This window comes from Acinetobacter sp. 1424608, assembly GCF_000588255.1.
Classification (GTDB): domain Bacteria; phylum Pseudomonadota; class Gammaproteobacteria; order Pseudomonadales; family Moraxellaceae; genus Acinetobacter; species Acinetobacter nosocomialis.
Genome location: NZ_JFXL01000007.1, coordinates 115,343 through 156,759 on the forward strand (window position 1 = coordinate 115,343; position 41,417 = coordinate 156,759).

Annotated in this window: 40 protein-coding genes and 4 pseudogenes; 10 read left to right on the forward strand and 34 right to left on the reverse strand. The window is 39.6% G+C overall.

The annotated features are described in order from the left end of the window. Positions 1-132 precede the first annotated feature (132 nt). Positions 133-1,104: an NAD(P)H-dependent flavin oxidoreductase gene (locus tag J678_RS13185; protein ID WP_017392975.1), complete on the reverse strand. Its 972-nt coding sequence runs from the start codon at positions 1,102-1,104 to the stop codon at positions 133-135. A gap of 284 nt (positions 1,105-1,388) precedes the next feature. On the opposite strand from J678_RS13185, the gene J678_RS13190 reads away from it, so the two are divergent. Then, complete coding sequence (locus J678_RS13190) at positions 1,389-2,198, forward strand: enoyl-CoA hydratase (protein ID WP_017392976.1); 810 nt, start codon at positions 1,389-1,391, stop codon at positions 2,196-2,198. Positions 2,199-2,263: 65 nt separating this feature from the next. On the opposite strand, the gene J678_RS13195 is transcribed toward J678_RS13190, so the two are convergent. Beyond that, positions 2,264-3,109, reverse strand: coding sequence for an IclR family transcriptional regulator (locus J678_RS13195; protein WP_000996083.1), 846 nt, complete (start codon positions 3,107-3,109; stop codon positions 2,264-2,266). Positions 3,110-3,295: 186 nt separating this feature from the next. Next, positions 3,296-4,513 (reverse strand): CaiB/BaiF CoA transferase family protein, encoded by a 1,218-nt coding sequence (locus tag J678_RS13200; RefSeq protein WP_017392977.1) that lies wholly within the window; start codon positions 4,511-4,513, stop codon positions 3,296-3,298. Between the two features lie 331 nt (positions 4,514-4,844). Here J678_RS13200 and J678_RS13205 point away from each other — a divergent pair, with 331 nt between their 5' ends. Both J678_RS13205 and J678_RS13210 read left to right on the forward strand, forming a co-directional pair. Then, a complete protein-coding gene (locus tag J678_RS13205) occupies positions 4,845-5,996 on the forward strand; it encodes an acyl-CoA dehydrogenase family protein (protein WP_017392978.1) in 1,152 nt (383 codons plus the stop codon). A gap of 61 nt (positions 5,997-6,057) precedes the next feature. Then, positions 6,058-7,308, forward strand: a complete 1,251-nt coding sequence (locus J678_RS13210; RefSeq protein ID WP_004709438.1) for an MFS transporter — start codon at positions 6,058-6,060, stop codon at positions 7,306-7,308. 223 nt (positions 7,309-7,531) lie between these two features. Here J678_RS13210 and phnX read toward each other — a convergent pair whose 3' ends face one another. The 8 genes and pseudogenes from phnX to pobA form a co-directional block, all read right to left on the reverse strand. Further along, a complete protein-coding gene (gene phnX, locus J678_RS13215) occupies positions 7,532-8,347 on the reverse strand; it encodes a phosphonoacetaldehyde hydrolase (protein WP_000210524.1) in 816 nt (271 codons plus the stop codon). 27 nt (positions 8,348-8,374) lie between these two features. Further along, the gene (phnW, locus tag J678_RS13220) at positions 8,375-9,562 is read right to left on the reverse strand and encodes a 2-aminoethylphosphonate--pyruvate transaminase (RefSeq protein WP_025466116.1); all 1,188 of its coding nucleotides are present in this window, start codon (positions 9,560-9,562) and stop codon (positions 8,375-8,377) included. 26 nt (positions 9,563-9,588) lie between these two features. Next, positions 9,589-10,743, reverse strand: coding sequence for a TIGR03364 family FAD-dependent oxidoreductase (locus tag J678_RS13225; protein ID WP_017392980.1), 1,155 nt, complete (start codon positions 10,741-10,743; stop codon positions 9,589-9,591). Positions 10,744-10,844: 101 nt separating this feature from the next. Then, positions 10,845-12,554: a putative 2-aminoethylphosphonate ABC transporter permease subunit gene (locus tag J678_RS13230; protein ID WP_017392981.1), complete on the reverse strand. Its 1,710-nt coding sequence runs from the start codon at positions 12,552-12,554 to the stop codon at positions 10,845-10,847. Further along, on the reverse strand, positions 12,548-13,750 hold the full coding sequence (locus tag J678_RS13235; protein WP_017392982.1) for an ABC transporter ATP-binding protein: 1,203 nt from the start codon (positions 13,748-13,750) through the stop codon (positions 12,548-12,550). The genes J678_RS13230 and J678_RS13235 overlap by 7 nt, the downstream gene beginning before the upstream one ends. Before the next feature lie 22 nt (positions 13,751-13,772). Continuing rightward, positions 13,773-14,810 (reverse strand): annotated as a pseudogene (locus tag J678_RS0104195) (putative 2-aminoethylphosphonate ABC transporter substrate-binding protein). A 91-nt stretch (positions 14,811-14,901) separates the two neighbouring features. Then, the gene (locus J678_RS13240; RefSeq protein WP_002048349.1) at positions 14,902-15,624 is read right to left on the reverse strand and encodes a UTRA domain-containing protein; all 723 of its coding nucleotides are present in this window, start codon (positions 15,622-15,624) and stop codon (positions 14,902-14,904) included. Between the two features lie 176 nt (positions 15,625-15,800). Then, positions 15,801-17,015: a 4-hydroxybenzoate 3-monooxygenase gene (pobA, locus tag J678_RS13245; RefSeq protein WP_017392983.1), complete on the reverse strand. Its 1,215-nt coding sequence runs from the start codon at positions 17,013-17,015 to the stop codon at positions 15,801-15,803. 141 nt (positions 17,016-17,156) lie between these two features. Here pobA and pobR point away from each other — a divergent pair, with 141 nt between their 5' ends. Next, positions 17,157-17,972 carry an IclR family transcriptional regulator PobR gene (gene pobR / locus J678_RS13250; protein WP_017392984.1) on the forward strand — a complete coding sequence of 272 codons (816 nt, stop codon included), beginning with the start codon at positions 17,157-17,159 and terminating at the stop codon, positions 17,970-17,972. Positions 17,973-18,028: 56 nt separating this feature from the next. Here the strand turns inward: pobR and J678_RS23100 are convergent. Continuing rightward, positions 18,029-18,208: pseudogene (locus tag J678_RS23100) on the reverse strand (NAD(P)H-dependent oxidoreductase); the annotation flags it as partial. Here J678_RS23100 and J678_RS23855 point away from each other — a divergent pair. Continuing rightward, complete coding sequence (locus tag J678_RS23855) at positions 18,194-18,649, forward strand: hypothetical protein (protein WP_017392986.1); 456 nt, start codon at positions 18,194-18,196, stop codon at positions 18,647-18,649. The pseudogene J678_RS23100 and the gene J678_RS23855 overlap by 15 nt on opposite strands. A 71-nt stretch (positions 18,650-18,720) precedes the next feature. Continuing rightward, complete coding sequence (locus tag J678_RS13260) at positions 18,721-19,161, forward strand: hypothetical protein (protein WP_017392987.1); 441 nt, start codon at positions 18,721-18,723, stop codon at positions 19,159-19,161. Positions 19,162-19,216: 55 nt separating this feature from the next. Here the strand turns inward: J678_RS13260 and J678_RS23540 are convergent. Then, positions 19,217-19,302 (reverse strand): annotated as a pseudogene (locus J678_RS23540) (phenylacetic acid degradation protein); the annotation flags it as partial. Between the two features lie 325 nt (positions 19,303-19,627). Here J678_RS23540 and J678_RS13265 point away from each other — a divergent pair. Further along, the gene (locus tag J678_RS13265; RefSeq protein WP_017392988.1) at positions 19,628-20,329 is read left to right on the forward strand and encodes an SDR family oxidoreductase; all 702 of its coding nucleotides are present in this window, start codon (positions 19,628-19,630) and stop codon (positions 20,327-20,329) included. 92 nt (positions 20,330-20,421) lie between these two features. Here J678_RS13265 and J678_RS13270 read toward each other — a convergent pair whose 3' ends face one another. The 14 genes from J678_RS13270 to paaA form a co-directional block, all read right to left on the reverse strand. Continuing rightward, the gene (locus J678_RS13270) at positions 20,422-21,300 is read right to left on the reverse strand and encodes a LysR substrate-binding domain-containing protein (RefSeq protein ID WP_017392989.1); all 879 of its coding nucleotides are present in this window, start codon (positions 21,298-21,300) and stop codon (positions 20,422-20,424) included. A gap of 61 nt (positions 21,301-21,361) precedes the next feature. Beyond that, positions 21,362-21,745 (reverse strand): PaaI family thioesterase, encoded by a 384-nt coding sequence (locus J678_RS13275; RefSeq protein ID WP_017392990.1) that lies wholly within the window; start codon positions 21,743-21,745, stop codon positions 21,362-21,364. Between the two features lie 77 nt (positions 21,746-21,822). After that, on the reverse strand, positions 21,823-22,428 hold the full coding sequence (locus tag J678_RS13280; RefSeq protein ID WP_017392991.1) for a carbonic anhydrase: 606 nt from the start codon (positions 22,426-22,428) through the stop codon (positions 21,823-21,825). Continuing rightward, complete coding sequence (gene paaX, locus J678_RS13285) at positions 22,415-23,380, reverse strand: phenylacetic acid degradation operon negative regulatory protein PaaX (protein ID WP_079378120.1); 966 nt, start codon at positions 23,378-23,380, stop codon at positions 22,415-22,417. The genes J678_RS13280 and paaX overlap by 14 nt, the downstream gene beginning before the upstream one ends. A 53-nt stretch (positions 23,381-23,433) precedes the next feature. Next, positions 23,434-24,723: a phenylacetate--CoA ligase PaaK gene (gene paaK, locus J678_RS13290; RefSeq protein ID WP_000377865.1), complete on the reverse strand. Its 1,290-nt coding sequence runs from the start codon at positions 24,721-24,723 to the stop codon at positions 23,434-23,436. A gap of 40 nt (positions 24,724-24,763) precedes the next feature. Continuing rightward, positions 24,764-25,972 (reverse strand): 3-oxoadipyl-CoA thiolase, encoded by a 1,209-nt coding sequence (gene pcaF, locus J678_RS13295; RefSeq protein ID WP_017392993.1) that lies wholly within the window; start codon positions 25,970-25,972, stop codon positions 24,764-24,766. A gap of 12 nt (positions 25,973-25,984) precedes the next feature. Next, a complete protein-coding gene (locus tag J678_RS13300; RefSeq protein ID WP_017392994.1) occupies positions 25,985-27,523 on the reverse strand; it encodes a 3-hydroxyacyl-CoA dehydrogenase in 1,539 nt (512 codons plus the stop codon). A gap of 2 nt (positions 27,524-27,525) precedes the next feature. Continuing rightward, entirely contained in the window at positions 27,526-28,317 is a 792-nt protein-coding gene (paaG, locus tag J678_RS13305; protein ID WP_002046513.1) for a 2-(1,2-epoxy-1,2-dihydrophenyl)acetyl-CoA isomerase PaaG, read from the reverse strand. Further along, entirely contained in the window at positions 28,317-29,090 is a 774-nt protein-coding gene (locus J678_RS13310; RefSeq protein ID WP_017392995.1) for an enoyl-CoA hydratase-related protein, read from the reverse strand. The genes paaG and J678_RS13310 overlap by 1 nt, the downstream gene beginning before the upstream one ends. An 8-nt stretch (positions 29,091-29,098) precedes the next feature. Then, positions 29,099-30,160 (reverse strand): 1,2-phenylacetyl-CoA epoxidase subunit PaaE, encoded by a 1,062-nt coding sequence (gene paaE, locus J678_RS13315; protein ID WP_004709490.1) that lies wholly within the window; start codon positions 30,158-30,160, stop codon positions 29,099-29,101. Between the two features lie 23 nt (positions 30,161-30,183). Beyond that, positions 30,184-30,684 carry a 1,2-phenylacetyl-CoA epoxidase subunit PaaD gene (paaD, locus tag J678_RS13320; protein ID WP_001177938.1) on the reverse strand — a complete coding sequence of 167 codons (501 nt, stop codon included), beginning with the start codon at positions 30,682-30,684 and terminating at the stop codon, positions 30,184-30,186. A gap of 16 nt (positions 30,685-30,700) precedes the next feature. Then, entirely contained in the window at positions 30,701-31,456 is a 756-nt protein-coding gene (gene paaC / locus J678_RS13325) for a 1,2-phenylacetyl-CoA epoxidase subunit PaaC (protein WP_017392996.1), read from the reverse strand. Between the two features lie 12 nt (positions 31,457-31,468). Beyond that, the gene (paaB, locus tag J678_RS13330; RefSeq protein ID WP_000389648.1) at positions 31,469-31,759 is read right to left on the reverse strand and encodes a 1,2-phenylacetyl-CoA epoxidase subunit PaaB; all 291 of its coding nucleotides are present in this window, start codon (positions 31,757-31,759) and stop codon (positions 31,469-31,471) included. Between the two features lie 32 nt (positions 31,760-31,791). Next, on the reverse strand, positions 31,792-32,730 hold the full coding sequence (gene paaA / locus J678_RS13335) for a 1,2-phenylacetyl-CoA epoxidase subunit PaaA (protein WP_017392997.1): 939 nt from the start codon (positions 32,728-32,730) through the stop codon (positions 31,792-31,794). A 264-nt stretch (positions 32,731-32,994) separates the two neighbouring features. On the opposite strand from paaA, the gene paaZ reads away from it, so the two are divergent. Next, a complete protein-coding gene (paaZ, locus tag J678_RS13340) occupies positions 32,995-35,097 on the forward strand; it encodes a phenylacetic acid degradation bifunctional protein PaaZ (protein WP_017392998.1) in 2,103 nt (700 codons plus the stop codon). Positions 35,098-35,139: 42 nt separating this feature from the next. Here the strand turns inward: paaZ and J678_RS13345 are convergent, their stop codons facing one another. The 4 genes from J678_RS13345 to J678_RS13360 form a co-directional block, all read right to left on the reverse strand. After that, positions 35,140-36,519 (reverse strand): L-serine ammonia-lyase, encoded by a 1,380-nt coding sequence (locus tag J678_RS13345; protein WP_017392999.1) that lies wholly within the window; start codon positions 36,517-36,519, stop codon positions 35,140-35,142. A gap of 559 nt (positions 36,520-37,078) precedes the next feature. Further along, on the reverse strand, positions 37,079-37,513 hold the full coding sequence (locus J678_RS13350; protein WP_032027347.1) for an I78 family peptidase inhibitor: 435 nt from the start codon (positions 37,511-37,513) through the stop codon (positions 37,079-37,081). A gap of 160 nt (positions 37,514-37,673) precedes the next feature. Further along, positions 37,674-38,126, reverse strand: a complete 453-nt coding sequence (gene soxR / locus J678_RS13355) for a redox-sensitive transcriptional activator SoxR (protein WP_002048264.1) — start codon at positions 38,124-38,126, stop codon at positions 37,674-37,676. Between the two features lie 211 nt (positions 38,127-38,337). Then, complete coding sequence (locus tag J678_RS13360) at positions 38,338-38,625, reverse strand: hypothetical protein (RefSeq protein ID WP_016804812.1); 288 nt, start codon at positions 38,623-38,625, stop codon at positions 38,338-38,340. 424 nt (positions 38,626-39,049) lie between these two features. Between J678_RS13360 and J678_RS13365 the strand changes: the two genes are divergently transcribed. Both J678_RS13365 and J678_RS13370 read left to right on the forward strand, forming a co-directional pair. Next, positions 39,050-39,709: an epoxyqueuosine reductase QueH gene (locus tag J678_RS13365; RefSeq protein ID WP_079378119.1), complete on the forward strand. Its 660-nt coding sequence runs from the start codon at positions 39,050-39,052 to the stop codon at positions 39,707-39,709. A 315-nt stretch (positions 39,710-40,024) separates the two neighbouring features. Then, positions 40,025-40,483 (forward strand): GNAT family N-acetyltransferase, encoded by a 459-nt coding sequence (locus tag J678_RS13370; RefSeq protein ID WP_017394254.1) that lies wholly within the window; start codon positions 40,025-40,027, stop codon positions 40,481-40,483. Positions 40,484-40,549: 66 nt separating this feature from the next. Here the strand turns inward: J678_RS13370 and J678_RS23105 are convergent. The 3 genes and pseudogenes from J678_RS23105 to J678_RS23110 all read right to left on the reverse strand — a co-directional run. Next, positions 40,550-40,849 (reverse strand): annotated as a pseudogene (locus J678_RS23105) (DNA glycosylase AlkZ-like family protein); the annotation flags it as partial. Next, the gene (locus tag J678_RS13375; protein ID WP_017394252.1) at positions 40,827-41,150 is read right to left on the reverse strand and encodes a nucleoside deaminase; all 324 of its coding nucleotides are present in this window, start codon (positions 41,148-41,150) and stop codon (positions 40,827-40,829) included. The pseudogene J678_RS23105 and the gene J678_RS13375, both read right to left, overlap by 23 nt. A 3-nt stretch (positions 41,151-41,153) precedes the next feature. Further along, the coding region (locus J678_RS23110; RefSeq protein ID WP_017482080.1) for an IS256 family transposase at positions 41,154-41,417 on the reverse strand (264 nt) is incomplete at its 5' end.

Sequence of the window (41,417 nt, forward strand, 5' to 3'; positions counted from 1 at the left end):
GGTTCTATCTATCCATTACGTTAAAATAAATTCTATAAAATGAAAAAATTCTTTAATAGAATTCGTAAAATAATGCCCATTTAATTTATAAGATGGGCATTTTAACAATCATATGTAAAATAAATAAAAATCCTATAAAAGCCCTGATAAACGTCCGCAAATAATATCTTCTGCTTCTTTGACAATCCGGCTAACCAGTTCATCGCATGTCGGAATATCATGGATTAAGCTTGCCACTAAACCGCATGACCATGCACCTGCATTAACATCGCCCTCAATCATGACTTTTGGATAGACTCCCGCAACTTCTTCAATAATATCCTCAAACTTAATGTTATCGCCTAGCGCTTTTTCTTTTGCCACAATTTTTTCAACAGCAGCATTATTCATGACACGTTCTGTATTTCGCAAAGCACGCATAATTAAACGCGTATCTCGTTCGGTTGCATTCAAAATTGCTTGTTTTACATTTGCATGTACGGGAGCTTCCTGAGTGGCAATAAAACGGGTGCCCATATTAATTCCATCAGCTCCCATCGCTAAAGCAGCCGCGAGTGAGCGTCCATCTGCCATACCACCTGAGGCAACAAATGGGATGTCTAACGCATCAGCTGCTAAAGGCAATAAAATCATATTTGGTACGTCATCTTCACCCGGATGCCCACCACACTCGAAACCATCTACAGAAACTGCATCACATCCAATTTGCTGCGCTTTTAAGCTATGTCGAACCGAAGTACATTTGTGAATTACTTTAATACCAGCAGCCTTTAAATACGGCATGACCTGTTCAGGATTACGTCCTGCTGTTTCTACAATCTTGACTCCACCTTTAATGATTGCCTCTACAAAACCCGGATAATCAGGAGTATTCACCGTTGGTAAAAAGGTTAAATTCACCCCAAAAGGCTTGTCGGTCATTTCTCGGCAACGTGCAATTTCTTTTGCCAGATTTTCAGGTGTACGCTGAGTCAGGCCAGTGATAATACCTAATCCACCCGCGTTCGAAACTGCAGCCGCAAGCTCTGCAAAACCAACATAATGCATACCACCTTGAATAATTGGATGCTCGATTTCAAATAGTTCTGTAATTTTAGTCTTCATATTCTTTCCACTCACCGTTCTATAACTAGCTTCTCATTTCCTTAGTAGAGCTAGATGCTTATTTACGCATAAATCCTGTCATCATTTAAAGTGACTTAAGATAAAAATTTCACAATACAAAATTTTATACCACAATATAAAACAAAATAATTGATAACGGAATTATTTTTCGATAGCATTATTTTAATAAGTTTAAGTTTTAGACAGTACGTCATCTGAAAAGTATGAGCTTCCACCAACTGAAAGCAGATATTTTTCAAATAGTTAATTTAAAGGAATAAATGATGCAACAGGACAATGTAACTCAAAGCGAGCTTAAAACAGGTACAATTCAGGAGCATTTTGATAAAAATATACTAACGCTCACCATGAGTAACCCCACTAAAAAGAATGCAATTAATTATGAAATGTATACGGCTTTAAGTCAGGCATTAGATAAGGCTGCAACCAATCAAGATGTTCATGTGGTTATACTTACTGGCAAAGGTTCGGCATTTACGAGTGGAAATGACGTTAATGCTTTTGAAAAACGTGATACCACCACTTCAGAACCACCCGCTTCGATTGTTTTTTTAAAAAGCTTAGCAACATTTCCAAAACCGATTATTGCTAAAGTAAATGGTGTGGCAATTGGCATTGGCAGCACTATGCTTCTACATTGCGACCTTGTGTATGCAAGCCAAAACTCTATTTTTCAGTTCCCCTTTGTGAATTTGGGACTTGTACCCGAAGCGGGTTCAAGTTACATCTTGCCAAGATTATTGGGTTTTGCTCGAGCTTCGGAACTTATTTTACTGGGTGAAAAGTTTTCGGCAGACCAAGCAAAAATTTATGGTTTGGTAAATGAGATATTTGAAGCAACTGAGCTGGATCAAGTGGTTGAAGACGTAGCCATTAAACTCGCTCACAAACCAAACCAAGCCTTACAGCTCAGTAAAAAGTTACTAAGAGATATGCCAATCGATGATCTACTCAATCGTATTGATCATGAGTCGACTATTTTCTCGCGTTGTTTACAGGGTTCCGAATTTAAAGAAGCATTAAATGCTTTCAAAGAAAAAAGAACACCGAACTTCCATAAGCAAACAGCCTAAAACCCACCCACTAAAAAGCCAGCCTTGAAAAACAAAGCTGGCTTTTATAAATGAATCAAATACGTTTAGCTAATCTCGGTACGAATATTATTCACCATGTGTAAAAGACGAGGTGCAATATCTTCTTCGAGTTTTTCACGGTTCATAATAAAGCTTGGACCACCACAGTTAAATACCAACAAACCATGTTGTTCATGAATGAGTGGAACCGCAACCGAGTTAACGTCTTTATGCCATTCGCCAATTGAAAAACAGTATCCAAAATCTTGGTAATCTTTAAAGGCTTTGTCTAGATCACGGTTAATTTTAATCCAGTCTTCTTTGTGCTTGTTACGAATGGCATTAAGCAAGAACTCTCTTTCATCTTCTGGCATGGCAGCTAAACATGCACGCCCCATTGAACTTAAGTGAATCGGTAAATAGGTTCCGACTTGACGGCGCATGGTCATATTGCCTTTACCTTGAACGACATCAAGATAAATCATATTCAGTCGATCGCGTGTTGCCATTGCTACAGCAGCACCAGCATAGTCTGCCAAATTTTTCATATATGGATGAGCAATAGAGCGAATCGATACGTTAGAGAGCATGGAATAACCAAAAGCAAGAACACCAACTGAAAGCTGGAATTTGCTTGAGTTTGGTACTTGTTTGATATAACCCAAACGCGACAAAGTATGGGTCAGACGAGTAATGGTTGGTTTTGGCAAACCAGTCATCTGAGCAAGCTCTTGGTTGCCCAAATGCTGATGCTTAGGCGTAAAACAACGTAATAGTTCTAAGCCACGTGCTAATGCAGTAATAAATTGGCGATCATTTTCATCCTGCATGTCTTCAATCGGATGTAATAATTCATGCCTTAAAGGCGCGAGTAGTTTTTCTGTCTGTTCTGCATCAACTGCATCGTTCATTGTCATACCAATCCATATTTTGTTTCGCACTGCGAAAATTATAATCTATTTTTTCTATAAATAGCAAAAGAGCAAACGTCCAAGTCTGCATTTATAAAATAACTTCATTTAACTCATTAAAGCGAAAGATTAAATATTTTATTTTCTGATTTTAAATATCATTTTAACCTTTCGCTTTTAAGTTACTTATCCAATTACGCCCTTTTCTTTAAGCTCTGCTAACTTTTCTGTAGATACTACTCGCCCTAAAATCGCCTGCGTATGTTCACCCAACAGTGGAGGTGCTGTTTTGTATTCAACAGGAGTTCTAGAAAGTTTGATTGGTGAACCAATTATCTTCAATTTTTTACGTTGAGGATGATTCATCTCGACCAGCATTTCTCTGGCAATCACTTGTGGCTCTTGGAAAGCTTGTTCCAAGTTATTAATCACACCTACCGGAACTTTAGCCGCATAGATTGCGTCTACCCATTCATCTGCTGTTCTTGTTAAAAAGTGAGTTTGTAAAATTCCGATAATTTCATCGCGATGCTTGATTCGGTCTGCATTTCGGGCAAAACGCGCATCATTTGGTAAATCGGGTAAACCAATACTTCGACAGAGTTGAATAAACTGAGTGTCATTTCCACATGCAATAATGAAGTCACGGTCAGAGGCTTTGAACACTTGATAAGGCACAATATTGGCGTGTGCATTGCCATAACGTTTAGGGATATTACCCGATGAAAGATAGTTCATTCCCTGATTTGCCATTGTGGCAATTTGAACATCAAGCAAAGCCATATCAATGTATTGGCCTAAACCTGTCACATGGCGGTTGAGTAAAGCAGCCTGTATGGCAATCGTAGAATAAAGCCCTGTGGCTAAGTCAGAAAATGCAACGCCTACTTTTTGTGGTCCACCGCCGGGCAAATCATCACGCTCACCAGTGACCGACATGAGTCCACCCATACCCTGAATAATAAAGTCATAACCGGGTTCTTCTGCTCTGGGACCAGTTTGACCAAAACCTGTAATTGAGCAATACACCAATTTAGGGTTAATTGCAGATAAAGACTCGTAGTCCAAACCGTACTTTTTCAAAGAACCCGCTTTGTAGTTTTCAATCACGACATCGGTGTCTTGAATAAGTGCTTTAATCAATTCTTGGCCTTCAGGATTGGCAATGTCGATGGCAACCGATAATTTATTACGGTTGGTTGACTGATAATAAGCGGCTTCTTGAGTGTCTTGACCTGAGTCATCTTTCATCCAAGGTGGTCCCCAAGAACGAGTATCGTCACCAACTTTCGGCCGTTCAATCTTGATTACTTCTGCGCCTAAATCGGCAAGAATCTGTCCACACCAAGGCCCAGCCAATACCCGACTTAAGTCAAGCACCCGAATTCCATTTAAAGCACCCATCTTCATCCCACTATATTTTGTGATTCATTTCCTATAGGAAAACTTACCCATTTAAAATTTCGCATAGCGATATGTATTTTTAATATACACAGCTCTTTTTAAAAATCAAACTTTAATTTTCCACTAAAAATGATGATTTTTTATAAGAAAATATAGCTTAAATAAATCAATAAATTAGCCAAAGATAAAATAATAACAAAGTATCGCATTGCGAAATTAATTTTCAAAATATATTGTTTTGCGCTCATCCTTTGATTACTATCACTTCAAATATTGGTGATTTTACGAACATCACATTGATGTTTTTTGCATAGAGTAAAAGGACGAGACTATGATTCGAGATCAGGAAACCTTAAATCAATTTGTTGATATGATTCGACAATTTGTTGAAGGTGTATTAATTCCTCATGAGAATGAAGTCGCTGAAACGGATGAAATTCCTCAAGAGATTGTTGAGCAAATGAAAGCTCTCGGCTTATTTGGTTTAACCATTCCTGAAGAATACGAAGGTCTTGGCCTAACGATGGAAGAAGAGGTCTATGTCGCTTTTGAATTAGGTCGTACGTCTCCTGCTTTTCGCTCTCTTATTGGGACCAATAATGGCATTGGCTCAAGTGGCCTGATTATTGATGGGACCGAAGCACAAAAATCATTTTTCTTACCGCGTCTAGCTCGTGGTGAAGTGATCAGTTCTTTTTGCTTAACCGAACCTGATGCAGGTTCTGATGCGGCATCTTTAAAAACCACCGCAGTAAAAGATGGTGAGTTTTATATTTTAAATGGTACCAAACGCTTTATTACCAATGCGCCACATGCTGGCGTATTTACAGTCATGGCACGTACAAACTCTGATATTAAAGGCGCTGGTGGCATTTCTGCTTTTATTGTGGATAGCCAAACTCCGGGCATTTCTCTTGGCAAACGCGATAAAAAGATGGGACAAAAAGGCGGCCATACCTGTGACGTTATTTTTGAAAATTGCCGTATCCCTGCTTCAGCACTCATTGGTGGTGTTGAAGGTGTTGGTTTTAAAACGGCCATGAAAGTACTCGATAAAGGCCGTTTGCACATTGCTGCCTTGAGTGTCGGTGCAGCAACACGAATGCTAGATGATTCTTTAAATTACGCCATCGAACGCAAGCAATTTGGACAACCAATTGCCGAATTCCAACTCATTCAAGCCATGCTTGCCGATTCAAAAGCTGAAATTTATGCAGCTAAATGTATGGTCTTAGACGCTGCACGCCTACGCGATGCGGGACAAAACGTTAGCACGGAAGCTTCTTGCGCAAAAATGTTTGCAACCGAAATGTGTGGCCGCGTTGCTGATCGCTGTGTACAAATTCATGGCGGTGCGGGTTACATCAGTGAATATGCCATTGAACGTTTTTATCGAGATGTTCGTCTGTTCCGTCTCTATGAAGGGACCACTCAAATTCAACAAGTGATTATTGCCCGAAATATGATTCGCGCTGCGTCTTAATCAAATTTAAAGCACTTCAAAACGACTCGAAGTGCTTTTTATCAAATGTAGGTAATGGATTATGGCTACAAATTACAAAGAAGGTCTTTCTCGTATACAGCCTCATACGTGGAAAATAGCATTTATTTTTGCATTTCTAGCACTGTTGGTAGATGGTGCAGATTTGATGCTGCTGTCTTATAGCTTAAATAGTATTAAGGCAGATTTTGGATTAAGTTCAGTACAAGCAGGTATGCTTGGCAGTTTTACATTGGCAGGGATGGCTGTTGGTGGCATTTTTGGGGGATGGGCATGCGATAAATTTGGTCGCGTGCGTATTGTGGTTATTTCTATTTTAATTTTCTCACTTCTTACCTGTGGCTTAGGTTTTACCCACAGCTTTCTTCAGTTTGGTATTTTAAGATTTTTTGCATCTCTTGGCTTGGGTTCACTTTATATCGCCTGTAATACTCTCATGGCCGAGTATGTCCCAACACGTTTCCGCACAACAGTACTTGGCACTTTACAAGCTGGCTGGACCGTTGGCTATATTGTTGCGACCTTACTGGCAGGCTGGATTATTCCTGATCATGGCTGGCGCATGCTGTTTTATGTTGCGATTATTCCCGTCATTATTGCTGTTCTCATGCATGTGCTTGTACCCGAACCAGAAGCATGGCAAAAGTCTCGACTACAACAACCAGTTGTGGCTCAAAACGTATCGAAAACTTCAGCATTTAAGCTTATTTTCCAAGATAAACGAAACCGTAATATGTTTATCTTATGGGCGTTAACGGCAGGCTTTTTACAGTTTGGCTACTATGGTGTAAATAACTGGATGCCGTCATACCTTGAAAGTGAACTCGGTATGAAATTTAAGGAAATGACCGCCTATATGGTAGGTACATATACCGCTATGATTTTAGGTAAAGTTCTTGCGGGCATGATGGCCGATAAATTAGGGCGTCGTTTTACTTATGCCTTTGGTGCAATCGGCACTGCTATTTTCCTACCTCTGATTGTTTTTTATAACTCGCCAAGCAACATTTTATATTTACTGGTGACCTTTGGTTTTCTATACGGCATCCCTTATGGTGTAAATGCAACCTATATGACCGAAAGCTTTGCAACAGCAATCCGCGGTACAGCCATTGGCGGTGCTTATAACGTCGGACGTTTAGGTGCTGCATTAGCCCCTGCAACGATTGGTTTCTTGGCATCCGGCGGCTCTATTGGTTTAGGTTTTGTCGTGATGGGGGCTGCCTACCTAATTTGTGGTGTGATACCAGCCCTGTTCATTAAAGAAAAAATATACGACCCTCAAAAGTCATAAAAGATCCATCACAAAAAATCCTATAGGTCCTGTACCTATAGGATTGATGGTACTAACGATCTAAACATGTGTTTTAGATGGTTAGCAGGAAATAAGGAATTGACGTTTCAAAGTTACTCCTTATTTCCACGTATGTAGAGTTTATTACTCTTCATTTTAATTTTTTAGGTAAGCTTAGCTCCCAAGGGAGCTAAGCTTAAAAATATATAGACCTAAACTCTGTTTAAGGTCGTTCACCCTGCCCCAAACGGCGTTCAATATCATCAAGTACATTTGGCAAATCAGCGACACTATCAATCACATAGTGAGCGCCCGACGCATTCATTTTTTGGTATGCCTTATCTTTTAGAACAATCTGTTCATCGGCCGATAATGCGCTCCACTCTTCATAGCTTAAACCGACTTCATTGCCACTAATCGCAAGCCCGACTGTCCAGCAACCTGCGTTTAAACCTTCGTCAATTCCCACCACAGTATCATCTACTTTTACAACGGTTTTGATGTCGGATACATCGAGTTGAATTAAGTTTTTCCATAGCATTTCAGGATATGGACGGCCATATTTCACGTCGCTGGCAGTAACGATACAGTCCGGTCGGTAACCCTGATCAGCAGCATCTTTAACTAAACGACCAATCATCATGGATGCATAGCCCGTGTTACTGCCAATTTTTGCACCACGCTTTTTAATATTTTCAAACGTTTCTAATGCACCCGGAATTAAAGCAGAACATTTCGGAATAGAATTTAACTGATACGGAATAAAGTCTTTATATAAACGGTCAATATCTGCTTCAGTTGCAGGTTTCCCATATACTTCCTGCCATGCCGCTGCTACACGCGGCATTTTTAAAACTGCTGCAATATGATCACGTTTCTCTAATCCCATTGGGGCACGGGCTTCTTCAACCGTAATTTCAACTTTATTGTCTTTAAATAAAGCCATAAAAGCTAAAATTGGTGCGCGTGAGCCAAAATCTACAGTTGTACCAGCCCAGTCAAAAACCACAGCCTGAATTTGTGTATTGTTGGTCGTCATGGTGTATTCCCTTTAATTTAATAAAAATTATGCTGTTACAGCTTGGTTTAGGTGGTTTTCGCAGTAGCTGGCAATCGCAGCAAGAAGCCCTTCAATGTCATGAATATAAACTTCGCCAATATTGCCTATACGGAAGCAGTTAAGATCTGTGACTTTGCCCGGATAAATTACGTAGCCTGATTTTTTCAGCGTTTCATAGAATGACTGGAAGCTAAATGTTTCGGCTGTTGGATAAAGAAAAGTAGTAATAATGGGCGATTGTGGGCACTCTTCACCGAGCACCAATTCAAAGCCCAGTTGTTGCATACCTTGCGATAAGGTTTGCTGGTTTTGTAAATAACGTTGATAACGTGCAGCGACTCCGCCCTCTGCTTCAAGCTCAAGTAATGCTTGATAAAATGCACGTACCACATGGGTTGGCGAGGTAAAACGCCATTTACCGTTATGCTGCTCCATTGTGTTCCACTGGTCATATAAATCGAGGCTAACCGAACGAGCTAAACCTTTACATGCTTCTAGGCAATCACGCTTCGCCAAAATAAAACCAAAACCCGGAACACCTTGAATACATTTATTTGCACTTGAAATCAGAAAATCAATTTTAAGCTCAGCCATATCCATAGGCACACCACCGAATGAACTCATGGCATCTACAATCCAGATTTTTCCTGCTGCTTTAACTAAACGGCCAATGTCTTGAATCGGGTTTAAAATTCCTGTGGTGGTTTCACAGTGTACACACGCAACATGGCTAATGGTTTTATCTTGTAAAACGCGCTCAATCTCTTGTAAATCTGGTGTCTGGGTTTCTAAATAGTTCAGCTCGATCACTTCAATATTTAAGCAACGCGCCATTTGCACCATACGTGCACCATATGCGCCGTTATTAATGATCAAGATTTTGCCATCACGTGGAATAGCTGAGCCAAGTACAGACTCCACAGCAAAACTACCACTGCCTTGCATTAACACAGCCGTATATTTTTCAGGTTGGCTGGTTGCCAAGTTGACTAGACGAGAGCGGATATCTTGTACCAGCGAGTTGTATTCTTGGTCCCAAGTACACCAGTCTTTTTGCATAGCACGGCGTACTGTTGCCGATGTTGATAAGGGCCCTGGAGTGAGAAGCAAATACTTGTTCTCTAAATCCATATCGAGTTGGGGTTGCATGTTCATAATGTTACTCATTTCTTTTGCGTTAATTTCAATATACACCAATCTGGTTTAAACCAGATGACAAACTAGTAAATATTTTGTTCTAATATTTCTTTCATAAACCCAGCCCCTGTGGTCATGCCTTTACCGGCAATCGCACTCACCAGAAAGATATTTTTTTCAGCTTCAGTAACACAGGCCAACTCATGTTCATGGGTCAGGTAATAACCATTCCAACGTTTTTGAATTGGAGGTAAATTCAGCCCTAATTTTTCGTGACAGTAAGCTTGGATAAACTTATTAATCTCTTCACGCTGCTCGAACTGCGGCGCTTCATTAATCGAATGATATTCGTGGCTATCGCCCACGATCAGTTCACCAAATTCGTTTTGTTTAATCAGAATATGGATACCGAATTCTTTAATGAATCCCTGCTGTGACGCTTTAACCAACTCAGCATGACTTGGGCAAATTTCAAAAGCCGGATAACGTGAGATAGATAAGCCTGAATAAAGAGAAGCATTTAATTTTTGTTGAAATGGTTGCGTCAGCGCCATTTGTAAGCCACAACGTTTCAGGTTCAAGCTTTGTAAGAGATCTGGATATAAAACATCGATGATTTCACCGTGACAGATCAAAACTTTATTTGCCCGATAAGTCTCACCACTTGCCAAACGAACCTGACAACTTTCCTGCTGATATTGAGTTTGAACAACACAGGCATTGGTATAAATCTCTACACCTTTTCTTTCGGCATATGCCAACAGTCGCCGCCCAATCACATGTGGTTCGACCGAATAATCTTCCCCAAAAACCAAGCCGCCTTGAAAATGCTGCGAAGGATTTAAATAAGAAAATTGGGTAACCAGTTCATCATGGTTTAGCAAATGAACTGGAATTTGATAATCATTTGCACGCTCGGCAAACTCTTTTAAAACCTGCCATTCAAGTGACGTATTGGCGAAATAGACACCTTGTCTTTGCTCAAATGAAATATCGGTTTCAGCCTGAATACGCTGATAAAAACAACGCGTTTCAAGTGCGTACTTTCGCCACTGCTGCTCTGGATGGGTTAATGTCGAAGTTCCGACCATGCCGAAATTACGACGAGTTGCGCCCACAGGTTTGGCATTTTTCTCGAAGATACAAACTTTTAAGCCTTGTTCTTGCGCTTGTATGGCAGCGGACAAACCTAAAATACCGGCTCCGACAACAATTAAATCAAACTGTGCGTTATTCATAAGACTTCCAATTTGCGAAATTTAGGATGAATACACCCTTGCCTTGTTGAACAAAGCATTCAATTTCAGTCAGTTAAATAAAAATTATGTTTAGCTAAAACTTAGTGAGCGCTTTCACGCCATTGCTGACTTCTTGCCATAATTTTTCTGGTAAATAACCAATGAATGAGTTTTACAACACATGAGGTGGTTAAAATGAGAATGCTCATCGCAACAGCAGCAACCGTGTCTCCCGCATCATCCATATTTAAAACCGCCACCGCCGCTAAACTAGTGTCTGGTGAATAAAGGAAAATGGCAGCCGACACAGTGGTCATGGCATTCACAAAAATATAAACCGATACATCGCATAGCGCTGGAAAACACATAGGCAAATAGACTTTCCAAAAGGTTTTCCACTTCGATGTTCCTAGAGTTTCCGCCGCCTGATCGAGCTGTAGCGGAATCTGTTTAATGGCATTGGTTAAAGTGAGGTGTGGTACGGTGTAATAATGCACAATGGTTGAAATCACCAAAATGGTCATGGTCCCATACAACACATTTAACGGGTTACTTTGCTGATTAAAAAACAAAATATAGGCAATACCCAAGACCAGCCCCGGCACAGCAAGAGGTAATAAAACCAAAGCTTGCACATAGTTCTTAATGAGTGGATGTGCCTTAAAACGTTCGGTTAATAGCGCCACCATAAAAATGAGTGCTGTTCCAAAAAACGTACTAAAGAGTGCCATGCGAACCGAGTTAAAGTATGCCGCCCAACCACCACCATCGACATATTCAAAACTGTAATGTGCCAAGGTTAAAGACAAATCATAAGGCCAAGACTGGATGAATGAAGCCAGCACAGCCGTAAAGATAATCAGTAAAATCGCACCTGAAACCAAACCACAAAATAGGCTCAGAACGACTTCAAGTTTTTTATTCGGTACTGAAACATAAGGTTTAGCCTGAAAAGCTTGAAACCGTGTATGCCGCTTGCTTTGTATTCGGTCGAAAATGAACACAAAAACTGCCGGTAACAACAATAAGATAGAAATTACCGCACCCATGCTCATGTTTTGCTGACCAATAATCTGTTTATAGACATCAAGCGCCATCATGTTAAATGAACCGCCAATAACTTTCGGAATTCCGAAATCGGTCAATACATAAATAAAAGCCACTAGACTTGCGCTAATGAGTCCATAGCGAATTGCAGGTAGTGTGACGTGGTAATGGGTCTTCCAGATATTTTTGCCGAGCGACAAAGATGCCTCAATTAAACGCTGATCGACACTGCGAAAAGACACCATCATCAACATCAAAATTGCTGGAAATAGCCAAAAGCAGTAACTGATTAAAATACCGATTGGACCATAAATTTGTATATCGCCCAGTAAAGGCTTTAATACGCCTTGCTTACCAAACAAATAAACCAATGCTAAAGAAGGCAAAAGTGATGGCGCTAAAATGGGTAAAAAAGCCACCAGTTTAAAGAAGCTTTTACCCTTTATATTCACATTGGTGAGTGCAAAAGCATAAACACTGGCAAGCAACACTGTAATGACAGTAACAGTACAAGCAACCCACACCGAGTTAAATACGGAACTGAGTAAAGCTGGACTACCAAAATAATGATAAAAATTTTCAAGACCAACAAAATTTTGATTTTCATCAAAAAATGCAGTTTCAAACAGCATGATTAATGGAGCAATAATCACTAAAGTCAAAGCAATTGCAACGCTTGCTAAAGCAATATTTGATCTTAATGAATATTCAGTTTTTCGACGCGGCTGTGTTTTTAAAACCGCTGAAGCAGTTTCATTTAACATAGTGCGTACCCTTGTTCGTCAAAGACATGAATGAGCTGATTAGGCACTTTTATAAACATGAGTTCTTGCAAAGATTTGAACTTGGTATTTTCAATTTCAATTTGCAAAAGGTGTTTTGCTTGCTCAATTCCATCGATATGAATAGTGCAAAACAAACGACGTTTCGCACCTAAAAATTCTGTGCTTAATACTTTAACTGGCAAATACAACGACTCTTTATCACTACCGAAATTATCAACTAATTCGACGGCTTCCGGTCTAAAACCAATATTGTAGCTTTGCCCTGCTTTAAGTTTTTGCTGCTCAAAATTTAGAGGAATAAAACTCAAAACCTCGAGCTGATTAACGACCGAACAAGTGGCTGCCAAAAAGTTCATGGTGCCAATAAACTTTGCAACGAATTGGGTTTGTGGCTTGTAATAAATATTGTGCGGCGTATCAATTTGTTCAATAACACCATGATTCATCACCACCACACGGTCAGAAATGCTTAATGCTTCTTCTTGGTCGTGTGTGACCATAATAGTTGGCAAATTAAGCTGTGATTGAATCGAACGAATCTTTTGTCTTAGGTTCAGACGTACCTGAGCATCAAGTGCAGAAAGCGGTTCATCTAGCAGTAAAATATCAGGCTTCGGTGCAATTGCCCGAGCAAGCGCAACACGTTGCTGCTGCCCGCCCGACAATTGATTTGGGTATTTTTTTGCAATATCTGGTAATTCAATCAGCTCTAATAACTGCTGAACTCGTTGGCTACGCTGCGCCTTGTCCCACTTTTTTTTATCTAAGCCGAAAGCAATATTTTCTTCGACGTTTAAGTTTGGAAATAACGCATAGTTCTGAAACACAATACCACAGTGACGCTTTTCAGCACTGAGCAACGTAATGTCTGCGCCCTTTTTTATGACTTTTCCATAATCAGGTTTTTCTAGACCCGCAATTATCCGTAATAATGTAGTTTTACCGCACCCTGAAGGCCCCAAAAAGCTCACGAACTCGCCAGCTTTCAGGTCTAAATTAATATGCGTTAGGGCCTGAAAGTGTTGGAACTTTTTTTGGATATCCACCACTTCTAAAACCGACGGGCCGTGTTCAGGATATTTATAGGTCGTTAATGACGATAATAAATGCCCTGCTAACTCACCCTTTTGGTTTTGACCTAGCAGAGATGATTGCAATGATGAAGGAATTTGCATAATGAGGCCCTTATCCAAAAGATCACTTTTCAAAACGCTTTGACCATTCAGCCAAAATACGTTCACGCTGCTCGGCCACCCAATAAAAATCATTTTTTACGAGCATTTGAGGAAGATTTTTTGGGAAACTCATGGTCGTATTTTCAATGCCTTTATAAGCCACCATTGAAAAGTTGTGTGCATAAGCTTCATTTGCCGCTTTGCTTACCGACCAATTTATAAATTTTTGTGCGCTACTTAATTTTTTGGTTCCTTTCACAATTGCTGAGGCTTCCATTTCCCAGCCTAAACCTTCAGTTGGATAAACCACTTCTAAAGGTGCACCTTCTGCCTTTAATTTAAATGCCGGATAACCAAAAGAAACACCAATTGGAATTTCACCCTGCGCTGCCATCTTGCAAGGTTTTGAACCTGAATGAGGATATTGTGAAATGTTTTTATCTAAAGCCTGCATATAGTCCCATGCCTGCTTTTCACCCCAAATTTGCATCCAAGCTGTGACATCCAAATAGCCTGTACCACTTGAGGCTGGATTTGGCATCACAATCAGGTTTTTATAAATGGGGTTGGTTAAATCTTTCCAAGTTTTTGGAATTGGTAACTTACGCTTTTCTAATTCAACTTTATTGACACAAATTGCAGATTCCCATGCATCCATACCCGTCCAAGTTGGTACAGTTTTTTGGCTTACAAATTCCGGTTTTAAATTTTAGATGCCTTCAGGTTTAAAAGGCTCAAGCATGTCCTTTTTTTCCATGACCAGCAAACTGGTTAAAGCCACACCAAAAACCACATCCGCTTGTGGGTTTTTCTGCTCTGCCAAAAGTTTAGCGGTAATCACACCTGTTGAATCACGTACCCATTTTACTTTGAGTTCAGGATAAGCTTTATGTAATTCCTCTTGGTATTGCTTAAGCTGGTCGGCTTCCACTGCCGTATAGACTGTAATTTCTTCTGATTGTTTTGATGTTGCTGATGAACATCCCATTTGAATAGCGACCACTACACCTAAAACTGATGCAGTACCGAGTTTAATTGTCTGTTGAACGTACTGTTTCATCTGCAAACCATCGAATGCAATTATTTGATGATCGTATTTCAACAGCTTTATATGACAGTTTAATTAATCTGGTTTAAACCAGATTGTATTTTTACGCTCGCGCTTCGAAATGTAAATCTAAAACATCATGTAGCCAATATTCTTGGTCAACATCGGTAATTACGCCTTCTTCATTTCTGTTGCTACGGCAAATATATAAACCCAGTGCCCCAACATTCACATGCAGTGCTTTAGCCTGTTGTTCAGATAAAGCAGTTGGATACAGGTTAATGTCAGCTCGGGTGATATGGCAGTCATATTGATTTGCCATGAGTAAAGTAATGGATTGCTTAAGATCATGAGTTAAAAACTCAGGGAAAAGTTCGGCATTCACCCGTAAATGCTCAACCAAAACAGGGCGACCATTAATACAACGACGTCGCCAAACTGAATAAATCGGATGCCCTTTTTCAACTTTTAAATGCTTGGCATCCCAAGAAGTAGCCTGAGTCAGTTCACTCGAAATTACTTCTGTAGATGGTTCATAGCCTTGTTCAATCACAAACTGATTAAAGTTTTTTGTCGATTGCGGATGATAAATAATACGAGGAGAACGAACATACCAACCACGGCGATCTAATCGATAAATCAAACCATCGGTTTCCAAAGCCAGTAAAGCTTCACGTGCAGCCACACGAGTGGTTTGGAACTGTTCAGAAAGCACTCTTTCTGATGGGAGTTTTGCGTGGGCTTCTAATACGCCAGATTCAATATCATGGGCAATTGCATCGCGAATAGGAATATATTTAGGTATGCGTGCTTGGTCCTGTTCCATACAAACTTAGAATTTATAAATAAAGAAATTAATAGCAATATACTGAAAAAATGTGACAAAAGCTTTTATTAATGCTGATTTTTTAAGCAAAACAATCTCTTAAGCTAGTACGGCCCACTTAAATTTTTATATAAAAAAAAGAGCATTTTCATGCCCTTTTTATTTTTACTTAGTCTTTAGCTTGCGTGCTTAAAACGATCTATTTGCTTAATCTCATAAGGCAAACCGACATAGTTTTCAGCTAATATGGTTTTACCCGCAATTGAACCTAGTACATAACTTAACTCGGCTTGTTTAATCTTATGATCAAACTCACTTTCAGTTTCAAAACGATGCAATAAATGAGTCATCCACCAAGAAAAACGCTCTGCTTTCCATACACGTTGTAGGCATTTTTCTGAGTATTCATTTATCCCTTGTTCAGAACCTTCGGCATAATATTCAATGAGTGCGCTTGATAAATAAGCAATATCAGATGCAGCGAGATTTAAACCTTTTGCTCCAGTCGGTGGAACAATATGTGCAGCATCACCTGCTAAAAATAGTTTTCCGAAACGCATTGGCTCGGTCACAAAGCTACGTAACGGCGCAATACTTTTTTCAATAGAAGGTCCTGTCACTAACTTTTCACGGCTTTCGGGATCTAGGCGGTTTTTTAACTCATCCCAAAACTTTTCATCCGACCAGTCCTCGATGTGATCTGTTAAAGGGACTTGTAAATAATAACGGCTACGCGTCTCTGAACGCATACTACATAAAGCAAATCCACGTTCTGACTGTACGTAAATGAGTTCATCGGCTACAGGTGGAACGTCTGCCAACACCCCTAACCAGCCAAACGGATAAACTTTTTCAAAGGTCTTAATTTTATCTTCTGGCACGCTGGCACGACAGACACCGTGGTAGCCATCACACCCTGCTATAAAGTCACACTGAATTTGAAAAGCTTTACCTTGGTACTCAAACTCAACTTTTGGTGCCGTGTAGAAATCTTTTACCTGTACATTTTGAGCTTCATAAAATGAAGTAAGCTGTGCTGCTTCACGCGCAGACATTAAATCTTTGGTGACTTCGGTCTGGCCATATACAGTTACTTGTTTACCACCTGTAAGTGCTGCCAAATCAACCCGATGCTTTTCACCATTGGTTAAGATTTCAATACCCGAATGCGGTAATCCTTTATCTTTTAAGTTTTGGTCAACGCCTGCTTGTTTGAGTAAGTCGACCGAAACTTGCTCTAAAATTCCTGCACGAATCCGTGAAGCCACATATTCAGCACTACGTTGCTCAACAATAATATGATCGATGCCAGCTTTATATAGAAGTTGCCCAAGCAATAACCCTGCTGGTCCAGAACCAATAATTGCAACCTGTGTCTTTAAAATATCCATAACTTCATCCTTGTTTCATCCTGACTTTTAAATTACTGGCTTTAAGTTTTGTTCACTATGTATCCAAGACGAAAATAACCGTTTATCATTTAGTTTGTCCGAATAGCGGACAGAAACAACCAAAATAGCAGGAATGAAAGGATGCCTTCTCTCGATGCTTTTCTAGAGCACCCGAACTCGCATGAGAAAATTCGTCAAGATGACTACATTGCAGGATTAGCAAAAGGCTTGGCTTTATTGGAAGCTTTTGGAACAGATCGGCAACGGCTTAATGTCACTCAAGTGGCAGAACGAACCAGTATTAGTCGTACAGCGGCAAGGCGTTATCTAAAAACTTTAAAATACTTAGGCTATTTGGAAACCGATGAACACTACTTTTGGTTAACCCATCGCGTGCTGCGTTTTTCGAGTTCTTATTTAAGCTCTGCCCACCTGCCTAAAGTTGCTCAATCATTTCTAAATCTTTTGTGCGCGCAGACGTCTCTGACTTTTTCAATTGTGGTGTTAGACGATAACGAAGTGGTGCCGATTGCCCGCAGTTATTTACCGCAGCAAGATAATTTGCGTGTTAGCCCGTATGGTATGCATTTAGGAAACCGACTCCCTGCCCATGCCACGTCTACAGGTAAAGTATTGCTGGCAGCACTCCCTGAAGAAGCTCAGCATACGTGGGTAAAAAATTACGGTTTAAAACGCTTAACGCCTTTTACCATTGTAGATGAGTCAAAGTTTTTTGAAGTGCTTAAGGGTATTTCATTATCGGATTATTGTCTTTCTAAAGAAGAACATGAGCTTGGTGTGATTGCGATTGCAGTGCCCGTATTTAACGCCCAAGGTCAAGCTATTGCTGCGCTTAACTGCATGTCTCAAACTAACCGTGTACAAGAAGATTATTTGGTTCAGCAAATTTTGCCATTGCTACGCAACACGGCAAATGAACTCAGAAATGTAATTTAAATAGATTTAGAAACTCTTGTTATCAATTAGAGGTACAAGAGTTTCAACCCATAATTTTAAATAGCGAATTCTTTGACTTGCTGGCTTGCCAGATCTAATGCATTGCTGCGATAAGCTTGCATGTCTAAGCCTTCTGCATAAATAAAATCGACGTCATGAATGCCCATTAGCCCTAACACCGCTTTGAGATAAGGCGTGACGGCCTCAGTTTCTTGGCCAACATGGAAATTGGTACGAAAGAATTTTCTTTTACTATTCTTAATATCAATCCTCAAAAGAATCTTTTACCTCTTACAATCAATATTAATGGACTTTCATTTGGTACATTAGATTCACCAACATACATGCCTAGCTTTATTGGAGATTTAAAGGCATTAGTGCAAGGGCCCTTCCATAAAAACTATAATTTAACTATTGAAAACTTTTTAGAAAATCTCTGCGTAAACCAAGAGTTGATTGAACATTACAGATTAACCTTAGAGGAAACTTTTGACGATTTTTCAAAAATTGGGGTTCGGAATCAAGAATCCATTTTTTTCTTATTTAAGTTACATAAAAATCCATTTTTTATATATCCAAACTTAACTGAAGAAATTATATACGCTGAACATGTACCGATTAATTCAGTTGAATCGGCTCTAAGTGAATTAATAAAATATGTAGCGACACTCCCCTAAACCGGCCTCTATTCAAATTTTATGAATACGCTAACTAACTTTAGACAAATTGCTAAGTAATATTTAAAACTATGGAAAGAAATGAATACCAAGAAGAAAAACACACAAAGTTCATTTATTCGAGTAAAAGACGCATTCAGCGAAGGGTTCTACAATTAGAGAAACTTACGGCCGAGGCCATTCATAACTATATTCACCTCAACTACAAGGATGAATGGTTTGAAAGCAACTTTTCAATTTTAAGTTGTTGGAAATTCTCTAAAAAAGACTTTGATAACACTGACAAATTTTGGTGTGATGCCATTTATTTTGAAGACTTCCATATAAAAAAGGAACGAGTATTTACTTTTAATGGACACGCATGGATTGGCTTAGCAAGCAATGTTGGATCAGAATGGAAAGTTCCAGTGTCAGGAAAATTTTGTATCAGTTCGAATGGGAAAACCTTAAAAAGCTATACCTTAACTTTTTACAATGAAAGTCAGGAATTAGTTTTATCAAAACGGAACTAATAAGTGAAAATGTGCGTAAATAAGCCCAACCACTCTGCTTAAAACTAACCACACATCACGGCGCAAGTCTGTAACACGTAACGTAAATAACGCGACTCTATTATTCAAACCGTCTGTTATCACCACCTCATAATGCGCAAAGTCTTACAAAAGCTTTGGTAACCGCACATTGAGAAAAAATATTATCAGCACACAGATACAGATTTGTGTGAAGACATATATAAACGAGTTCTAGCTTTCCCTTAGAAATTTAATAAAAATTTGAAATGTCTAATAAATCATCAGTTTCAATTATTTTTAGGATACTTTTTTCTAATAACTACGAGTCGCATATTGCTTAAGACAATAGATTTTCTACTGGGTTTAACGAATATATATCGTTTGCTCACCACCCTCTTAAATTTTAACATCATCTTTAAATTTGTTAAATGTTTCATATTTTTAATGAAATTAAGAGGTAAAAATTATGTCTGAGAAAGTCGCTATTATTACGGCTGCGGGAAGTGGTATGGGCGCAGCGATTGCAAAAAAATTAGCAGCAGATGGATTTAATATTGCGATTCTTTCTTCATCAGGAAAAGGTGAAGCTCTCGCAAACCAATTGAATGGTCTAGGTATTACCGGATCAAATCAATCAATAGACGATGTTCAACGCCTTATTGATGAAACGCTTTCTCGCTGGGGACGAATAGATGTTTTGGTTAACAGTGCAGGACATGGTCCCCGCAAGGAAATTTTAGAATTAACAGACCAAGATTGGCATGATGGTATAGACACTTACTTTCTTAATGCTGTACGACCTATACGTTTAGTTATTCCTGTAATGCAAAAACAAAAGCAAGGTGTAATTATCAATATTTCTAGTGCATGGACATTTGAGCCTAGCTCACTATTTCCAACTTCGGCAGTTGCTCGTTCTGGATTGGCAGCATTTACCAAAATTTGTGCAGATACATATGCGATTGATAATATCCGTATTAATAATGTTTTACCTGGATGGATTGATACTCAGCCAGAAATAGATGAACGCACTAACAATGTTCCAATGAAGCGATATGGTTCAAAAGAAGAGATAGCAGATACAGTTGCTTTCCTTGCATCTTATAGTGCTGCTTATATTACAGGGCAGAATATTCGAGTAGATGGTGGCTTAACTCGCTCGGTATAATGAATCTTAATAAAAATTTGAAGGGATAAATTGCTAAACCATTATCCCTTCAAGATTAGAGTTAAACTCATCACCGCAATAAAACTCTCTTTTTAATCTTGCTCTGTACCTAAATATTCAATACACCATTTCCAAATTTGATCTACTTTGTCATTCGGATGTGGAACTTTTTTTCTGACAAGAAAATAACTTGGCTCAACAATTTTAGTTTCGGAAATAACTTGTACTAGTTTTCCTGACTTAATATCTGCTTCTACAAATGCTCGACATGCTAAAGCTATTCCTTGCCCTGACACAGCAGCGTCCAACGCCAGAGTGGTTTGATTAAATATAGGCCCTGACAACTTGGCGAATGTATTTAGAAATTTTGGCCATTGATCGTGTGCATCGTGCAGAAGTGGCATTGATAATAACTGTTCACGTTTTAATGGCAACGTTAAATCTTTGACAAAATAAGGACTTGCGACAGCTACGAGTTCCTGACGAAACAATAATTGTGTTTCTAAATTCTCTGGAAATGATTTTGTGGTTAGCCTGATAGCAATATCAACCTGATCCCGATCAAAGTCAGATACTGCTTCAGTAGCTAATGTATGTAGGTTAATGTCAGGTAATAGAGTATGTAAATCGCCTAACCGAGGAATTAAAAGTTTGGCAGCAACAGTTGGTGTGACACTTATAGTAACGCTATCAGGCTGATCTAAAAGTAATTCTGTCGAATCAGTAAGAATATCAAAAGCACGAGTGATATTGACCAGATATTTTGCTCCTTCAGGAGTCAAAGAGAGTCCTCGTGGAAGCCGTTGAAATAAAGTAACGTTTAAATGATCTTCTAATGCACGAACTTGTTGGGCAATAGCACCTTGCGTAACACCTAATTCTTCAGCAGCAGCGCGAAAACTTAACTTCCTGCCCGCTGTTTCAAAAGCACGCAAAGCATTTAAGGATGGAAGTTTTCGACGAGATAACATGAAAAAATAAAGAAGTAGTTTTTCTACACTCTAGTTTGTTTACTAACTGTATGCAAGCCATTCACGGCGCAAGTCTGTAACACGTAGATGTAAACAAAGCGACTCTATTATTCAAACCGTCTGTTATCACCACTTCATAATGGGCAAATTTTTTACTACTTCCGACCTTGGTAGCCGTTGCAAATAACACCCGATCTTTCGCACCGCTCATATAGCGAATATCCGCCTGTAAGCCTGTATATGGCGCATCCCCTGCATTACAAGCCATCGCAAAAGCAATATCGGCTAAAGAAAATATGACACCGCCATGCACGCCACCCAATGCATTCATGTGTTCGTCTTTCACATTAAGCTTGCAACGCGCTTCATCAAAACTGCGATGCAGCACTTGTACACCCAATAGCTCTGCGAATTGATCAACCGCGTTGGTTTCCATTTTTTGCACAAACGTCTCCCTACTCGTGCGAGTATTCCTTAAGTGTTATAAATCTATCTATATTGAAATCGACTGATTAAAAGCCATTAAACGCTATCTTGTTTAATCTGATAGTTTGAAGCACTAAAGTCCTTATAGGTCAGGCGGTCATCCAACTCTGAGCTTAAAGGCTGAACCTCTTGCATTGTGTTTAAGCAGCGCTGTGCAAGTTCAATGTATTCTTGCGTACCTCTGGTTTTCCATTTTTTTTCTTGTTCTGACAAATCACGTGCAACCTTGGCAGGACTGCCCATTGCCAATACATTTGCCGGAATAATATCTTTGGTTTTGACCAAGCTATTTGCACCAATAATGGTGTTTTCACCAATTTCGGCATAGTCCAAAATTACGCTGTTCATGCCGACCAAAACATTTTTTCCAATGCGGCAGCCATGCAAAGTTGTCCCATGCCCAATGTGCCCCATTTCCTCAACTAGAGTCACGCTTTGCGGAAAACCATGTACGGTGCAGCTATCTTGTATATTGGCATTTTGCTTAATATGGATACGGCCAAAATCGGCACGCAATGACGCAAATGGTCCCACATATACGCCCCCTTCAATAATCACATCACCAATTAAAACAGCAGTTGGGTGTACAAAAGCTTCTGGGCTAACGACGGGAATAACACCGTCAATACTATAACAAGGCATGATTTAACCTCTCATTTGTCGCCACCAAACCTCCGAAACGGCGCCAATAATGTGCTGTGGCACTTGGCATTGGTCCTTCTGCTGTTGCGGCAACAGACAAGAAGTATTCATCGGCAGGTTCAAATACTTTTTTATAAATATTCATTGATAACGTTCGTGCACTAATCGCGGGCCAGTCAGTTGGCAACAACTCAAGCGGTAGTGCTGGGTCTTTCAATAAAATCCGTCGATAATAATGAATCAGCAAAGTTCGAATTTGAAAGGCCTGAACTGGTTCGAGTTGTTCATTTTCCTGCATCAGCAACACGCCAATTTCTCTAAAAATATCGAGAAACTGTAGATATCTTTGACGTAATTCATCGATAGGCCAGTTGGTTCTAAGCATACGTCCAATGGTATCGACCGAATTATTAAAGAGCTGCAAGGTTTCGGCTTTGAACACCACCACTTGCTCACTCATATTTAAGTCAACCAACAAGCGTTGCAGTTCAATACGGTTACAACCCGGATAAGCCATTAGGTTTGTCGAAATATTGGCAAATCCTAACCATTCGAGTTCTTTCTTTAACAACGCTTTATTTTCAGTATCGAGGCTAGACATCAGAATAAGATCCCAATAATGGTCCCACTCTTTCATCTGGTCGTTGTAAATGCGTTGCTCGGCTTGCAAATAAGTCGAACGGCTCGAATCTGTAATTCGATAAAAGCTGGTTCTGCCGATTTTGTCTGAACATAACCAATCATTTTTAACTAAACGAAAAACAGAGGTTCTTACAGCACGGTCATTAAAACCAAATAGCTCTAATAACTGAATCAGGCTTGCAAGACTAATGTTTCCACCCCGATGAAGTACTGAATCTCCAAAAATTGTCGAAATAAGCGAAGTTCCACTTAAGGTTTCATTCTTTACAACAGAATCAATTATTTGCTGTATTTTTGCACTCATACTCATGTCTTGGCGTTTAGTTTCAGGGTATAGATTCTATACCCTGAATGATCTTGATGTTAAGCAATCTGACGCATATCGATTACCCGCTTTGCCTTACCTTCCGAACGAGGTAAGGTCGCTTCTGTCACAACTTCTACAGTAACGCTAATCCCAATCATGGTTTTAATACGTTTCATCAACTCCTGAGCAAGTTGATTGGCCTGTATAGTACAGTTATGACACATCTCTGTACGAATATGCAAAGTATCCATATGGCCTTTTTTAGTCACCAAAATTTCATAATTTGGAACTAAATGCGGAACTTGCAAAATTTGCTCTTCAATTTGAGTCGGGAAAACGTTTACGCCGCGAATAATTAGCATGTCATCGCTACGGCCCACAATTTTATCCATTTTGCGCATTGCCAGATTTTCACCCGGTAGTAAGCGGGTCAAATCGCGGGTACGGTAACGAATAATCGGTAAGCCTTCTTTGGTAATAGTCGTAAAGACGAGCTCGCCAAGTTCGCCATCTTTACAGACTTCACCTGTTTCAGGGTTAATAATTTCTGGGTAGAAATGATCTTCCCAAATGGTTAGCCCTTCGCCCTCACCTAAGCACTGCATGGCAACACCCGGACCCATTACCTCAGACAAACCATAAATATCGAGTGCTTTAATATTAAGACGTTCTTCAATTTCACGGCGCAGTTCGTTAGTCCACGGCTCGGCACCAAAAATACCGACTTTTAAAGACGTATTACGTGCAGTACCAAATTGTTGCTCCAGCTTTTCAATAATACTCACGCAATACGATGGCGTAACCATAATTGCGGTAGGTTTAAAGTCTTGAATAAGCTGAACTTGCTTTTCAGTTTGGCCGCCAGACATTGGAATAACCGTTGCACCTAAGCGCTCGGCACCATAATGTGCGCCTAAACCACCTGTAAAGAGTCCATAGCCATAAGCCACCTGAACCATATCTTTCGCGGTTAAACCTGCCATGCGTAAGCAACGCGCAACAATGTCCGACCAAGTATTAATATCTTTTTGGGTATAACCCACCACAGTCGGTTTACCCGTTGTGCCCGATGATGCATGTAAACGCACAATTTGCTCTTGCGGTACGGCAAACATTCCAAACGGATAGTTGTCTCTTAAATCTTGTTTAGTGGTAAATGGAAACTTTGCCAAATCGTCTAAAGTCACGAAGTCATCAGGATGCACACCTGCTTCATCGAACTTTTTCTTATAGACCGGACTATTTTCATATACAAAAGTCAGGGTTTGCTTTAACCGTTTCGTTTGCAGCTCTCTAAGCTCTGCAAGTGTTAATTGTTCAACATTATCCGTTGTGAGGCTGTCCATCGCCTATCTCCTCATTATGTATTTTTAAAAACCGTCTGAATTAATTTAAGTTTTCCAAAATCAGTGCAACGCCTTGTCCAACACCCACACACATCGTGCAAAGTGCATAGCGTCCGCCGCGTTTTTTAAGCTCACGTGTTGCCGTAATCACTAAACGTGTACCACTCATACCGAGCGGATGTCCGAGTGCAATCGCACCGCCATTTGGGTTCACGCGTTCATCGTCATCTTTTAGACCAAGCTCACGCATACAAGCTAAAGATTGGGCTGCGAATGCTTCATTCAGCTCAATCACATCCATCTGATCTAGCGTTAAACCTGTTTGCTTTAAAATTTTCTGCACAGCCGGAACAGGACCTATACCCATATATTTGGGTTCAACCCCTGCACTTGCAATGCCAATTACACGTGCTAAAGGTTTTAAACCATGTGTATCTGCAAATTCACGGTTGGTAATTAACACACACGCGGCACCGTCATTTACACCAGAGGCATTTCCGGCAGTCACCGAACCGCCTTCTTTTTTAAATGGTGCTTTTAGTTTTGCGAGTGCTTCAAGTGTCGTTTCACGCGGATGTTCATCACGGTTCACCACAACCACGTTTTTCTTACGGTCTGTAATCTCGACAGGCAAAATCTCATCGTTAAAGAAACCGTTTTGCTGTGCAGCAGCCGTTTTTTGTTGGCTACGCAATGCAAACGCATCTTGGTCTTCACGACTAATTTGATATTTTTCAGCTACATTTTCGGCAGTTTCAGGCATGCTGTCGGTACCGTATTGCGCTTTAAGTTGCTTATTTACAAAGCGCCAGCCAATCGTGGTGTCATAAATTTCAGGTGTACGGCTAAAGGCTTCGGTCGGTTTAGCTTGTACAAATGGCGCACGGCTCATTGACTCAACACCACCTGCCAACACAAACTGCGCTTCACCTGCTTTAATTGAGCGTGCTGCAAGTCCTACCGTATCTAAACCCGAAGCACATAAACGATTGACGGTCATGGCTGGTACTGTATCAGGTAAGCCTGCCAAGAGTGTTGCCATACGTGCAACGTTACGGTTGTCTTCACCTGCTTGGTTGGCACATCCCAAAAACACTTCGTCTACCGTATTCCACGGTAGATTCGGGTGTTTATCTTTTAAATATTTGATGGGCAATGCAGCTAAATCATCTGCACGTACAGCACTTAGGGCACCTGCATATCGTCCAATTGGGGTACGAATAAAATCGCAAATTAAAACGTCTTCCATGTTGACTCCTGATTATGCAAATTCGGTCATATCACGTGAATATTGAGTAGCAATGTTTTGAGTTTTTGCTACATATTGCTTGAGGTAGATACTCGCGCGATATTTTTCCTCTCCATACAGTGCATATAAGTTATTTAAAGTTTGGAGCACATAAGCACCACCCATTTGTGTCAACCACTGGTAAGGGCCTTTAGGATAATTCACTCCATATTTCATGGCATTATCAATATCTTCCAGACTCGCAACACCATGTAAACTTGCTTCACAGGCTTCATTAATGAGTAAAGCGATGGTGCGTAAGGTTAACAGTGCCGGATGGTCTTTAATCCACATCACGCTGATACCAAACTGTGCAAAATAAGCTTCAACTTTAGCCAGATCATTGGCTTCACAAAGCTCGTTATGACTGAGTACTAAAGCTTCCGCGTGCTCAAAATCATGGTGCCAATCCATTAAAACCACTTTACGGCTTAAGTAATGAATATTGGCTGAATCACCTTGGCTTAAGCGTAAGTCGATATCATCAATTTGAAGAATATTGTCGTCACTCGCAGATCCGCTTTTTAAACCTAAACGCGTTAAAAAAGCAGGTAGCTGAGACCAAGTCCCTTTTAGCTGAATATGGGCATCGACTGGTTTGGCAACCACAGCTTGAGGCTGAAATGTCTCGTACTGATTTTTTTCGTTATAGCTGTAAAAGCCTTGTTTTGACTTACGGCCCCAAGCTCCTGCATCGACCAATTCTTTTTGAATGAGGCTTGGACGGTAGCGTGGTTCGTAAAAAAACTCTTGGTAAACGCTTTGGGTCACCGAAAAGTTAACATCTTGCCCAATGAGGTCGGTGAGTTCACAAGGCCCCATCGCAAAACCACCACATTGCTTTAAAGCATAGTCTAGTCGGTCGTAGCTGGTGACTTGTTCTTGCAGTGCTCTAAAGCCTTCTGCATAAAACGGCCGTGCAATTCGGTTAACAATAAATCCGGGAGTCGACTTGGTGAGTACTGGAATTTTTTTCCAGCCCAACATCAAGTTTTTTAAAGCCAAACATAAGCTGTTGGGGGTTTTTAAGCCTTGTACAATTTCAACCAGTTTCATGACTGGTGCAGGGTTAAAAAAGTGTAAACCCACTACGCGCTCAGGGTGAGCAATGCCCGCCGCAATTGCAGTCACTGAAATTGAAGATGTGTTACTTGCAAAAATGGTTTGCGCACTACAAATTTCAGCGAGTTGCTTAAATAAAGACCGTTTAACTTCTTTTTTCTCGACGACCGCTTCAATGACCAAGTCAGCATCACGCAGTTCTTCAACCTGATTGACCACCGTTAAACGCGCTAAAGCTTCATCAGCTTGCTGCTCTGTGAGCTTGTTCTTTTCAACCAGCTTTTTAAACGTCTGCCCTAAGCCTTGAGCGGCTTGTTGCGCTTTTTGAGCGTCCAGATCATATAAAACAGTCGAGTGCCCATTAACGATGGCTAACTGGGCAATGCCGATGCCCATTGTGCCAGAACCAATGACAGCAATTCGGGCACGAGATAAGTCTAAATCTGTCATGCTTAGCGCCCTTTAAAATTTGGTTCACGTTTATTCATAAAGGCTTGTACCCCTTCACGATAATCTTCTGAACGACCCGCAATACGTTGTAAATCACGCTCTAAAAGCATTTGCTCATCAAAGGTGTTATTGCTTGATTGATGAATCGCTTTTTTAATGAGAGATAAACCAAAAGTAGGTTGTTTCGCTAAACGTTCAGCGAGTTCAGTGACTTTTGTTTTAAGTTCAGCATCTTCAACCACATCCCAAATCATGCCCCATTCTTTTGCGGTTTCTGCCGGTAGCTTGTCACCTAACAAAGCCAATCCCATCGCACGTGCATGGCCTACAGCACGTGGTAAAAACCATGTACCCGCAGAGTCTGGAACTAAACCTAAACGGCAAAATGCTTGTACAAAGTTTGCCGATTTAGCTGCAATCACCAAATCACATGCCAGTGCAATATTTGCCCCTGCACCTGCTGCCACACCATTTACCGCGCAAATCACAGGCTTTGGCATATTTACAATCGTTTTAATGAGCGGGTTATAGTAAGTTTCAATGGAATATCCTAAATCTGGAGCTTCAGCATTTGGGTCAACTACACGGTCACCTAAATCTTGCCCAGCACAGAAGCCACGGCCTTCGCCACTAATCACCACACAACGGACATCCGGATTTTTGGTCCACTGGTTTAAAACCTCAGCCACTTCACGGTGCATATCAACGTTAAAGCTATTCAGTGCTTTTGGGCGGTTAAAAGTTAGGTAGCCAACACCATTTTTTTCTTCAGCAATAATATTTTGATAGTCCATCACTCACCTCTAAACACTGGCTTTCTTTTCTCAAAGAAAGCATTAATCCCTTCGTTTCGATCTTTTGTAGCCGCCAACCAGACAAAGTTTTGACGTTCAAACTTGAGTCCCTGACTTAAGGTTGTTTCATGAATACTTTTAATTGATTGTTTAATCACGCGAATCGCTAAAGGCGCTTGTTTGGCAATCTTGGCTGCCAGTTGAACCGCATATTCAACGGTTAATTCAGTCGGCACCACTTGACTGCAAATGCCATGTTGCTCTGCCTGTTTTGCCGAAATCATCTCACCTGTCATGGCCCAGCGCATGGTGAGCTGTTGTCCAACCAAGCGTGCTAAACGCTGTGTTCCGCCTGCACCCGGCAACATACCCAAGGTAATTTCAGGTAATGCAAAACGGGCATTTTCACCACAAATCACCATGTCTGAATGCAAAACCAACTCGAACCCAGCGCCTAAGGCATAGCCATTCACTGCTGTAATCAGTGGCTTACTAAACGCATCAATTTTTTGCCAAAGCTTCGGGCGAATATCGAGTTGCAAAGACACCGCGTCCATTGCAGCTAGCTCACTAAGATCTGCTCCAGCCGCAAAACATTGAGCATTACCCGTTAAAACCACTGCTTTGACTTGAGCATTATGTTCAGCTTCTTCAAGCAACTCGCACAAACACTGCAATGTTGCATTGTTTAAGGCATTTCTTTTTTCCGGACGGTTTAGGGTTAATAACAAAACACCGTCAGCAGCTGTACTGGCTTGGATCAACTCTTGCATGACAGCCTCTATTCATCAAAACTCAAGCGAACATTTGAGCCTTTTGGTAAGGTCTGACAGCTCAGCACATAGCCTTTTTCCACTTCATCTTCTTCAAGACTATAGTTAAGGAACATATCAACTTCGCCTGAAAGCACCTTACAGCGACAGGTCGCACACACCCCACCTTTACATGCATACGGTAAGTCGGCACCCGCACGCAGAGCCGCATCAAGAATACTTTCATCTTCCTGAGCCACAGAAACAATCAGTTCACGACCATCTAAAATGATGTTTACTTTTTCTTCTTTACGATTTGCATCCGCTTCAACACTACGTTTACGCGCTTGTCCTGTATGGAAACGTTCGGTGTGAATGCGCTCTTTGGCAATACCAAAGTTCGGCAACGTGTTTTCTACAGCATTCATCATTTCGTCTGGGCCGCAGGCAAACACATGGTCAAAGTTTGTTTCAAGCACTTCATAATCAAAAAGTTGCTTAAGCTTTTCTGCATCAATACGACCGTTCATTAGCTCGCTATCGTTGAACTCACGAGAAAAAATATTGATGAGTTGAAAGCGTTCTTTAAACTGATCTTTCAAATCCATAATTTGCTCGGCAAACATGGTTTGTTTCCATGAGCGATTGCCATAGAGCAAGGTAAAGTTAGCTTCAGGTTGTTCAAATAAAACTTGTTTAATAATTGATAGAATTGGCGTGATACCACTGCCCGCAGCAACGCCTAAATAGTTTTGTCCGCCCATCTTGGCTGCTTTTTGAAAAAACACACCTTGTGGTGGCATGACTTCAAGCACATCGCCCACTTTTAAATGGTCATTTGCCCAGTTTGAAAATTGACCCTGATCAATTTTTTTAACCGCAATACTGATGTCTTCTTTGCCCGCATAGCTACAAATTGAATAACAACGACGGATTTCACCCGCTTCGGTTAAATGGCGAATGGTTAGATGTTGCCCCGGTTGAAATTGAAATTGTTCTTGTTGTTCAGGTACAACGTCAAATGCAATACAAATTGCCTGATCGGTTTGAGGCGTAATACTTTTTACTTTTAATGGTACAAATTGGCTCATGGCTGATTTCCTTATCTAAAGACTTAAATACATTTGAAGTAATCAAAAGGCTCAAGACAGTCCTGACATTTATAAAGTGCTTTACAGGCGGTGGAACTAAACTCTGTTAACAGTCGGGTATGTCGGCTTTTACAACGTGGGCACTCGACACCATCATTTAAATGAACGTGAGTTCCGCACTGATGCGCCAACCCTTCAGGTGGTGCAATGCCATAAACTTGCAGTTTCTTTTTCCCTGCTTCAGACATCCAGTCCGTGGTCCATGCTTCTGATAAATCGACCATGACTTTGACCGGTGTCAAAGCTTCTGCGGTAAATGCCTCCACAATTTGTGCTTTGAGCATATCTGTTGCTGGGCATCCGCTATATGTCGGAGTTAGACGAACAATAATTTCTTGTTGATCGTTAATCTCTACACCGCGAATCATGCCTAAATCGACAACTGATAAAACTGGAATTTCAGGGTCACTTACCGTTTGTAGAACATCCCAACATTGGTCGATGCAATGACGAATCATTTGCATGGCTCACCTCCTTGTCTTACCAGGTCATTCCCGGATAAGTTCTTTGAATACTTTGCATTTCAGCCAACAAATAACCTAAATGCTCAGTATGCAACCCTTGTTTTGCACCGCGGCGATAAGAGCCATTAACAGCAACATTTAATTCAAAACGCTTAAGCTCATCTGCAATGGTTTGGTTCCATTGCTCTTTTTCATTTGAAAAATCTGGAATCACGCCTTCTGCAACTAATGCTTTCTCGTCTGCACTCAGTTCAAATAATTCAGCGGTAAAGCGCCATAGATTATTTAATCCGTCTTGCACACGTTGATGTGCTTCATCTGTGCTTAAACTTAAACGTTCCATCCAGCTTGTTGAAAAACGGATGTGATACTTCACTTCTTTTAAAGATTTCACAGCAAGCGCACTTAATTCAGGAAGTGAGCTTTGCGCTAAAGCCGTAAATAAATGAAGATGGTAATGGTCCATCAACCACTGGCGCACAATCGTTTGAGCAAAATCGCCATTGGGTTGTTCACACAACAATAGGTTTAAAAACTCACGTTCTGTACGGAAATACGCAAGTTGGTCTTCATCACGTTTAGCTTCATCATATTGACCAGCCAAAGTCAGAAAGTTTCTTGCTTGACCTAACAAGTCCAAGCCGATATTTGCTAAGGCAATATCAATTTCTAGCTCAGGTGCATGCCCGCACCATTCAGCCAAACGCTGAGATAAAACCAGTTGACTGTCGCCAATATGTAATAAGAATTTAGATAAAACTGAATGATTCATTTGCCATTCCCCTTACATGTGCTCAATGCCATCTGGGATATGGTAAAAAGTCGGGTGACGATAAACCTTGTCTAAAGAAGGATCGAAAAATTCAGCTTTTTCATCTGGCTGTGATGACTTAATCAGTTCTGAACGAACCACCCAAATGCTAATTCCTTCATTACGGCGCGTGTAAACATCACGAGCATGCTGTAGTGCAATTTCATCATCAGGTGCTCTTAAGCTGCCTACATGACGGTGGCTTAAGCCTTGTTTACTACGTACAAATACTTCGTAGAGCGACCAGTTGTTCTTATCTTCCATTTTGATTTCCTCAAATTTTTCCATAAATCTTGTTAAGCCACTTTGTTCGCTTCAAGCTGCTGTTTTTTCGCATAGACTACTGCTGCATCACGAACCCATTTGCCGTTTTCCCATGCTTTACGGCGTGCTTCGATACGCTCGTGATTACATGGTCCACGTCCAGCAATCACTTCATTAAATTCGTGCCAGTCAATCTCGCCAAATTCATAGTGGCCTGTTTTTTCATTGAACTTTAAATCTGGGTCTGGTACTTCCAAGCCAAGTTGCAACACTTGTGGTACGGTGTTATCGACAAACTTTTGACGTAATTCGTCATTACTAAAACGTTTGATTTTCCACGCCATGCTTTGTGCACTGTTTGGAGAATGCTCATCACTTGGACCAAACATCATCAGTGCTGGCCACCAGAAACGGTTCACTGCATCTTGTGCCATTTGTTTTTGTTCTGGTGTACCGTTTGCCAAAGCCATCATGGCTTCAAAACCTTGACGTTGGTGGAAACTTTCTTCTTTACAAATACGTACCATCGCACGTGCATATGGCCCATATGAAGTACGGCAAAGCGCAACTTGGTTCACAATGGCTGCCCCATCGACAAGCCAACCAATTGCAGCGACATCTGCCCAAGTCAAAGTTGGATAGTTAAAGATTGATGAGTATTTCATTTTCCCATTAATCAACTTTTCCATCATGTCATCACGGTCAGCACCTAAGGTTTCTGCCGCGCTATACAGATATAAACCATGACCCGCTTCATCTTGTACTTTCGCGAGCAAAACCGCTTTACGTTTTAAAGTCGGCGCACGCGTAATCCAGTTTCCTTCAGGCAACATACCTACAATTTCAGAATGGCCATGTTGCCCGATTTGACGAATCAATGTTTTGCGGTAGGCATCAGGCATTTGATCCTTAGCCTCGATCGTAATTTCATTGGCAATATTTTGTTCAAATTTCTGGTAAATGTTTTCCATTCTTTCATTCCCTGTAGGTATCACCCTTAAATCTATTTTTCGATACACAAAAAGCAAAGTCAACTAATTTTTTAGTATCAAATTAAATTCACAACAATAAAACAATTCAAGCTATTGAAATTAATAAAATTAAGTTAAATGTAAAAACTTTTTTACTTTTAAAAATCAAAATAAAGTTGACTTTTATACAAATTAATCTGAAATTATGAATCATATTTTTGAAATTTTTATAATTGATGTATCAAATAAAAAAGGAGTTTGGTCATGCTTGAACAAGCACACCTAGAAGGAACCTCAACTGACACAGATTTTCAGCAGTCTGAACAGCAGCTGCCTCATCTTGCTTCTTATGTCTATGGAACATGGCATTCGTCTGACGAAGAATTACGTACCGTTTATCATGCCATTACAGGTGAATCGATTTATGCCGTAAGTAGTCATGGCATAGATATGAAACGTGTTGTTCAGTATGCCAAACAGAATGGTTCAGAACTGGCTAACTGGACGTTTCACCAACGTGCCAATGCGTTAAAACAAATTGCCCAACATTTACTTGAACGTAAGGAAGACTTCTACAAACTTGCTTATGCGACAGGCGCAACTCGTAAAGATGCGTGGATTGATATTGAAGGCGGGATCCAGACATTATTTGCTTATTCAAGTCTGGTTCGCCGTGAACTCAATGATGAAAAAATTATTACTGAAGATAGCTGGATTCAATTATCTAAAAATGGCACTTTCGGCGCTAAACACATTTTAAGCCCTAAAGCAGGTGTTGCCGTTCACATTAATGCTTTTAACTTCCCAATTTGGGGAATGCTTGAAAAGATTGCACCGGCTCTACTAGCAGGCGTGCCATGTATAGTGAAACCAGCAACCGATGGTGCCCAATTAACTCAAGCAGTTGTAAAAGCCATTGAGGAAACACATGTCTTACCAAAAGGCGCACTACAACTTATTTGCGGTCAGACCTATGACCTGTTAGAGCACCTAGGCCCACAAGACTGTGTCACCTTTACAGGTTCTGCTTACACAGGTCAAAAACTACGTAACCACCCTCACCTCAATAAATATTCGATTCCATTTAGTATGGAAGCCGACTCGGTAAACAGCGCAATTTTAAGCCCTGAGGCAAATGAAGAAACTGTCGATTTATTTGTGCGTGAAGTCTTCCGTGAAATGACCACCAAAGCAGGCCAAAAATGTACTGCAATTCGTCGTGCTTTCGTTCCTGAAAATTTATTAGCGACTGTGCAAGAGAAGCTAACTGCCAAACTTGCTAAAGTTGTGGTGGGTGATCCTCAAAAAGAAGAAACCACCATGGGAGCTTTAGCGAGCATAAAACAAAAACAAGACGTTGCAGAAAAGGTTGCCGAACTCAGCAAAGATGCAAAAATTGTTTTTGGTGGCAACAATAGCTTTAAATTTAATGCAGACCATCCTGAAAAAGGCGCTTTTTTCGCTCCAACTTTATTGGTGTGCGAACAACCTTTACAAGCGAAGAATGTTCATACCACGGAAGCTTTCGGTCCGGTATGTACACTCATGCCATATCAAAACATTGAAGAACTCGCTGACCTTGTTTCACGTGGTGAAGGTAGCCTAGTGGCTTCTGTCGTTAAAAATAACGATGAAAATATTGAACAGCTTATTCAAAAAATCGCGCCTTGGCATGGGCGTGTGCATGTACTCGATGCAGAGTCAGCAAAAGAAAGTACAGGACATGGTTCACCACTTCCACATTTAGTACATGGCGGCCCTGGTCGTGCAGGTGGCGGTGAAGAGTTAGGTGGTATTCGTGCCGTTAAACATTATATGCAGCGCACTGCAATTCAAGGCTCTCCAAACAGTCTGACACAAATTACCCACTCATGGACTGCTGGCTCGAAAGTTAACGAAGATCGCGTACATCCATTCAAAAAGTCTTTTGATGAGTTAGTGATTGGTGAACGTTTATTAACGGCGCGCCGTACAGTCACCGAAGCAGATATTGTCAATTTTGCTTGTTTAAGTGGTGACTACTTCTATGCGCATACTGACAAAATCGCAGCAGCCGAGTCTTTCTTTGGTGAGCGCGTTGCACACGGTTACTTTATCGTGTCTGCTGCGGCAGGGCTATTTGTAGACGCAGCACAAGGCCCTGTGATTGCCAATTATGGTATGGACAACTTACGCTTTGTTGAACCGGTTAAAATTGGTGACTCGATTCAGGTTGAACTCACCTGTAAACAAAAAACACCTAAACCACAAAAAGACCCGTCTCAGCCTGCGCATGGCGTTGTGGTATGGGATATTAAAGTCAAAAACCAACGCGGTGAACTTGTCGCAACTTACGACATTTTAACTTTAGTTGCTCGCGAGGCTTAATGTTTAAAAAGAGATGGGGTCACCTCGTCCCCATCTCTTTTTTTAGCACTCAATGGCGTTAACAGCGAGGCCACCTTTTGAAGTCTCTTTATATTTCTCAGACATATCTTTGCCTGTTTCTTTCATGGTTTGAATCACTTTATCTAGCGTGACAAAGTGTTCATCATCATCATGAAGTGCCATTTGGGCTGCATTAATGGCTTTTACAGCTGCAATTGCATTTCGTTCAATGCAAGGCACCTGAACCAAACCACCAATCGGGTCACACGTTAAACCCAAGTTATGTTCAAGCCCAATTTCAGCCGCATGTTCCACTTGCTCAGGAGAGGCACCTAAAATTTCGGCCAAACCTGCCGAAGCCATCGCACACGCCGAGCCGACTTCGCCCTGACACCCTACTTCTGCACCGGAAATAGAAGCATTGAGTTTACATAAAATGCCGACGGCTGCCGCACTTAGAAAAAAGCGAACTACTTTGTCTTCGGAAAAATCTTTAGAGAAAGTCACGTAGTAATATAAAACTGCCGGAATAATCCCTGCGGCCCCATTTGTAGGTGCCGTCACTACTCGGCCGCCAGCGGCATTTTCTTCATTTACCGCTAAGGCAAATAAATTAACCCATTCCATGGCATGAAAGGTCGTCACAATCAGGTTTGAGTTTTTCTTATTTAATAACTTATCGTGAATTTTTTTAGCCCGACGTTTTACATTTAATCCGCCCGGTAATATGCCTTCATTAATTAATCCGTTGTGAATGCACTGCTGCATCACTTTCCAGATTTCCATAATCTTGCTGCGAATCTCAGCCTCACTACGCCAGCTTTTTTCATTTTCAAGCATTAACTCACTTACTGATAACTGATGAGTCTTACATAAGTTTAAAAGTTCAGCCGCACTGTGAAATGGATATGGAACCTTAACATTGTTAGTTTCAGTTTGGGTGTGTGCTAATTGTCTTTGGCTAACAATAAAGCCACCACCAACCGAATAGTAAGTTTCTGCATATAAAATTTCTTGAGCCTCGTTATACGCACTTAACTCCATTGCATTGGGGTGATAAGGCAAAGATTCATCTAAAAAAAGCACATCATGCTTATAGTCAAAAGAAATACTCTTTTGCCGATTAAGCTGGATTGTTTTATTTTCAAGAACATCTTCAATCAAGCTTGTACTTACTTGGGTATCGATATGTTCAGGGTCAAAACCCATTAAACCTAACAGAACAGCCTTATCTGTCGCATGACCGACACCGGTTGCCGACAGCGAACCGTATAACTTTACCTGAACTCTAACCGTTACCTGTAAATCGTTTTGCTTCAATAAATCATCCACAAAACTGTATGCCGCACGCATTGGTCCAACTGTATGGGAGCTAGATGGGCCGATGCCAATTTTAAAAAGATCAAATACACTAATAAACACGTAGTCCTACCTTCGATTCATTATTATTCGTATGTTCGTCATTATTGTGTCCTTTCGGATAGCTCTAAAATTATCATTAAGCCAAGTACAAATCACGAATAACTATTGGGTAGTCGCATAAAAAGACAACGGTTGAATCTTCTCTCTAAACTAATTGCTACACAATCACAGATTTTGAAGCTTTTAATTTTGTCGTAGACGTTTTGAAAAATTCTTAAATTAATTTAGTACATCAATTTGTATAAATAACAAACAGCACATATTAGCCATTAGTCGCACTTCCATATTTTTACTCATTTTTACTGGTAAAGTGCTTTACATGGTTTGATACAACCTACTTAACTCAGATGCATAATTCACCTGTTACCTGCATCTGAAGTTTTTCTGCCTCTAGTCCGCTAGGGGCTTTTTTTTGTAATAGATAAAAACTGCTATATCAGCTTCATAAGCATAGCGAAAAGCAATATCCTCTCTTCCATTCTTCTTAAACTAAAAGAATAAAAGCCCATCTTTTGACAGGCTTTCTTATTCAGTCTTCTATCAATTTTTAGTTAAAAAATTAACCGCAGTTCGCGTTGGTAATTTTTTTAGTTGCTGGATCAATGGTAACAGTTACTCGGTTTGAACGGTAATCCATCGTCATTGGCTGACCAGGAGCTACTTTACGTACAATTTCTGACTTCGTTTTTTGCTTAATTTGGTCATCAGTTAAGCCAGATAACCCCACTAATTTTTGAGCTTCTTCTGCTACGCAGTTAGCTTGGTTATCACGGAATAATTTCCACTCTTCGACCACTTGACCATTTGGCAGATGACAATATCCAACCTGACCATTTGTTTCATTTCTAATTTCTAATTTTCCGCCTTGTTCAACACAATATTGACTTGCCGGATTTGGTGAACCAATTTTTGGTGGAGTTAATTCTTTTCGCTGTCCTGCGAAAAAAGCCGTTAACGAAACAAGCGCTAATCCAAGAAAGATAGTTTTTTTCATAAATTTTACTTCTTACTAAAAAAACTAAAGATATCAAAAAAATTCATGTTTTATATAAACTGTTTACAATAAAAAACCTTCATAGAGAGTAACTTATAAAATAATTAATTATTCCAAGCGGTACATTATTAGCAATAGAATCAATTAACAAATTTGTGCACTATGATCTTTCTAAAATACGTGCCCCAACGCCTTCTTGTCCCAATACATCATTTGGATTTCTTAGTGGACATTGTTCTAATGACAAGCACCCACAACCTATACACCAATCCATTTCATCTCTAAGTCGCGTAAGTTTTTGAATACGATCATCCAAACTTTTCCGCCAATCAAGAGATAACTCTTTCCATTGCTGTGCAGTTAATTTAGACCCCATCGGATACTTACTTAAAGCTTGTTTAATTTCATCTAATGGAATCCCAACTTTTTGGGCAATTTTAATGATCGCAATGTAACGCAACACCACTAAAGTAAAACGACGTTGATTACCATTGGTTCTTATACTTTTAATTAAACCTTTAGACTCGTAAAAATGAAGCGTTGAAACTGCAACACCACTGCGTTTTGCAACTTCACCTACAGTCAACAAACGGCTTTGATTCGTTTCAGTCATTTCTATTAATCACAACTTTAGTTGAGGTTTTATAAAAGGATGCTTAAACTTTGTCAAATAAGACAATTTAATTTTAACAGTTCAAGCATTTAGAATATTTATCTAAATTTTAAACTACTAGAATGAATTAAGAATATATATCCAAAAACGAACAAAAAACAATCAAACCTTTTAAATTAATACTTCGGGTCAGGCCATATAAAACAAAATGCTATGGTCTATTTTCACAGCCACAAACCCAAAACATATTGTAAACAAATGGCATAGGTGCGCCGAGTGGATAGACTTTAGCTTCTTCTATTTTATATGTCTTTTTTCTCGATTCGATATGTAAAATATTATCACAGCGTGCAATCACTGTTCCTTTTTTATATAGCTTTTTTCTTTCATTTTTTGCATCAAATTTATATACCAAAAAGTAAACTTTTTCCCCTACCTCTATATTTGAATGATTAACCATAATGTAACCATTACAATACTTACATTGCCAATCGTCCATATCTTAAAATATCACATACTCAAATTAAAAAAATAGAATAACTGTTTTAGTATAAATTTAATAAAAATATAAATCTAAAAAAATATTTAAAATTAAAAAATAATACTTATTTGTGACGTTTATCACACTAATTGGCTATCAAATTATAAAAAATAAATATATAAAAGACAAATAGTTAACAGAATATAAAATAATTATCATTTTCAATTAGATCAAATATTTTAAAATCAAACTTAATACTTATAAAATTACATAAACATAATATTTATATTATTATATAAAATAAAAAATAATTTAAATTATTTTTTAAGAACTATATTAAAATCAATAATTAAATATTTTTCATCTTGAATTGAAAAAAATTCACTCCTATATTTATTTAAAAAACTTAGAATATATAGAAATATATCTTGATTTTTTCCTTATGACTACTCAGAGACAAAAACTTGAACTTCCTTTAGGACATAATAAATTATTACTTCATTCATGTTGTGTTCCCTGTTCTGGAGAAGTCATGGAAGCATTAATTGAGTCCAATATAGACTTTTCTATATTCTTTTATAATCCTAATATCCATCCAGTGAAAGAATATCTCATTCGTAAAGAGGAAAATATTCGATTTGCAGAGAAACATAATATTCCGTTTATTGATGCAGATTATGACACAGACAATTGGTTTGCTCGTGCTAAAGGAATGGAAAATGAACCTGAACGTGGTATTCGATGTACCATGTGTTTTGATATGCGCTTTGAACGTACTGCTTTATATGCTTATGAACATGGTTTTAGCTTAATCAGTAGTTCTTTAGGCATTTCAAGATGGAAAAATATGGCACAAATCAACGATTGCGGGATTCGCGCTGCTTCACACTATTCAGAAATCCAGTACTGGGACTACAACTGGCGAAAAAATGGTGGCTCTAGTCGTATGATTGAAATTAGTAAGCGTGAAGAATTCTATCAGCAAGAATATTGTGGTTGTGTCTATTCTTTACGTGATACAAATCGCTGGCGTATGAGTAATGGCCGAGATCGTATTAAACTTGGTGTTAAGTTTTATAGTAATGCTATGGAAGAAGATTAAAAATCTCTCTAGCTAATTAAAAATAAATAAGTTAATTATATTTATTTCATTTTCTAAATTTTTAAACTTAAATAAAAAGAGCCACATCTGGAGAATGTGGCTAAAAGGTGTACTTAGACGAGCTTTGATGTTTTTATAATAATTAAGTCAGCTTAAAATAAGATTAATAAAAATTTTTTATTTTAAAAAGTCATAAAAATAAGCAATTTCTTTTCTCATTAGATTTATTGTGTTAGTTTTTAATACTTTAATGTTTCTATAAACTATTTATATCCAACATATAATTTCATCAATCAGTCAGAATGAAGTGTAATTATGATTCAAAATGAAATAATCAAAGTCTCGCCAGTTCAACAACAAGACTATACTCAATGGTTAGAATATTGGGTTGCCTATCAAAATTTCTATCAGGTCAATTTACCCCTCCCTATCACAAAAATGACTTGGGAGCGTTTTTTCGATGAAAAAGAACCCATTTATTGTGCTGTTGCCAAAAATAAACAAGGTATCTTAGGTTTTGTCACTTATATGTTTCATAGGTCTACTTGGGCAGAAAATAACTACTGTTATTTAGAAGATCTGTATGTATCACCTGAAGTTCGTGGACGACACATTGGTAAACAACTTATTGAGTATGTTCAGAAGCAAGCCACCGAACATAACTGTGAACGTTTATATTGGCATACTCAAGAAAACAATCAAAAAGCACAAAAACTCTACGACTGGATTGCACAAAAGCCCGGCATTATTCAATATCGTATGTCTTTAACCTAACAAGTAAAAACACCAAAAGCCTCAATTCTTTTGGTGTTTTATTTTTAAACCAAAAATAGTGTTTATTTAATTCTTGATACGAATAAGCTTACTTACTTTATCATTAACAGCTAAACACTGATTAAATGCTGCAAAACGTTTGAGTTCTTGCTCTAGCTCGAAAAAGAAATGCTCTTTATCTTTCACTGTTTTTTCTAAATGTAAGCTAATTACTTCTAACTCTTTCACACTCCGATGCGCTTTACAGTCAATTCGGCCTACCAACTCATCTTGATAGAGAATAGGTAAACAGAAATATCCAAATACCCGTTTGGCTGCTGGTACATAACATTCGATCCGATAATCAAACTCCGGTACGGCCTTCAAATCGAACAGGTACATATTCAATTTTCATAGTCTGCTCAGCAAATGGTTTTGCAAGATCAGCATATATTTCAGCTGTAGATAAACCAAACGGTGCGCCATCTTCATTAGAATAAGCATAATGAACTGTTTTTATACCTGCTAAACGCATTGCAGCCATACACATAGGACATGGATGCCCACTTGCAAACACAGAACAACCTTCTAAATTTGCAGTTCCTAGAACTTGGCTAGCTGCACGAATTGCAAGTAATTCAGCGTGAGCCGTTGGATGAGCCTGTAAATTATTTTGTGTAAGTTCCATTTTTTATAAATGATCTTTTAATCGATCATCGAACTGAATCGTAAACCAATTCATTGCTAAACGCCAATTTTGAATTGGCATCGTCCATTTCTTCGCAGCATTTGATGTTGCTAAGTAAATGACCTTCTTTACTGAGTCATCAGATGAAAAGATTTTCCTTTTCTTCGTTGAATGGCGTATTACGCTATTCAACGACTCAATCGCATTTGTTGTATAAATTGCATGACGTATTTCGGCTGGATAGCTAAAGATCGTTCGGATATTTTC

Excerpts from the sequence above, each read along its gene's own strand:
- J678_RS13185 (WP_017392975.1), bottom strand. The coding sequence starts at position 1,104 with ATGAAGACTAAAATTACAGAACTATTTGAAATCGAGCATCCAATTATT.
- J678_RS13365 (WP_079378119.1), top strand. The coding sequence starts at position 39,050 with ATGACTACTCAGAGACAAAAACTTGAACTTCCTTTAGGACATAATAAA.
- J678_RS13280 (WP_017392991.1), bottom strand. The coding sequence starts at position 22,428 with ATGCCTTGTTATAGTATTGACGGTGTTATTCCCGTCGTTAGCCCAGAA.
- paaB (WP_000389648.1), bottom strand. The coding sequence starts at position 31,759 with ATGGAAGATAAGAACAACTGGTCGCTCTACGAAGTATTTGTACGTAGT.
- J678_RS13270 (WP_017392989.1), bottom strand. The coding sequence starts at position 21,300 with ATGTTATCTCGTCGAAAACTTCCATCCTTAAATGCTTTGCGTGCTTTT.
- J678_RS13370 (WP_017394254.1), top strand. The coding sequence starts at position 40,025 with ATGATTCAAAATGAAATAATCAAAGTCTCGCCAGTTCAACAACAAGAC.
- pcaF (WP_017392993.1), bottom strand. The coding sequence starts at position 25,972 with ATGGAAGACGTTTTAATTTGCGATTTTATTCGTACCCCAATTGGACGA.
- J678_RS23855 (WP_017392986.1), top strand. The coding sequence starts at position 18,194 with ATGGAAATTGGTACGAAAGAATTTTCTTTTACTATTCTTAATATCAAT.
- J678_RS13235 (WP_017392982.1), bottom strand. The coding sequence starts at position 13,750 with ATGCAAATTCCTTCATCATTGCAATCATCTCTGCTAGGTCAAAACCAA.
- paaX (WP_079378120.1), bottom strand. The coding sequence starts at position 23,380 with ATGAGTATGAGTGCAAAAATACAGCAAATAATTGATTCTGTTGTAAAG.
- J678_RS13350 (WP_032027347.1), bottom strand. The coding sequence starts at position 37,513 with ATGAAAAAAACTATCTTTCTTGGATTAGCGCTTGTTTCGTTAACGGCT.
- phnX (WP_000210524.1), bottom strand. The coding sequence starts at position 8,347 with ATGACGACCAACAATACACAAATTCAGGCTGTGGTTTTTGACTGGGCT.
- J678_RS13230 (WP_017392981.1), bottom strand. The coding sequence starts at position 12,554 with ATGTTAAATGAAACTGCTTCAGCGGTTTTAAAAACACAGCCGCGTCGA.
- pobR (WP_017392984.1), top strand. The coding sequence starts at position 17,157 with ATGCCTTCTCTCGATGCTTTTCTAGAGCACCCGAACTCGCATGAGAAA.
- paaC (WP_017392996.1), bottom strand. The coding sequence starts at position 31,456 with ATGAATCATTCAGTTTTATCTAAATTCTTATTACATATTGGCGACAGT.
- paaE (WP_004709490.1), bottom strand. The coding sequence starts at position 30,160 with ATGAGCCAATTTGTACCATTAAAAGTAAAAAGTATTACGCCTCAAACC.
- J678_RS13375 (WP_017394252.1), bottom strand. The coding sequence starts at position 41,150 with ATGGAACTTACACAAAATAATTTACAGGCTCATCCAACGGCTCACGCT.
- J678_RS13310 (WP_017392995.1), bottom strand. The coding sequence starts at position 29,090 with ATGCAAGAGTTGATCCAAGCCAGTACAGCTGCTGACGGTGTTTTGTTA.
- J678_RS13300 (WP_017392994.1), bottom strand. The coding sequence starts at position 27,523 with ATGACAGATTTAGACTTATCTCGTGCCCGAATTGCTGTCATTGGTTCT.
- J678_RS13195 (WP_000996083.1), bottom strand. The coding sequence starts at position 3,109 with ATGAACGATGCAGTTGATGCAGAACAGACAGAAAAACTACTCGCGCCT.
- paaZ (WP_017392998.1), top strand. The coding sequence starts at position 32,995 with ATGCTTGAACAAGCACACCTAGAAGGAACCTCAACTGACACAGATTTT.
- J678_RS13200 (WP_017392977.1), bottom strand. The coding sequence starts at position 4,513 with ATGGGTGCTTTAAATGGAATTCGGGTGCTTGACTTAAGTCGGGTATTG.
- pobA (WP_017392983.1), bottom strand. The coding sequence starts at position 17,015 with ATGGATATTTTAAAGACACAGGTTGCAATTATTGGTTCTGGACCAGCA.
- J678_RS13265 (WP_017392988.1), top strand. The coding sequence starts at position 19,628 with ATGTCTGAGAAAGTCGCTATTATTACGGCTGCGGGAAGTGGTATGGGC.
- J678_RS13225 (WP_017392980.1), bottom strand. The coding sequence starts at position 10,743 with ATGAATAACGCACAGTTTGATTTAATTGTTGTCGGAGCCGGTATTTTA.
- J678_RS13190 (WP_017392976.1), top strand. The coding sequence starts at position 1,389 with ATGCAACAGGACAATGTAACTCAAAGCGAGCTTAAAACAGGTACAATT.
- J678_RS13210 (WP_004709438.1), top strand. The coding sequence starts at position 6,058 with ATGGCTACAAATTACAAAGAAGGTCTTTCTCGTATACAGCCTCATACG.
- J678_RS13260 (WP_017392987.1), top strand. The coding sequence starts at position 18,721 with ATGGAAAGAAATGAATACCAAGAAGAAAAACACACAAAGTTCATTTAT.
- J678_RS13360 (WP_016804812.1), bottom strand. The coding sequence starts at position 38,625 with ATGGACGATTGGCAATGTAAGTATTGTAATGGTTACATTATGGTTAAT.
- paaA (WP_017392997.1), bottom strand. The coding sequence starts at position 32,730 with ATGGAAAACATTTACCAGAAATTTGAACAAAATATTGCCAATGAAATT.
- paaK (WP_000377865.1), bottom strand. The coding sequence starts at position 24,723 with ATGGACAGCCTCACAACGGATAATGTTGAACAATTAACACTTGCAGAG.
- soxR (WP_002048264.1), bottom strand. The coding sequence starts at position 38,126 with ATGACTGAAACGAATCAAAGCCGTTTGTTGACTGTAGGTGAAGTTGCA.
- paaD (WP_001177938.1), bottom strand. The coding sequence starts at position 30,684 with ATGCAAATGATTCGTCATTGCATCGACCAATGTTGGGATGTTCTACAA.
- J678_RS13240 (WP_002048349.1), bottom strand. The coding sequence starts at position 15,624 with ATGGAACAGGACCAAGCACGCATACCTAAATATATTCCTATTCGCGAT.
- paaG (WP_002046513.1), bottom strand. The coding sequence starts at position 28,317 with ATGGACTATCAAAATATTATTGCTGAAGAAAAAAATGGTGTTGGCTAC.
- J678_RS13205 (WP_017392978.1), top strand. The coding sequence starts at position 4,845 with ATGATTCGAGATCAGGAAACCTTAAATCAATTTGTTGATATGATTCGA.